The sequence below is a fragment of the Kineococcus sp. AC630 genome, assembly GCF_979255925.1.
This window is the reverse complement of sequence record NZ_CEEDMJ010000013.1, coordinates 1-57317: the sequence shown is the minus strand read 5'-3', so window position 1 is coordinate 57317 and position 57317 is coordinate 1. Positions and strand designations below refer to the sequence as shown.

The following is a 57317-nucleotide window of genomic DNA, read 5'->3' as shown; positions in this document are numbered from 1 at the left end:
CAGACCGCCCTCGGGCACCCCGAGGTGTCGGACTACGAGACCGAGAACCTCGTCGTCGAGTTCGTCCCGGACGCGCTGCTGACCTGGGAGACCGCCCGCCCCGGGAAGCACCCGACCGGGTTGTGGTGGAGCTGGGCCCTGGAACCCCTCGGCCCCGGCCGGGTCCGGGTGACGCACACCTACGACTGGTCGCGGGTCACCGATCCGGCCCTCCTGGCCCGGATCAGCTTCCCGCGGATCCCCGAGGACGCGCTGCGCCGCACCCTCGACCGTCTCGCCGCCGCGGTGGAGACACCGGGGGTCAGCGGGCGGCCCTGAGCAGGTCGGCGCACTTCTCGCCGATGGCCATCGTCGTGATGTTCGGGTTGACGGCCGGCAGGAACGGCATGATCGACCCGTCGGCGATCCGCAGACCCCGCACCCCGCGCACCCGCAGTTCCGGGTCGCAGACCGCCATCGGGTCGGAGTCCGGGCCCATCTTCGCGCTCGCGCTGGGGTGGTAGACGGTGTTGTGGGTCTTCTTCACGTAGTCGGCGATCTCGTCGTCGGTCACCACGTCCCGGCCCGGGGCGAGTTCCGCCCCGGCCCACCCGGCCATCTCGGCCTGCGCGACGATCCTCCGGGCCAGCCGGATCCCGGCGGTCATGACGGCGAGGTCGTGCCCCTCGGGATCGGTGAAGTACCGGGGGTCGACCCGGGCCCGGTCCCGGAAGTCGCGCGAACGCAACCGCACCGTCCCCCGGGACCGGCCCTGGGTGACGTTCGGGGTGAGGCAGAACCCGTTGTCCGTGGTGGGGTATCCCCACCGCACGGTGTTCATGTCGAAGGGCACCGAGCCGTAGTGCATCATCAGGTCCGGGACCCCGGCCGCCGGGTCGGCCAGCCCGGTCGTCGCGAAGAGCCCGATCTCCCACCACTGCGACGAGCTCGTCACCATGGGCTGCAGCGCGTCCCAGAAGACCAGACCCTCGACGTGGTCGTCGAGGTTCTCCCCCACCCCCGGGGAGTCGACGAGGACGTCGAGACCGAACTCCTTCAGCTGCGCCGCGGGCCCGATGCCGGAGAGCATGAGCAGTTTCGGGGTGTCGATCGACCCCGCCGAGAGCACGACCTCGCGCCGCGCCCTGACCGTGCCGTGGTGGACGAGGTCGGGGGCGAGGAACTGCACCCCGCTCGCCCGCGGGGCCCCGTCCTCGCCGGGTTCGACGACGACCTTCTCCACCCAGTACCCGGTCTTCACGGTGAGGTTGGGCCGCGACGCCATGACCGGGTGCAGGTAGGCGTGCGAGGAGGACATGCGCGAGCCGTCCTCCCCGGAGTTGATCTGGAACCAGCCCGCTCCCTGGCGCACGGTCTCGCCCCGGTTGAACTGCACCGTCGGCAACCCCGCCGCGGCGGCGGCCTCGAGCAGGGCGACGCCGCACGGGTCGAGCGGCGGGACGTCCCGGAGCCGGACGGGACCGTCAGTGCCGTGGTGCGGCCCGGCGGCGGCGTTGTTCTCCAGCCGGCGGACCAGCGGCAGGACGTCGGCGGCCCCCCACCCGGTGCAGCCGAGGGCCTCCCAGGCGTCCAGACCCTCCGCCGGGGGGTGGAAGGCGATGCAGGAGTTGTGCGAGGAGCATCCCCCGAGGACCTTCGCCCGGGCGTGGCGCAGGAAGCTGTTGCCGTTCTCCTGCGGTTCGACGGGGTAGTCCCAGTCGTAGCCGGAGTCCAGCAGGTGCATCCAGTCCGCCAGCACGAGGATGTTGGGGTCGTCCACGTCGCTCGGGCCGGCCTCGAGGACGCAGACGGTGACGTCGGGGTCCTCCGAGAGCCGGGCGGCGACGACGCACCCGGCCGTCCCCCCACCGGCGACGACGTAGTCGAACTCGCCCAGGTCGCTGAACTCGCTCACTGCATCCCTTCCTTCGTCGCGGGCTCCACGGGAAGCGCGACCTCGCTCGCGTGGCTGGCGAGGACCCCGGAGTGGTGCCGCAACCGCAACCGGTAGTAGAGGACACCGCCGCCCAGGACGACGGCGATGAACAGCAGCGCGCCCCACTTGAGGTACCAGTGGAACGGTGCCGCGGGGTTGTAGACCTCCCCGCGCGGCCACAGCAGGTTGACCATCATGCCCAGGCCCCAGAGGACGGCGACGACGTTGACCGGCAGACCCCACCTCCCCAGCGAGAACGGGGCCTTCGACCCGTCCGGCATGGGCACGGGCCAGCGGCCCTGCAACCGCGCGACCAGCAGCGGGATCGTCACCAGCAGGTAGGCCAGGTAGATCATGCCGACCGCGAGGCTGGTGAGGACCAGGAAGATCTGCGGCTGACCGACGTTCACGACGAGGATCACGATGGCGATGACCCCGACGACGACGGCCGGCACGACGGGGGTCTTGTACCGCGGGCTGATCCGGGCGAGCTTCTCCCCCGCCGGCAGGTTGTTGTCGCGGGCCATCGCGAACATCATCCGGATGGTGGCGGTGTGCACGGCGAGGGAGCAGACCAGGACGGCGATGACGACGCAGACCAGGAACGGCTTGCCGAAACCGGACCCCACGGTCGCCAGCACCAGGTGCTGCAACCCGCCCGTCGCGGACGCGAGTTCCGGGTCGTCGACGTCGGGGACGGCCATGAGGCCCAGCAGCAGGATCAACCCGCCGAGCACGAACGAGGCGACGACCGCGCGCAGCACGGCCTTGGGGGCGGTGCGCCGCGGGTCCTTGGTCTCCTCGCCCAGCGAACTGGCGGTGTCGAACCCGTACATCACGTACCCCGACGCCAGTGCCGCCACCAGGAACGCGCCGAAGTAGCCGCCGCTGTGGTCGACGCCGACGCCGCGGGTCTCCAGTACGACGCCGGGACCGCGGGTCACGTGGACGGCCAGCAGGACGATGATGACGACGGCTGCGATGAGTTCGAGGAACACCCCGGTCGAGTTGATGCGCGACATCAGCTTGACGCCGAAGGCGTTGACCATCGTCGTGAACACGACGACGATCCCCCCGAGGACGACGGCGTTCAGCGCGTAGTCCGTCGGGTCCGAACCGTCCCCGAAGAACTGGAAGCCCGACCACAACTGCGGCAGCGTCAGCTGCACCGCGAGGACGACGGCGGCGAGGGTCACGATCGAGGCGACGAGCATCGTCCAGCCCGCGGCCCAGGCGACGGTCGGCGACGCGAGGCGCTTCGTCCAGTTGTAGAGCGAACCCGCGACGCTGTAGCGGCTGGAGAGTTCGGCGAAGCACAGCGCCACCATGAGCTGACCGACGAAGACGATGGGCCAGGACCACAGGTACCTCGGCCCGGCGGTGCCGAACCCGAAGTAGAAGAGCTGGAACGTGCCCGTGAGGATCGAGATGTAGCTGACGCCCGCGGCGAAGCTGGCGAAGGAACCGATGCTGCGTTCGAGCCCGGGTTTGTACCCGTACTCGTCGAGACCGTGCGAATCCGTCGTGCTGCTGGTTGCCCCACTCGTCGTCATCGTGTCTCCGTGTGCTCGAAGGTCAGGAAGCCGTGAACCAACCCGGGGCTGCGGGTCGCGTGTTGCGCCACACGTGCTTGCTCTCGCGGTACTCCGCCAGGCCGGACGGCCCGAGCTCCCGGCCGTTGCCGGACATGCGCTGGCCGCCCCACTCGGCCTGCGGGACGTAGGGACCGAAGTCGTTGATCCAGACGGTGCCGTGCTTGAGGGCGGCCGCCACCCGGTCACCGCGGTCGGCGTCGAGGGTCTGCACCGCGCCGGCGAGACCGTAGGTGGTGTCGTTGCCCAGCGCGACCGCCTCGGCCTCGGTGCGGAACCTCTCCACGGTGAGGATCGGACCGAACGTCTCCTCCTGCACGATCCGCATCGAGCGGTCGCACCCGTCGAACACCGTCGGTTCGTAGAAGAAACCCCGCTGCAGGTCCGGGTCGTCCGGGCGCCGGCCGCCGGTCAGGAGCGTCGCGCCCTCCTCCAGGCCCAGCGCGACGTAGGCCTCCACCTTCTCCCGGTGCTGGGCCGAGACCAGCGGTCCGCTCTCGACCCCGTCGACCAGGCCGCTGCCGAAGCGGATGCGCCGGGCCCGTTCGACGACCCCCGCGACGAGGTCGTCGGCGATCGACTCCTCGACGATCAGCCGGGTCCCCGAGGAGCAGACCTGCCCGGAGTGCAGGAACACCCCGGTCAGGACGGTGTCGACCGCGACCTCGAGGTCGACGTCGGCGAAGACGATGTTCGGGTTCTTGCCGCCGAGTTCGACGGTCACGCGCTTCACGGTGTCGGCGGCGGCCTTGAGGATCCCGCGACCGGTCGCGAGCCCGCCGGTGAAGGAGACGAGGTCGACGGCGGGGTGGCTGGTCAGCGTGGGCCCCACCGCCGCGCCGCCACCCAGGACCAGGTTCACGACCCCGTCGGGAACCCCCGCCTCGGCGAGCAGCTTCACCAGGTGGATCGTGCTCAGCGGGGTGACCTCGCTGGGTTTGAGGACCACCGTGTTGCCCGCCACGAGCGCCGGGGCGACCTTCCACGACATCTGCAGCAACGGGTAGTTCCAGGGCGCGATGAGGCTGCAGACGCCGACGGGGTGGTGCACGACCCGGCTGAGGACGTCGTCGCGGCCCGTGTCGACCGTGCGGTCGACCTCGACGAGGGCTTCCCGGGCGTAGTACCGGAACACCGCGGTCACGTCGTCGACGTCGATGCGGGCCTCGGCCAGCGTCTTGCCGGTGTCCAGGGTCTCGGTGCGCGCGATCTCCTCGCGGTCGCGCTGCAGCAGGTCCGCGGTGCGCTCCAGCAGGGCCGCGCGCTCGGCGACGGGCGTCGAGGGCCAGGTGCCCTCGTCGAAGGCGGCCCGGGCCGCGAGGACGGCGGCCTCCGCGTCGGCAGCGCCGGCTTCGTCCACGACGGTGAAGGTCCGGCCGTCGTAGGGGTTGACGACCTCGCGCGTCTCCCCGGCCAGGGCCGAGCGCCACTCACCGGCGACGAAGAGTTCAGGCACTGGGTCCTCCTCAGGTGTGGGGTGGGCGTCCGGGTGGGACCATCCCAGCTGGAAGTGATCGCGTGCAAGGAGGAACACCAGATGTCTGCTGGAACCCGGGTGGTGGCCTGCCCGTTGGCCGCCCTGCCCCCCGGTGAGGTGGTGCGGCTCGACCGCCCCGAACTCACCGCGCCCGTCTCGGTCTTCAACGTCGACGGCGAACTCTTCGCCATCGACGACACCTGCACCCACGCCGACGAGTCCCTGGCCGAGGGCTGGGTGGAGGACTGCGCGGTGGAGTGCCCCCGGCACGCCTCGGCCTTCGACCTGCGGACCGGTGTGCCGTGGAGCCCTCCCGCCCTCACCCCGGTGCGGACGCACCTCGTCGAGGTCGTCGACGGGGAGGTCGTGGTCGAGGTCGGGACGCCGCGTCCGAACTGACGGGTTCTGACTGACGGGTTCTAGCGGAAGACGACGGTGGAGTGGCCGTTGAGCAGGACGCGCTGCTGGCAGTGCCACTTCACCGCGCGGGACAGCGCCAGCGCCTCGGCGTCCCGGCCCACCGTGGCCAGGGCGACCGGGTCGTGGGTGTGGTCGATGCGGATGACCTCCTGCTCGATGATCGGGCCCTCGTCGAGGTCGGGGGTCACGTAGTGGGCCGTGGCCCCGACGAGCTTCACCCCGCGGTCGAAGGCCTGGTGGTAGGGCTTGGCACCCTTGAAACCCGGCAGGAACGAGTGGTGGATGTTGATGGCCCGCCCGTGCAGGGACCGGCACGCGTCGTCGGAGAGGACCTGCATGTAACGGGCCAGGACGACGAGGTCGGCCTCGTGCTCCCCGACGAGTTCCAGCAGCCGCGCCTCGGCCCGGGGTTTCGTCGCCGCGGTGACCGGGACGTGGTGAAAGGGCAGACCCGCGGCCTCGGCCATCGGCCGCAGGTCCTCGTGGTTGGACACGACGGCGACGATCTCGCCGCCGAGGCTGCCCGAACGCCAGCGGAAGACGAGGTCGTTGAGGCAGTGCCCCATCTTGGAGACCATCACCAGGATGCGGGTGGGTCGTTCCCCGGCGAGGGAGAACTCCATCCCGTACTCCGCCGCGACCGGTGCGAACTCGGCCTCCAGGTCACTGATGCACGTCTCGCCCGAGAACGCGGTCCGCGAGTAGAGCCTGCCGCTGGTCCGGTCGTCGAACTGCTGGTGCTCGACGATGTCGCAGCCGTGCGAGAACAGGAACGAGCTGACGGCGTGCACGATGCCCGGACGCTGGGGACAGCTCAACGTCAGGGTGCGGGGAACGTTCATCCGCGGATCTTCTCCATCCCGGGGTCGACGAGGGGTTCGGCCGCGACGCTCGCCGCGACCGGCCGTCCGAAGTACGAGATCTCCACGCCGTCCCCGACCTGCAGGGACGCGGGCAGCCAGGCGTAGGCGATCGGCCGTCCGACGGTGTGGCCAAACGCGGCGCTGGTGACGTAGCCGGCGACGGCGCCACCCACCGACACGGGTTCACCCCCTAGCACGACGGAGGAACCGTCGTCGACGGTGAGGCAGGTCAGCTTGCGCTGCACCGTGTCCGCGGACACCCCGGCGAGCGCGGGGCCTCCGGTGAAGCTGTCCAGCGGGGACCGGACGGCGAAACCCACCCCGGCCTCGTAGGGGTTGTGCTCGGTGGTCATGTCGGTCCCCCACGACCGGTAGCCCTTCTCGAGCCGGAGGCTGTTGAAGGCGGCCCGCCCGGCGGCGACGATCCCGGACTCCTGACCGGCGCTCCACAGCGCGTCCCACAACCGGGCGCCGTGCTCGGCGCTGGTGTAGATCTCCCAGCCCAGCTCCCCCACGTAGGACAGCCGCATCGCGGTGACCGGAACCCCGCCGACGGTCGCCTCCTTCGCCCGGAAGTACTTCAGCGCGTCGTTGGAGAAGTCGTCGGCGGAGACCCGCTCGATGACGTCGCGGGCCAGCGGCCCCCACAACCCGATGCAGCAGGTGCCCCCGGTGGTGTCCCGCACCGAGACGCCCCTGGGTGCCTCGCGTTCGAGGTGGGCGACGTCGGCCCCGGAGTTGATGCCGATCTGGAACTCCTCCGCACCGAGCCGGGCGACCGTCACGTCGCTGCGCACGCCGCCGGCGGGGTCGAGGAACAACGTGTAGGTGACGGACCCGATCGACTTGTCCATCTTCGACGTCGTCAGCCCTTCGAGGAACTCCACCGCGCCGGGGCCGGAGACGACGACCCGCTTGAGCGGGGTCATGTCGTACATCGCGACGGCGGTGCGGGTCTTCCACGCCTCCACGGCCGCGATGGGTGAGTGGAACTGCGCGGCCCAGGGTTCCCGGACGGGCGGAACCCACTCCGCGGGCAGTTCGTCGACCAGGCCGGCGTTCGCCTCGTACCAGTGCGGACGCTCCCACCCGCCCGCCTCGAGGAAGGACGCGCCCAGGGCCTGCTCTCTCGCGTGGAAGGGCGAGACCCGCAGGTCGCGCGGGGACTGCCGGGGCTGCAACGGGTGCAGGATGTCGTAGACCTCGACGAAGTTCTGCTGCGCGGTCTCGCTGACGTAGCCGGGGTCGAGCTGGACGTCCTCGAAGCGGTGGACGTCGAGGGCGTGCAGGTCGACCGAACTCCGGCCGTCGACGAGGAGTTCGGCCACGGCCCGTGCGACCCCGGCGGAGTGCGTGACCCAGACCGCTTCGGCGACGAAGAACCCCGCGACCTCGCGCGACTCCCCGACCAGCGACCCGCCGTCGGGGGTGAAGGAGAAGATGCCGTTGAACCCCTCCTCGACCTTGGTCCGGGCCAGCGCGGGGAGCAGCGTCAGCGTGTCCTCCCAGGAGGGTGCGAAGTCCTCCTCGGTGAACGGCTGCATCGACGGCATGGACGTGGCGGTGACCTCGCCGTCCTCCTCGAGGTCCGTGAGCGAGACGGGCATCGGCCGGTGCGCGTAGGAGCCGATGCCGACGCGGTCGCCGTGCTCGCGGTAGTAGAGGTCCCTGTCCTGGTGGCGCAGGATGGGCAACCCGGCCTCCTGCAGCTCGGAGTTGCGCCCGACGAGTTCCTCGACCTGGCCGGTCCTGGCGTACTGGTGGGCCAGCGGCAGCAGCGGGACGCGCATCCCGACCATCGCGCCGATCGCCGGTCCCCAGAACCCGGCGGCGGACACGACGACGTCGGCGGGGACGAGGCCGTCGGTGGTGGTGACGCCGGTGACCCGGCCACCGGACTGCTCGACGCCGAGGACGCGGACTCCCCCGCGGAACTCCACCCCGGCCGCCGACGCCCGCCGGATCAGCGCCGTCACCGCCCGCGGAGCCTTGGCCAGACCGTCGGTCGGGACGTACAACCCGCCGAGGACCTGTTCCCGGTCGAGCAGCGGGTGCTTCGCGACGCACTCGGCGGGCGAGAGGACCTCCGCCCCCACCCCGCTGCCCTGCAACCACCCGAGCCGGCGCTCGATCTCGGCGAGGCGTTCCGGCGTCGTGGCGACCTCGAGACCGCCGACGGGGTTGAAGCACCAGGCGCCGTCGACGTCGAGGCCGGAGAACTTGTCCCGGGTGTAGCGGGCGAGTTCGGTCATGGTGCGCGAGGCGTTCGCCTGGAACACCAGGCCCGGCGCGTGCGAGGTGGAACCCCCGGTCAGCGGGAGCGGTCCCTGGTCGAGGACCGTGACGTCGGTCCAGCCGCGCAGGGCGAGTTCGTCGGCGAGGTTGGCGCCGACGATGCCGGCGCCGATGATCACCACTCGGGGGTCGGTCACGGTCAGCTCCTGAACTCGAGGGTGGCGTCGACCAGCCAGTCGGCGAGGTACCCCGCGAACGACGACCGGACGAGGAGGGTGAACGCGTCGCCGGTGCTGCCCAGCGAGAGCAGGACCACGCCGGCCTGACCCAGCGTCGTCTGGGCGCAGGCGTTCGGGGCGAAGCTGCGGGGGTGGACGTCGATCGAGCAGCCCTTGGCCAGCACCGCCCGGGCGTGCGGACCGGCGAGCCGCAGACCGACCCGCTGGGCGGAGACGTCGACGGCCGTCCCCCCGAACGGGGTCACCGCGGTGCGCAGGGTCGTCTCCAGGTCGAGGCCGCTGCGGGCGGACACCGCGGGTTCCGTGACGAGCCACTCGTCGGGGCCGAGCCACACGGCGCGCCCCCTCTCGGTGACGGCCCAGGTGTTGTTCCGCACCGGGAGGTCCGCGCCGAGGATCCCGGCGGCGACGGCGGCCCCGGGCCCCGGCGGGACCCGCAGCGACACCCCCGCCTGGAACTCCTCGACGGTGACGAGACCGCCGGTGAGTTCCGTCAGGTCGGCGCGGGCGGACAGGGCGTGGCTGCGCGGGAGGGTCTCAACCGTCACGACGGGCTCCTTCGGGGTCGACGAGGACGGCGGAGGTGACCTCGACGGTCACCAGCGAACCGTTCACCGGCACGCTGAGGCGGTCACCGGTCCGCGCGTGCCCGCCCTTGACCAGGGCCAGCGCGAACGGCCGGCCGAGGAACGCGCTGCGGTAGCTGGACGTCACGTGCCCGAGCATCGGGACCGGCGGTGCGGGCAGTTCCCCGAGCACACCACCGGGGACGAGCTCGACGATCTGGGAACCCTCCGGCAGCACCGTCTCGGCGTCCACGGGCAGCAGACCCACCAATTGCTTGCGCAGTGGGTCCAGGTTCTCCGCCCGGCTGAAGGACCGCTTGCCGAGGAAGTCGGCCTTCTTCTTCGACACGGCCCACCCGAGGCCGAGGTCGTGCGGGGTCACCGTGCCGTCGGTGTCCTGACCGATGATGGGGTAACCCTTCTCGGCCCGCAGGACGTGCATCGTCTCGGTGCCGTAGGGGGTGATGCCGAACTCCCGGCCGGCCGCGACGAGACGTTCCCAGACCGGGGCCGCGTACCAGCCGGGGACGTTGACCTCCCAGGCCAGTTCCCCCGAGAAGCTGATGCGCGACAGCCGGACCGGGACACCCTCGAACTCGACGTCGATCCAGGTCATGAACCCGAAGGCCTCGGCGGAGGCGTCGACCCCGAACACGGCGGCGATCACGTCGCGCGAGCGTGGTCCGACGACGGGGAAGGTCGAGAACTGTTCCGTCACCGAGGTGAGGTGCACCCGCAGGTGCGGCCACTCGGTCTGCAGCCACTCCTCCATCCAGTCCAGGACCTTCGCGGCCCCGCCCGTGGTCGTGTAGACGAGGAACCGGTCGTCGGCCAGTCGCAGGACCGTGCCGTCGTCGAGGACCATGCCGTCGGGGCCGCACATGACGCCGTAGCGGGCGCGGCCGACCTTCAGCGAGCTCACGAGGTTGGTGTAGAGCAGGTCGAGGAACTCGCCCGCGTCGGCACCCGAGACGTCGATCTTGCCGAGCGTGGAACCGTCGAGGATGCCCACCGAGGTCCGGACGGCGGCGCACTCGCGCAGGACGGCCGTCTCCACGTCCTCCCCCGGGCGGGGGTAGTAGCGCGGTCGTCGCCACTGCCCGACGTCCTCGAACACCGCACCGGCGGCGACGTGCCACGCGTGGACGGCGCCGGTGCGTTCGGGGTCGAACAACCGGCCGCGTTCCCGCCCGGCCAGGGTCGCGAAGCCGACCGGCGTGTAGGGCGGCCGGAACGTCGTGGTGCCGACGGCGTCCGGACCGGCCCCCAGCAGTTCGGAGAGGATGCCGGAGGTGAGGATCCCCGAGGTCTTCCCCTGGTCGTGCGCGGTACCGATCGTGGTGTAGCGCTTCACGTGCTCGGGCGAGCGCATCCCGGCCCCGACGGCCCGCTGGACGTCGGCGACGGTGGCGTCGCGCTGCACGTCGACGAACTGCCGCTCGGGCGGGCCCTCGACCCGCCAGAGCAGCGCCGGGTCGGCCGGGAGGGGTTCGGGGGCGACCTCGGGCAAGGCCGGGGGGGACGCCAGGTCGAGACCGAGGTTCGTCAGCACGGTCACCGCGGCGTCCCGACCCCGGGCGAGGGTTCCGGCGAGGTCGAGGGTGCCGTTGGCGGCCCCGGCGACGGTCATGCCGCGGACCTCGTCGGCGGGCAGGAAGGCGCCCAGCACGGGATCGAAGTGCAACCGCCCGCGGGCCTGGCTGAAGAGGTGGACCGCGGGGTTCCAGCCGCCGCTGACCAGCAGCAGGTCGCAGGCGAGTTCCCGCTCGCCGGCCGCACCCGAGACCGACGCCCCGGTGACGCGCTGCACCCCGGTGGTCCCGTGCACGACGGAGTCCGCGAGGACCTCGATCCCGAGCGCCGCGGCGGTGCGGAGCAGGTGCTCGGACACCGTCGCCCGCACGTCGACGACGGTCGCGGGAACCCCCGCGGCGGCGAGGTCGAACGCGGCGGCGTAGGCGCTGTCGTTGGTGGTGAACACGACGGCCCGGCTCCCGGCGAGGACTCCGTAGCGGTGCAGGTAGGTCCGGGCGGACCCGGCGAGCATCGTGCCCGGTCGGTCGTTGTCGGCGAACACGACGGGACGTTCGTGCGCGCCGGTGGCGACGACGACGTGCTCGGCCCGGATGCGCCAGACCCGTTGCCGCGACAGGTTCCGGGGGGCGGACGCGCCGAGGTGGTCGGTGCGGCGCTCGACGGCGAGGACGAAACCGTCGTCGTAGACGCCGAAGGCCGTCGTCCGCTGCAGGTGGGTGACGTCGGCGGACCCCGCGAGTTCGGCGACGACCGCCGCGACCCACTCCGTCGCCGGGGCACCGTCGAGGACGTCGGTGCCGCCGAGCAACGCGCCACCCGCCTCGGACTGCTCGTCGACGATCGCGACGCGGGCGCCGGTGCGGGCCGCGGTGAGCGCGGCGACGAGCCCGGCCGGCCCCGCCCCGACGACGAGGACGTCGACGTGCAGGTGCGAGCGGTCGTAGTGGGCGGAGTCGGGAACCTCGGCGAGCTTGCCCTGACCGGGGATGCCCCGGGCCACGAGGCCGTCGAAGAGTTCCAGGGTGCTGGCCAGCAGCATCGGCTCGGGGAAGGGTTCCTCGACCTGGACGAGGCTGCCCGGGTCCTCGGCCCAGGCCGCCCCGATCCCCCGGGGGCGGCCGAGGCGGATGCTCGTGCCGGTCTGGTGGATGCCGTGCGCGAGCAGCGCCGAGGCCAGGGTGTCGCCGGGGTGCCCCGTGAGGGTCTGGCCGGCGAAGGTGAACTCGAGCGTCCGGTCGCGGTCGACGCGGCCCCCGGTCGGGGTGCGGAAGGGTTGGGTGGTGGTGTTCACGAGGCCCTCTCCCCGACGCGGTAGACCGTCGTGAACTGGTAGGTGGTGGTGTCCCGGACGGCGTTGAACCAGCGCCGGCACCCCGCGCTGTGCGACCACCGTTCCGCGAACGACCCCTTCGTGTTGTCGCGGAAGAACAGGTACTCCGCCCACGCCTCGTCGCTCGTCTCGGCGGGGACCTCGGGGTAGGCGACGTGCGCCTGGCCCCCGTAGTGGAACTCCACCTCTTCGCGCGGCCCGCACCACGGGCACTCGATGAGTTGCACGACGACCTCCCTCAGTGCGCCACGGCGGCAGCGCCGTGCTCGTCGACCAGGCGACCCGACACGAAGCGGTCCAGCGAGAACGCCGCGTTCAACGGGTGCGGCTCGTCGTGCGCGACCGTGTGCGCGAACACCGACCCCACCCCCGGCGTCGCCTTGAAACCACCCGTCCCCCAGCCGCAGTTCAGGTAGACGTTCTCGAACGGGGTCTTGCCCACGATGGGCGACGCGTCGGGGGTCACGTCCACGATCCCGCCCCACGTCCGCAACAGGTGGGCGCGGGCGAAGACCGGGAACAGCTCCACGGCCGCCGCCATCTGGCGCTCGATGATGTGGAACGCGCCCCGCTGCCCGTAGCCGTTGTAGGAGTCCACCCCGGCCCCCATCACCAGTTCGCCCTTGTGGGCCTGGGAGACGTACACGTGCACGGCGTTGGACATGACGATCGTCGGGTGGACCGGCTCCAGCAGTTCCGACACCAGTGCCTGCAACGGGTGCGACTGGATCGGCACCCGGAAACCCAGCAGGTCCGTCAGCACCGACGTGTTCCCCGCCGCGGTCAGCGCGACCTTGCCGCACGCGATGTCGCCGCGCGTGGTGCGCACGCCCGTGACCCGGTCGCCGTCGGTGCGGAAACCCGTCACCTCGCAGTTCTGGATGATGTCGATCCCGGCCTCGTCCGCCCGCCGCGCCAGGCCCCACGCCACGTAGTCGTGCTTCGCGATCCCCGCCCGCGGCTGGTAGGTCGCCCCGAGCACCGGGTAGCGGATGTCCTGGGAGGTGTTCACGATCGGGCAGACCTTGCGGACCTCGTCCGCGTCCAGCCACTCCGCGTCCACGCCCTGGAGCTTGTTCGCCTCGACCCGGCGCACCGAGTCCCGGACGTCCTGCAGCGTGTGCGCCAGGTTCAGCACCCCGCGCTGGCTGAAGAGGATGGGGTAGTCGAGGTCCTCCTCGAGGCCCTCCCACAGCTTGAGGGAGTGCTCGTAGATCCCCGCCGACTCGTCCCACAGGTAGTTCGAGCGGATCAACGTGGTGTTGCGGGCCATGTTCCCGCCCGCCAGCCAGCCCTTCTCGAGCACCGCGACGTTCGTGATGCCGTGGTTCTTGGCCAGGTAGTGCGCCGTCGCCAGCCCGTGCCCACCACCGCCGACGATCACCACGTCGTAGGACGCCTTCGGCTCGGGGTTGCGCCACAGGAAGTCCGGGTGCTCCGGCAGGTCCGCCCCCGGGGTGCGCGGGGGGTGGGGAACGGCGTCACCCGGGTCGCGCGAGAAGGCGTCCACTGTGGTCATCGGCTCGTCTCCGTCGGGGTCTCGACGACTGGTATATCAGTCGTCGACGAGCCTAGGGGCGGGCCGCGATCGACGTCAAGGGACGAGTGCGGCCCTCACGGACGCCCGCCCAGGGCCTGCGACGCCCTGGCGGCGGCCTCCACGACGGCGGGGACGACCTCGAGCAGCCGTTCCGTCGTGAGGCGGTAGGCCGGACCGGAGACGCTGATGGCCGCGACGACCGTCCCGTCGGGGCCGTGCACCGGCGCGGCCACGGCGTGGAGCCCGACCTCGAGCTCCTCCAGCGTCGTCGCGTACCCGTCGACGGCGATCTTGTCGAGGACCTCCTCGAGGTCACGACGACGGACGAGGGTGGCGTCGGTGAAGCGGCGCAACCGGCCGGACACCCCGGCCGCGCGGACCGGCGGGCAGAACGCCATCAGCACCTTCCCGCTCGACGTCGCGTGCAACGGCGTGCGTTCCCCCACCCAGTTGTGGGTCACCACGGAGGACGCGCCCCGGACCTGGTCGACGTTGATGGCCGCGTCACCGTCGGCGACGGCGACGTTCACGGTCTCCCCGGTGGCGGCGGCCAGCTCCTCGCACGCCGGACGGGCCCGGCGCGTGACGTCCAGCTGGTCGGCGACGGCGCCGGCGAGGCGGACGACGGCCATCCCCAGCCGGTACTTGCCGCGGTCCCCGACCTGTTCGACCAGCCCGCGGCCCTCCAGCGCGGTCACCAGCCGGAACGCCGTCGACTTGTGGACGTCGAGGCGCTGGGAGATCTCGGTGACCCCGGACTCCCCGAGCTCGGCGAGGACCTCGAGGATCGTGACGGCCCGGTCGACGGACTGCACCGGCGAGGTGCGCGGTGCGTCGCCGCCGGGGGTGTCCTTCACGTGGTCCTCACGCCGACATGGTCTCAAACGGGTCGCCGGGCCACCGCCCGAGCGGACCGCGCTGCCGGCGGACTGACGTACCAGTCCGCGGACAGCCGCCTAGGATGCTGCCGTGAGTGCGGAGACCTCGCTGGAGCCGGCCCCGACGCTGGCCGACCAGGCCTACGAGCGGCTGCGCGACCGCCTGCTCGTGCTCGACATCAGACCCGGTGAGCCGCTCCACGACGACGCCCTCGCCAAGGAGTTCGGCGTCGGGCGGACGCCGGTGCGCGAGGCGTTCAAACGCCTCGAGGCCGACCGCCTCGTCGTCGCCTACCCCCGCCGGGGCACGTTCGCGACCACCGTGGACATGACGGACCTGGGCCAGATCTCCGAGATCCGCCGCGCCCTGGAACCCCTCGCCGCCGCCGGCGCGGCCCGGCGGGCGGGTGCGGCCGCGCGCTCGGAGATGCGCGAACTCGCCCGCACCGTCGCCGGCCTGCACGCCGAGGTCGACGGTGGGACGCTGACCCAGCGCGAACTCATGCGTCACGACGTCGAGGTCCACCGCAGCATCTACCGGCACTGCGGGAACGCCTACCTCGCGGACGTCCTCGTCCGCCACGACAACCTCGCGACGCGGATCTGGTGCCTCGTCCTGGACCGGCTCCCGACCTTCGCCGGACACGTCGGTGAGCACGTGGCCCTGCTGGAGGCGATCGTCGCGGGCGATGCCGACGAGGCGGCGCGACTGGCCCACGAGCACGTCACGGGCTTCGAGGAGACCGTGCGCGGCGTCCTCTGAACGCCGCGCACCACCCGCTCCGACCACAAAACGCACCGGAGACACGATCGAGTGGGCACATTGCTCGCCGAGCACGGCCTCGGATGCGCCAGGATGTCACCCGTGCGCCGTCTCGACACCATCGATGCCCGGATCCTCCTCGCCCTGGACGAGGATCCCCGCGCGACCGTGCTGGGCCTCTCGCGCCAGCTGGGTCTGGCCCGGGGGACGGTCCAGGCGCACCTCGAACGCCTCGAGGCCGACGGCGTCCTGCACCGGTTCTCCCGGCGGCTCGCCCCCGCCGCGCTGGGGTTCTCGGTCTCCGCGTTCGTCATGATCGAGATCCACCAGGGGCAGCAGGACGACACCCTGCGCCGGCTCAAGGACACCCCCGAGGTGCTCGAGGTGCACGGCATCACCGGTGACGGGGACCTCATGTGCCGGGTCGTGGCCCGCGACGCCGACGACCTCTACCGGGTGGGACAGGGGCTGCTGTCCATCCCCGGGGTCGTCCGGACCCGGACCTCGCTGGCCATGCGCGAACTCGTGCCCTACCGGATCGACCCGCTGCTGAGCGACCTCGCCGACTGATCGGCGGCACCACCCGGCCGTTCCCGGGCCCCCCGACCCCCTCGCGGCGAGGTCGGGGCCCCCCGGTGCGGCAGAATCAGGCGCGTGCTGCGCTGGCTGACCTCAGGTGAATCCCACGGACCCGCGCTCGCGGGGATCCTCGAAGGCCTCCCCGCGGGGGTGGAGGTCGACAGCGCCCAGATCCGCGCGGCGCTCGCCCGTCGCCGCCTCGGCCACGGCCGCGGCGCCCGGATGGGCTTCGAGCAGGACGAGCTCGAGGTCATCGGCGGCATCCGCCACGGGGTCACGCAGGGCGGTCCGATCGCGCTGCGCATCGGCAACACCGAGTGGCCGCGCTGGTCGGAGGTCATGGCCGCGGACCCGGTCGACGCCGAGGGCCGCCGCTACGACGAGCCGGGCCGACTGCCGGCCCGGGGCCGTTCCGCCCCCCTGACCCGGCCGCGCCCGGGCCACGCCGACCTCACCGGCATGCAGAAGTACGGCTTCGACGACGCCCGGCCGGTGCTGGAACGCGCCTCGGCCCGCGAGACCGCGACCCGCGTCGCCCTCGGCGAGGTCGCCCGCGCCTTCCTGGCCCAGACCGTCGGGGCCGAGGTCGTCTCGCACGTGGTGTCGCTGGGCACGGTGGCCGCCCCCGCCGGCGTCGTCCCCGCCCGCGGGCAGCGGGACGTCATCGACGCGGACCCGGTCCGCTGCGTGGACCCCGCGACCAGCGCGGCGATGGTCGCCGAGATCGACCTGGCCCACACCGAGGGCGACACCCTCGGCGGGGTCGTCGAGGTCGTCGTGCACGACCTGCCGCCGGGCCTCGGGTCCTACGTGCATTGGGACCGCAAGCTCGACGCGCGTCTCGCCGCGGTGCTCATGGGCATCCAGGCCATCAAGGGCGTCGAGGTCGGCGACGGTTTCGAGACCGCCCGCCGCCGCGGTTCCGCCGCGCACGACGAGATCGAGCGCACCGACGGCGGGGACGGGGCGGAGGGCATGACCGTCCGCCGCCGCACCGACCGGGCCGGCGGCATCGAGGGCGGCATGACCAACGGCGAGGTCCTGCGGGTCCGCGCCGCGATGAAACCCATCTCGACCGTCCCGCGCGCCCTGGACACCGTCGACACCTCCTCCGGCGGTGCAGCGCAGGCGATCGCGCAGCGTTCCGACGTCTGCGCCGTCCCCGCGGCGGGTGTCGTCGCTGAGGCCATGGTGGCGCTCGTGCTCGCCGACGCGGTGCTGGAGAAGTTCGGCGGCGACAACGTCGAGCAGGTGCGCGCGAACGTCGCGTCCTACCTCGACGGCCTGAAGATCCACGTCGCCAACCCCTGATCGACCGACTCCTGGGAAGGTTTCCACCCCACCTCACGTCGTGAAGGGTGGAAACCCTCCCAGGAGTGGCCGCGGACGGGTGGGCCGGGGTCTCACTGCAACGCGGCGGTGAGGCGCATGACGTTGTCGAGGTAGCGCTGGCGGAGGGGTCGCTGCGACCACTCCGCCGGCGTGAGTTCCCGGGACCGTTCGCGGTACTCCGAGACCTTCGCGGTGAGCTCCCCGACGAACGCGGGTTCCAGGCCGAGCAGCGACACCTCGTAGTCGAGGCTGAAGGAGCGCATGTCCATGTTGCTGGACCCGATGACGGCCCGTTCGCCGTCCACGACCAGCACCTTGCTGTGCAGGACGGCGGGGAACGGCAGCATGTGGATCCGGACCCCGGCGTCGAGCAGCGTCGTGTAGTACGACCGCTGCGCGTGGTGGACCATGAACTGGTCCGCCTTCTCGGACACGAAGAGCTCGACGTCGACGCCCCGGTAGGCCGCGGTCGTGATGGCCTGTTCCAGACCGTCGTCGGGGATGAAGTAGGGACTGACGACGGAGACCGAACGGGTCGCGGCGTGGATCAGCGCGGAGAACATCCGCAGGTTCGGTTCCGTCGGGAACCCCGGACCCGAGGGGACGACCTGGAACGCGCCCGTGGAGCCGCCGGACGGTTCCGGCCCCACAGCGTCCGCCTGCGTCAGCGTCTCCCCCGTCTCGGCGAGCCAGTCGGTCGCGAACACCGACTCCAGCGACTGGACGACGAACCCCGTGAGTTCCACGTTCAGGTCGACCCAGCGTCGCCCGGCGCGGACGTTCTTGCGGACGAGGTAGCCCGGGTCGATGAGGTTCTGGGAACCGACGAAACCCGTCCGGCCGTCGACCACGACGAGCTTGCGGTGGTTGCGCAGGTCCGGGCGACGCCACCGGCCGCGCAACGGGTCGATCGGCATCATGCGGTGCCACTCGACGCCGTCGGCGGTGAGCCGCTCGTTCATGCGGGTGTGACCGGGGTACTTGCGCGACCCGAGGTGGTCGTAGAGGAAGCGCACCGTCACCCCGCGCGCGACGGCGTCGCGCAGCGCGTCGAAGAAGGGTTCCGTCGTGGCGTCGAGGGCCGCGATGTAGAACTCGACGTGCACGCTGCGCTCGGCGGTCGCGACGGCCGCCGCGAGCGCACCGACGAACTCCCCGTCCGGCAGCAGCCGCCGGTGGTCGCCGGAGACGCAGGGCAGCGAGGTGAGCCGGCGGTTCAGCCCGAGCAGCGAGGCGAGGTGCGCGTCGGCCACCAGACCCGGCGGCAGCGAGGGGAGGTCCTCGACGCGTTCGGCGATGACCTGGTTCACCTGCTGCTGCAGACGGTGGCGACGGCCGGTGACGTAGGGGCTGCCCAGCAGCAGGAAGAGCGGCAACCCGACGATCGGCAGGAAGAGGATGAGCAGCAGCCAGGCCGAGGAGGAACCGGGTTTCCGGTTCTCGGGAACGGTTCCGACCGCGACCACCTTCACGACGTAGTCGAGGACCACGAGGGCCTCGCTGAGGATCGCGATCAGGCTCACCGGCAGCTCACCATCCGAGGTGCCCTGCGCGGCAGCAGGAACCGTCGACCGATGTCCATGAGCATCCTGCGCAGGGCGTCGTCCGGGATGTCCCGGCACGTCTCGTCGCCCAGCGGGCCGACCATCCCGGTCAGGAAGAACACCGTCGCCACCCGCTGCGCGTCGTCGGCGTCCGGCCCCGCGAGCAGTTCGCGCAGTTCCTCACCGATCTCGCGCATGCGCGGGTGGTGCTCCTGCAGGTGGGCGAACACCGGGTCGACCGCCGCGACGACGTAGATCCGGCGGACCTCGACGATGAGGTCCACGAGACCCGTGAGGGTGGTCTCGACCTGCGCCCGACGACCCCGCCGGGCCCGCGCCCGCTCGACGATCTCGAGGACGCGGTCGAGGAAGGGCGCGACCACCCCGACGACGAGTTCGTCCTTGGTCTTGTAGTGGTGGTACACCGCGGCCTTGGTGACGCCCATCTCGTCGGCGATCATCTGCAACGACGTGCCGCTGATGCCGTGCTCCGCGAACAACCGCAGCGCCGCCTCGTGCAGGCGGGTGCGACCGGGCCCCGGCGGACGTCCGTCGCCGACCGTCGCCGTCATCGATCTCCCGCCCGTCACCGTGGACGTCCGGTGCCGTCCGGACGTCACTGTACCTGCGGCTACGACTTTCGACGGATGATCGACCCGTCGACAACTAGCCGATCGACTAGGTGACGTCCCTTGGCCCGCCTCGCGCGGGCGGGGTACCGTCGAGCATCTCCACGCAGTAGAGCTACGTCGCCACCGGCGCCGACGGACCTCGTGTCGTCCCTCACGAAGGAGCCTCTCCCCGATGGCAACCCTGCTGTACCGACTGGGCCGCTTCAGCGCCCGCCGCCACTGGCAGGTGCTCGCCGTCTGGGCCGTCCTGCTGGCCGTCCTGGCCGGGCTCGCCTACGGCGTCGACAAGACGGCCGCGACCGACACCAGCTTCTCCATCCCGGGGACGCAGGCCAGCGAAGGTCTGGACCTCATCGGGCAGAAGTTCTCCTCCGGCGCCAACAACGCCACCGCGACGGTCGTCTTCCAGGCTCCCGCGGGGCAGACCCTCACCGGTGCCGACGCGACCTCCGTCGAGGACCTGCTGACGCGGTTGCGCGGCCTCGACGGAGTCGTCTCGGTGAGCGACCCGCTCGCGGCCGAGACCCCGATGCTCTCCGCCGACCGGACGATCGCGTCCTCGACGGTGACCTTCGACGGGGTGGTCGGGGACATCACCAAGGAGCAGGCCGACGCGCTCGTCGCGGCGACGGACCACGACGCCGGTGACGTCCGCGTCGAGATGACGTCGCAGGTCGTGACGACCGAGGCCGGGCACGCCAGCGAGGCCATCGGCGTCGCCGTCGCGTTCCTCGTCCTCATCCTCACCTACGGCGCCCTGGCCGCCGCGGGGGCCAACCTCCTCACGGCGGGCCTCGGCGTCGGCGCCGGCATCCTCGGCATCACGGCGCTGGGCAACGTCGTCTCGCTCTCGGCCACCACCCCGGCCCTGGCCGGCATGCTCGGGCTCGCGGTCGGCATCGACTACGCCCTGTTCGTCTTCGCCCGCACCCGCACCGAACTGCGTCGCGGCGAGACCCTCGACCGGGCCATCGCGAAAGCGACCGGGACGGCCGGGACGGCCGTCGTGTTCGCCGGGACCACGGTCATCATCGCCCTGGCCGGTCTGGCCGTCGTCGACATCCCGTTCCTCACCCAGATGGGTCTGGCCGCCGCGGCCACGGTCTTCGTCGCCGTCATCGTGGCCCTGACCGCCGTCCCGGCGTTCCTCAAGGTCCTCGGCCTGAAGGTGCTGCCCAAGAAGGAACGCCACCGCGACCCGGCCGGCCTGCGGGCCGCCGCCGAGAGCGACGACCACGCCGAGGCCGACCTCGCCGGTCCGGGGCTGCTGGGCCGCTGGGCCCGCGGCGTCACCAACCACCCCGTCGTCTCGCTGCTCGTGGCCGTCGTCCTCGTCGGCGCCATCGCCATCCCCGTCGCCTCGATGCGGACGGCGCTGCCCTCGGCCGAGAACGACGACCCGGCGAGCTCCTCCCGCCAGGCCTACGACCTGCTCGTCCAGGGCTTCGGGCCGGGCTCGCAGTCCAGCCTCCTCGTCCTGGTCAACGGCACGGACCCGACCGCCGTCGCCGGCGCGGCCACCGAGGTCACGAACGAGGTCAAGGGCCTCGCCGACGTGGCGGCCGTCGTGCCGGGCATCCCCTCCGCCGACGGCACCGCGCAGCTCATCACCGTCGTGCCCGGCAGCGGGCCGACGGACACCCGCACCAGCGACCTGGTCCGCAACATCCGTTCCGCCACCGGCGGCACCAGCGGGGCCGAGGTCCTCGTCACCGGTCAGACCGCGCTGGACATCGACGTCACCGACTCGCTCAACGACGCGCTGCCGAAGTACATCGCGCTGATCGTGGTCCTGGCGCTCCTCCTGCTGATCATGCTGTTCCGCTCGCTGGCGGTGCCGCTGCTGGCCACCGTCGGGTTCCTGCTCTCGCTCGGCGCCTCGCTGGGGGCGGTCGTCGCGATCTACCAGTGGGGCTGGCTCTCCGACGTCTTCCAGGTCGCCCAGCCGGCACCGCTGCTGAGCTTCATGCCGGTGCTGGTCGTCGGGATCCTGTTCGGGCTCGCGATGGACTACCAGATGTTCATGGTGTCGGCGATCCACGAGCAGCACGCCCACGGCCGCAGGCCCAAGGACGCCGTCCTCGCCGGGTTCCGCCGGTCGGCGCCCGTCGTCGTCGCGGCCGCGTTCATCATGTCCGGCGTCTTCGTCGGGTTCGCCACCAGCGGTGACCAGATCATCGGGTCGATCGGCATGGCCCTCACCGTGGGCGTCCTCGCCGACGCGCTCGTCGTCCGCATGGTCATCATGCCCGCGGCGCTGACCCTGCTCGGCAACGCCGCCTGGTGGATGCCGCGGTGGATGCAGAGGCTCGTCCCGAACGTGGACGCCGAAGGTCGCAGCCTCGACGCGCTGCTCAGCACCGAGGCCGCCGCCTCGAGCGGACCGGCCCCCGCGCAGGCGGTTCCGGTCCCCAGCCAGCGCGAGGAACGTCGCCGCCCGGTCGACCCGGAACTCGCGAGGACCCCGCACGGGATGCCGGCCGAGCAGCGGGTCGCGCGGATCCTGCAGGACCTCCCGCTCGGGATCGTCGGGCTGGTCACCGGGTCGGCGGGGGCCCCGTTGGCCGGCGCCGTGCTCACCGTCACCGACCCCGCGGGTCAGCAGGTCGTGCGGAGCACGTCCGACGAGGTCGGGTTCTACGAGCTGCCGCTGGACGCGGGCGGCACGTTCGTCCTCATCGTCGCCGCGGCGGACGCGAAGCCCGCCGCGCACCTCGTCCCGGTCTCCGACCGCACGGTGCGCCACGACGTCCGGCTCGTCGGCAACGCCGCCGTGCACGGCCTCGTGACGGGAGCCGACGGGAGGGACCCGGTGTGCGACGGCGTCCTCACCCTGCTCGACGTCCAGGGCCGGGTGGTGGCCTCCACCCGCACCGACGAGGCGGGTCGCTACCGGTTGAGCGACCTGGTGGCCGGCACGTTCGTCCTGAGCGTGCTGAGCGAGTCGTTCCGTCCGGTGGCCCGCACGATCGACCTCGGGCACGGCCAGGAGCTCGAGGAGGACGTGCGCCTCAGCCACGGTGGCCGCTTGATCGGCCAGGTCTCCGCCGCCAGCGACGGACGCGGGGTGCCCGAGGCCGCGGTGACGCTGGTGGACGGTGGCGGCTCCGTCGTCGAGCGCACCACCACCGACCCCGAGGGCTCGTTCGACTTCGACGACCTCTCCGCCGGCCACTACACGCTGACCGCGGCGGGCTACGCCCCCGTCGCGACCACCGTCGAGGTCGACGAGGGCACCCACCGCGACGTCGAGGTCAAGCTCGGCGAAGGAGCCACCCCCTCCGATTCGTGATCTTGCGGGGATTCCCAGCAAGATCACGGACGGAGGGGTGAAACCCAGGGTTGACACAGTCGTCAACCCTGGGTTTCATGGTGTCGGTGACGGACACCGAGGAGTGGCGCGAGGCCCTGCCGCACCGCGCCGGCGACTTCTCCCTGAGCGCCGTCTCGGCCCGCCTCGCCACCCGCACGACCCCGGCCGTCGTGCGCGACGTGGTGGACGACCTCGGACGCGGCCTCCTCGCCCAGCTGCGGGGAGAGCCCGCCGGCCGCGACTGGCTCGGCGAGTGCGGGGGCCCGTTGGGGGCCGCACTGGTGCTGGCCGAGGTCGACGCCGCCGCGTCGGCGCTGCGCTCGCACGTGGCCGGTGCGCGCGCCTCGCTCCTCGCCGACCTGGTCGAGGACCACAGCTTGGTGGAACTCGCCGAGCTCATCGGCGTCTCCCGGCAGGCCCTGCACAAGACCCTCAGGAACCGTGGACTGTGAGGACGACGATGTCCCAGGAACTCATCGACACGCTCCCGACGCACCCGTTGCGGCGCCGCGGGGCGGCGCGGCGGCTCTACGCGGGTGGCCTCGGGGTGCAACTCCTCGGCTGGGTGGCCCTCTTGGTGCTCGCCCTGGGGGTGGGCAAGGGGTCCTCGGCCGTCGGCTTCGTCGCCCCGTTCAGCTTCGTCGGACCCGACGCGCTCGGCGCCCTGCTCCGGCGACGCGCCTGGTGGCACGTTCCGCTGCGCAACGCCGGCAGCATCCCGGACCGGATCGAGCTGGCCTACTGGACGCTCCTGGCCCTGGGGGTGGCTGTCGTCTCGACCGTCCTGGCTCTCCGCCAGGACCCGGACGCCAGCATGCTGTGGGTCCTCTTCGCCTTCACGATCGTCTTCGGAGCCCTGGCCCGCGACCGGCAGCCCGACCCGGAACCCGCCGGCGTGTGGTGGTTCCGGGCCGCTCCGATGTACACGGCCGCGGCCGCGATCCTGATCGTCGGCACGGTCTCCGGCGTGATCGCGCTGAACGCGGCGATCGTCGCGGGCGTCGTTGCGGCCTGCCTGCTCGTCGTCACCCGCCTCGTCGCCGCCCGCCGCCACCCCTCCGACGCGTGACCCCGCGGGGATTCCCCACGAGATCACGGGTCGGGGGTGGGGGTCAGGCCTGCTGGCGCAGGGTCCGTGCGAGCTCGCGGCGACCGGCCTGCTCGGCGGGGTCGGGCACCGGCAACGAGGCGATCAGGCGCTTCGTGTAGTCGTGGCGCGGGTCGCGCAGCACCTGTTCGCTGGTGCCGTGCTCGACGAGGCGGCCGTGGAACAGCACCCCGATCCGGTCGGCGAGCATGTCCACCACGGCGAGGTCGTGGGAGATGAACAGGGCCGCGAAACCGAACCGCTGCTGCAACTGCGTGAACAGCTCCAGCACGGTGGCCTGCACCGAGACGTCGAGGGCCGAGGTGGGTTCGTCGGCGATGAGGAGCTCGGGGTCGAGGGCGATCCCCCGGGCCAGCGAGCACCGCTGGCGCTGACCGCCCGACAACTCGTGCGGGTAGCGGTCCGCGTACGACGTGGGCAGCTCGACGGCCTCGAGCAGCTCGCGGACGCGCGCGGCCCGTGCGGTCGCGCCGACCTCGGGCCGGTGCACCACCAGGGGTTCCGCGACGCACTCCCCGATCGTCAGCCGCGGGTTGAACGACGCGGCGGGGTCCTGGAACACGAACCCGATCTGCTTGCGCAGCGGCCGGAACGTGCGCTCCTTGAACCCGACCATCTCGTGACCGAAGACGGTGAGCGACCCACCGGCGGCCGGGGTCAGACCGGCGAGGGTCCGCCCGATCGTCGTCTTCCCGGAACCGGACTCCCCGACCAGACCCAGTACCTCACCCCGCGCGATCGAGAAGTCGACCCCGCGCACGGCGTGGAAGTCCGGCTTGCCGATCCCCCCGGGGAACACGACCTGCAGTCCCCGGGACACGACGACCGGGTCCGCGACGGACACCTCGCGCAGCGGTTCCCCGGAGGAGGCCCCGGTGGAGATCCCGTCGACCTCCGTGACCGAGAGCCGCGGCACCGCGGCGAGCAGGCGCCGCGTGTAGTCGGCCTGCGGCGCGGCGAACAGGGTCGCCACGTCGGCGACCTCGACGACCTCGCCGCGGTACATCACGGCGACCCGGTCGGCCAGGTCGGCGACGACGCCCATGTTGTGCGTGATGAGGACGATCGCCGTGCCCGTCCGGTCCCGCAGGTCCCGCAGCAGGTCGAGGATCTCGGCCTGCACGGTCACGTCGAGGGCCGTCGTGGGTTCGTCCGCGACGATGAGTTCCGCGCCCAGGGCCAGGGCCATCGCGATGACGATGCGCTGCTTCTGCCCGCCGGAGAACTGGTGGGGGTAGTAGTCGTAGCGCGAGGCCGCGTCGGGGATGCCGACCTGCTCCATCGCCGCGACGGCCCGCGCCTTCAACTCCTTGCGGGAGGTCCGCGGGTTGTGCGCCCGCAACCCCTCCACGATCTGGAAGCCCACGGTGTAGACGGGGTTCAACGCCGTCGACGGCTCCTGGAAGACCATCGACACGTCGGCGCCGCGCATCGCCCGCAGCCGCGCCGACGACGCGGTGAGGACGTCGGTCCCGGCGAGGACCACCGCCCCCGAACGGGTCGCGGTCTCGGGCAGCAACCCGAGGATGCTACGGGCGGTCACGCTCTTCCCGGACCCGGACTCACCGACGATCGCCAGGACCTCGCCGGCCACGACCCGCAGCGACAGGTCGCGGACCGCCGGGACGTCACCGGAGTCCGTCGCGAAGGTGACGTCGAGGTGGGAGATGTCGAGGATCGCGCCCTCGGAACGGGCGGGGACGGCGGCGCGCGCGGGGACGTGCCCGGCGGCGGACGCCGCCTTCAGCGCACGCTTGCGGCGGCGGAGCCGGGGGTCGGACAGGTCGTTCATGGACTCACCGACGAGGGTGATGCCGAGCACCGTCAGCACGATCGCGAGACCCGGGAACAGCGCCGTCCACCAGATGCCGCTCGTCACGTCGGAGACGGCCTTGTTCAGGTCGAAACCCCACTCCGACGCCGAGGTCGGCTCGATGCCGAAACCCAGGAACCCCAGGGCCGCGAGCGTCAGGATCGCCTCGGAGGCGTTGAGGGTGGAGATGAGCGGGATGTTGCGGGTGGCGTTGCGGAACACGTGCCGCACGATGATGCGCAGGGTCGACTCCCCCAGCACCTGGGCGGCCTCCACGAACGGTTCGGCCTTGATCCGGGCCGCCTCCGAACGCACCACGCGGAAGTACTGCGGCACGAACACCACGGTGATGGAGATGGCGGCGGCGAGGACCCCGCCCACGACCTTCGACTGACCGCCCGAGATGACGATGGTCATGACGATGGCCAGCAGCAGCGACGGGAAGGCGTAGACGGCGTCGGCGACGACGACGAGCACCCGGTCGAACCAGCCGCCCAGGTACCCGGAGACCAGACCGAGGGCCACCCCGACGAAGAGGCTCATCGCCACGGCGACCACGATCACGAACAGCGCGGTCCGCGTACCCCACAGGACCCGGGAGAAGACGTCGAAGCCACCGACGGTCGTGCCCCAGAGGTGCGCCGAACTCGGCGGTTGCTGGGCGCCGAACCCGCCGTCGGCGTCGCTCAGCTGCGAGTACCCGTAGGGCGCGATGAGCGGGACGAACACGGCGACCAGGACGACCACGCCGACGATGACCAGCCCGGTGAGGAGCATGCCGCGCTGCAGCCCGACCGAGGACCGGAGTTCCCGCAGGACGGGCAGGCGCCACAGCGGTGACGACCGCCGGCCCGACGTCGGGAGGTCGGAGGTGGGATCGGGGGCCACGGTGTCCTGCTGCGGATCCGTCATGTCAGTACCTCACTCGAGGGTCGATCAGGGCGGCGATGACGTCCACCACGAAGTTCGTCACGGCGACGATCACGGCGAGCAGGACGACGATGCCCTGCACGGCGACGAAGTCGCGGGCGGTGAGGTACTGCGCGAGCTGGTTCCCCAGCCCACCCCACTCGAACGTCGTCTCGGTGAGGACGGCTCCGCCGAGGAGCATGGCGATCTGCAACCCCATGGCGGTGATGATCGGGATCAGGGCCGGTCGCAGCGCGTGCCGGGTCACGAGGCGGAACTCGCTGACCCCGCGGGAGCGCCCGGACTCCACGTACTGGGCGTCGAGGGTGCCGATGAGGTTCGTCCGGGTCAGGCGCAGGAACGTGCTGCCGGTGATGACGCCGAGGCAGACGGCCGGCAGGACCGCGTGGGAGAGGACGTCGCCCAGCGCGCCGAGGTCACCGATGCGCAGGGCGTCCAGGGTGTAGATCCCGGTGGGGTTCACGACCCCGCCCATGACGAGCTGCACGTTCGAACTCGCCCGGCCGGCGACCGGCAGGACCGGCCAGAACGACCCGAACACCAGTTTCAGGAGGAGACCGGCGAAGAACACCGGGGTCGCGTAGCCCAGGACCGCGAGGATTCGCAGGGTCGCGTCGGGCCAGCGGTCCCGCACCCGGGCCGCCACCATCCCGAGCGGGATGCCCAGCACGACGGCGACGATCACGGCGTAGAACGCGAGTTCGAGCGTCGCGGCGCCGTACTCGAGCAGCACGTCGGTGACCGCACGGCCGTCGGAGATGGAGGTCCCGAAGTCACCGTGCAGCAGGTTCCCCATGTACTCGACGTACTGGACGAGGATCGGCCGGTCGTAGCCGGCCTGGTGGACGCGTTCGGCCAGCTGCGCCGACGTGAGGCGCCCACCGAGGGCCGCGGTGATGGGGTCGCCGGTGATCCGCATCAGGAAGAACACGAGCGTGGTGAGGATCCACACGGTCGGGATGATCAGCAGGAACCGGACCACCAGGTAACGCAGGAGGCCGGAACCACCGCCTCGTCGCGGCGCCGCGACCGGGTCGGGTGCGCCGTCGGTGGTACCAGGGACAGCGGTCGTCGATGACATGGGTTGCTCCGGGGGTGGGCAGCGCCTGCAGGGTCGTGGCGCCGGGGCGACGGGGACCGCACGCACGACGAGGCGCCCACCGCGCGGGCGAGCGCCTCGTCGTGCGGCCGGAGGCCTACTTGCTCAGCGACGACAACCGGAACCGGAAGGAGGCGTCGAGCGTGTCGTCGACCCCCTTCACGTCGGTGCCGGAGATCGCGACCTGCGAACCCTGCAGCAGCGGCAGCGTCGGCAGCTGCGCGGCGACGTCGTCCTGGATCTTCCCGATCAGCGCCTTGCGCTGGTCGGCGTCGGTCATCCCGACCTGCTCCGCGATCTCGGCGTTGATCGCCTGGTCGCGGAAGTGGTTGGCGAGGAAGCTCGCCGACTCGTCGGTGTCGTAGAAGAACGGCGTGAGGTAGTTGTCCCCGTCGGAGTAGTCGGGGAACCAGCCCAGCTGGTACATCGGGTACACGTCGGAGGAACGGTCCTTGGAGTACTGGACCCACTCCGTCGACTGCAGGTCGACCGTGAACAGCCCGGTGTCCTCGAGCTGCTGCTTCACCTGCGCGTACTCGTCACCCGAGGACGCACCGTAGTGGTCGGGGTTGTACTGCAGCTTGATGTCGATCGGAGTGGTCACCCCGGCCGCGGCGAGGACCTGCTTGGCCTTGTCCACGTCCGGCCCACCGGAACCGTCGCCGTAGGCGCTCTTGAGGGACTCGTTGGCCCCGGCGAGACCCTCGGGGAGGTAGGAGTAGAGCGGGGTGTAGGTGCCCTTGTAGACCTGGTTCGCGATCGCCTCGCGGTCGACGGAGTCGGCCATCGCCTGGCGGACGGCGAGCGCCTTGGCCGGGTCGGGGCTGTCGGACTTGGCCCCGAACGGCATGGTGTCGAAGTTGAAGACGACGTAGCGGATCTCCCCGCCGGGGCCCTTGTGGACCTTGACCTTGTCGTTCTTCTCCAGGTCGGCGATGTCGGTGGCGGACAGCGAGCGCCACGCCACGTCGATCTTGCCGTTGGAGATGTCGAGCTTCATGTTGTTCGCGTCGGTGTAGTACGTCATGTTCACGGTGCTCGACGCGGGTTTGCCCAGCAGCCCCTGGTAGCCGTCGAACGCCTTGTACGAGACCAGCTTGTTGAACTGGTAGCTCGCGATCGTGTACGGGCCGGCGAACGCCTTCGCGGCCACGATGTCGGCGTCCGCGGTGAGCGAGTTCGGGGAGAACACCTGCTCGTCCACGATGGGCCCGGCGGCGCTCGCGAGGATCTGCGGGAACGTCTGGTCGGCCCGGTTCAGGGTGAAGACGACGGTGGTGGCGTCGGGCGTCGCGACGGAGTCGAGGGATCCCAGCAGGGAGGCCGGTCCGTTGGGGTCGGCGATCGCCTTCTGGCGGTCGAAGCTGAACTTCACGTCCGAGGAGGTGAGTTCGTGACCGTTGGCGAACTTCAGACCCGACTTGAGCTTCACGGTGTAGGTCGTGGGGTCGGTGAACTCGGCGGACTCGGCGATGCTGGGTTCCACCTCGGAGCTGCCCGGCTTCTGCTCCACGAGGTAGGGGTAGACCTGGTTCTCGACGAACGTCGAGCCCGTGTCGTACGACCCGGCCGGGTCGATCTTGGTGACCTTGTCGGTCGTGCCGACCGTGAGGGCGTCACTCCCGCCGGCGGCGTTGTCGTCGTTCTGGGCCGTGGAGGTCGAGCAGGCGCTCAACGCCAGCAGACCCAGTGCGGCGATGGAGGCGGACAAACGTCGTTTCATGGTCCCGCTTCGTTCGTGGTGGGAGACGGACTGGACTCACCCCGTTGTAGTCCTCACGTGCATCCTGTCCGAGGCTGGACGATTTGACCACATCTCCGACGATGCACCAAACAATCCGCCCAGCCCGTAGCGCAATGGAAACACGAGCTTGACCTGCGCGAAACGTGGCGCGCCGACCGCGCCCGCACCCCGCCACGTCGCGGGGTGCGTCCGGTCGCTGCGGAGGTCAGGCGGATCGCAGCATGGGGACGTGCGGGATGGCGTCCTCGACGAACTCGGGGCCGCTGGCGGCGAAACCGAACCGGGCGTACCAGTGCTCGAGGTGGGCCTGGGCGTCCAGGACGACGTCCACCCCGGGGAGGAGTTCCAGCGCCCGGCGCATCAACGCCCCCGCGACCCCGGCCCCGCGGGCGCCGGCGGCCGTGGCGACGCGCCCGATCCGGCCGCGCCCGTCGGTGTCGCGCAGGACCCGCAGCGTGGCGAGCACGGAGCCGTCCGGCGCCTGCGCCCACACGTGCCGGCACGAGGGTTCGAGGTCGCGACCGTCGAGTTCGGCGTAGGCGCAGCGCTGCTCGACGACGAAGACCTCGACCCGCAGCCGGAGCAGGGCGTAGAGGACCGCGGGCGGGAGGTCGGCGAGCGCCGCCTCCCGCACCACGAACCGGACGGGACCCGTGTCCTCGCTCACGACCCGAGCAGGTCGTGCCGCACGACGGTCTGCTCGCGGTCCGGACCGACGCCGACGGCGGAGATCCGGGAACCGGAGAACTCCTCGAGGGCCTCGACGTAGGCCTGGGCGTTCTTCGGCAGGTCGGCCATCGTGCGGGCGCCAGTGATGTCCTCGGTCCAGCCGTCGAAGAACTCGTAGACCGGCGTCGCGTGGTGGAAGTCGGTCTGCGACATCGGGATCTCGTCGTGCCGGACGCCGTCGACGTCGTAGGCGACGCAGACCGGGATGCGTTCCCAGCCGGTGAGGGTGTCGAGCTTCGTCAGCACGAAGTCGGTCACCCCGTTGATCCGGGCCGCGTAGCGCGAGATGACCGCGTCGTACCAGCCGGTGCGGCGCGGGCGACCGGTCGTGGTGCCGAACTCGCCGCCGTCCTGGCGCAGCTTCTCGCCGTCCGCGTCGAGCAGTTCCGTGGGGAACGGCCCCTCGCCGACACGCGTCGTGTACGCCTTGACGACGGCGACGATGCGGTCGATCCGGTTCGGCGGGATCCCCGCCCCGGTGCAGGCACCGGCCGCGGTGGCGCTGGAGGACGTGACGAACGGGTAGGTGCCGTGGTCGATGTCGAGCATCGTGGCCTGGCCGCCCTCGAAGAGGACGATCTCGTCGCGGTCGAGGGCGCGGGAGAGTTCGAGGCTGACGTCGGTCACCATCGGCGCGATGCGCTCGCGGTAGGACAGCAGCTCGTCCACGGTCTGGTCGACCGACACCGCCCGACGGTTGTAGACCTTCAGCAGCAGGTGGTTCTTCTGGTCGAGGGCGCCCTCGACCTTCTGCCGCAGGATCGACTCGTCGAAGAGGTCCTGGACCCGGATGCCGATGCGGTTGATCTTGTCCGCGTAGGACGGTCCGACCCCGCGACCGGTGGTCCCGATCTTGCGGCTGCCCAGGAACCGCTCGGTCACCTGGTCGAGCACGCGGTGGTACGGCGCGATCACGTGGGCCGAGGCGGAGAGCAGGAGCTTCGAGCAGTCGACCCCGCGCGCCGTCAGCGCGTCGATCTCCTCGAAGAGCACCGAGAGGTCCACGACGACACCGTTGCCGATGACGGGGGTGACCCCGGGGGTGAGGATCCCGCTGGGCAGGAGGTGCAGGGCGTACTTCTCGTCGCCGACCACGACCGTGTGGCCGGCGTTGTTGCCGCCGTTGAACTTCACGACGTAGTCGACCCGTGCGCCGAGGGCGTCGGTGGCCTTGCCCTTGCCCTCGTCCCCCCACTGGGCGCCGACGAGCACGATCGCGGGCATGAGATCCCCTGTCTTCCTGTGACACGACTTGTCCGGGTGCATCTGGCCCCACGGACCACCCGGCACCCGAGAGCGGTGGGGCGGTCGCCGCAGACCACGCCGAGCTTACCGGGTGGTGAACGCCCGGGCGGTCAGCCGGCGAAGCGCTCGGCGAGATCGCGACCGATCGCGGTGCCCGACTCCCAGGCCGTCTGCACCTTGGGCCGTCCACCCCACGCGTCGCTGCAGACGCCCATCCGGCTGCCCTCGTCCCAGCCGAAGGCCGCGTCGGCGTGCGGGCGCAGCGGTTCCGCCAGGGACCAGCGGTGGGCGCGGGCCCAGGTCGGCGCGGGTGTCGCCGCCGACGTCAGCAGGGGTCCGAGCTCCGCGAGGACCTCGGGGACGATCGAGGCGGGGGCGTCGAGGTGGTCGCTGGAGACGTCCGGGGCCGCGTGCGCGACGAGGACGGGAGCCCCGTCGCCCCGGCGGGACCCGTCGTCGACGAGGAAGACGAGCAGGTCGGAGTCGTTGACGAAGGCTCCGTGGAAGTCCGGCCACCAGCGCTGGTCCCAGGCCGCGTAGACGGAGATGCAGGGACGCCAGTTCCAGCGCGCGGACACGTCCAGACGCGTCGCGACCATGCGCGGCAACAGGTCCGCGGCCTGCGGGTCCGGCATGGCGAGCACGACCGCGGCGGCGGCACGCCCGTCGACGACCGGGCCGTCGAGGGTGCCGTCCACGGCCTCCACGTCGATGCCGCTCACCACGTCCAGCGGCTCCCGTCCCGGTGGGGCGACGAGGTCGTCGAGCAGGCTGCGCAGCCCGCCGGGGGTCCCCCAGCGCACGGGGCCGGTCGAGGACCCCGCGAGCCCGCCGCCCGCGGCGGCGCGGCCGGAGATCTTGGCGAACGTGTCGGTCCAGGGCCGGGCCAGTTCCCGGCGTTCCCAGTCGGCCACGACCTCGGAGAACCCCCCGGACCCCTCGGCGGTGAAGTAGGCGGCGCCGAGGTCGACCACGCGGGTCCCCACGCTCGTCTCGACCCGGCGCCCGCTCATGCGACCCCCGACGCGACGCCCGCGGTCCAGGACCCGCACGGGCACCCCGGCGTCGGCCAGCACGCGGGCGCAGGCCAGACCGGAGATGCCGGCCCCGACGACGAGGACGGGACGCTCGGGCGTCGCGGGGTCGGTCACGAGGGGATCAGCTCCCGGGCGGCGATCGGGTCGCAGTCCTCGAGCAACGTGGTGCAGCGCACGGCTTCCTCTGTCTCCTCGATGCGGGCCGCGGCCTGCTGCAGGACGGCGAGCGCCCGCAGGAAACCCCGGTTCGGTTCGTGCGCCCACGGCACGGGACCGTGTCCGCGCCAGCCGGCGCGACGCAACGCGTCCAGCCCGCGGTGGTACCCGGTGCGCGCGAACGCGTACGCGGTCATGGTCTCCCCCGCCGCGAGTGCGCGCTCGGCGAGCAGGGCCCAGGGCAACGACGCCGAAGGGTGCCCGGCGGCGACGGCGTCGGGGTCCTTCCCGGCGGCGAGCTCCGCGTCGACCTCGGGGACGGCGGGCAGGTGGGTGGGCGGGGGTCCGCCGAGCAGGTTGGTTCCGGTGGTCACGGGAGGTCCTCTCCTAGTTCTTCGGGGCGGTCGGGATCTCGACCCAGACGATCTTGCCCCGCCGGGTGCGGGTGGTCCCCCACCGGCCCAGCGAGGCGACGAGGCGCATGCCGTGCCCACCCGCGCCGTCGGGACGGGCCTCGACGACCTGGGGTTCCTCGGGACTGTCGTCCTCCACCTCCAGGCGCAGGGCGTCCGGCAGGTCGAAGAGGCGCAGTCCGATGGTCCCCCAGCCGTGCAGGACGGCGTTGGCGACGAGCTCGGAGACGACGATCTCGGCCTGCGGGCCGCACTGCAGGCCCCAGACGGCGCAGGCGCGCAGGGTGGCGTGCCGCGCCTTGCCGATGGAGGACGGCTCCGAGGGCAGCTGCCAGCGGCGACGGCGGGGGGTGTCGGCCGTGGGCAGCGCTCCGCCGTCGGCCTCGGACTCCTCCGGCACGCGGACGACGACGATGGCGGTGTCGTCCTCGGGGGTGTCGCCGAGTCCGCTGAGCAGCTCCTCCCCGATGCCTGCGGCGTCGCGCGCCCTGGAGGCGGCGAGGACCTCGACGAGGACCTCGAGCCCGTCGTGCAGGGGCCGGGCGCGGGTCTCGATGAGGCCGTCGGTGTAGAAGACCAGGACGTCGCCGGGCGCGAGGGCGCGCTCGCGGGTGGGTCGGGGTCGTTCGCCGAGCCCGACGAGGGTGCCGGTCGCCTCGCTCAGGACCTCCACCGCCCGGGGGTCGGCGTTCCCGCGGCGCAGCAGCGGCGGCAGGTGTCCGGCGCTGGACCAGGCCATCTCCCAGCCGCCGTCGTCGAGGCGCTGCAGGGTCGCGTAGACGAGGCTCGCCATCCGCGGGATGCGCATGCCGCCGGTGAGCTGGTCGACGCGCATCAGGACGCTGGCGGGGTCGTCGAGCTCGTGGGCGGCGGAGCGGACGACGGAACGGATCTGACCCATCGCGGCCGCGGCCTCGACGTCGTGGCCGACGACGTCGCCGACGACGATCCCGGCGACGTGCTGGCCACCGCCGTCGACCGCCGGCGGCAGGACGTCGTACCAGTCACCGCCGACCTGGGCGTGCTCGGCGTTGGAGGCGTAGAACGTCCAGACGTCGAGGCCCTCGATCCCGTCGAGGCCCGTCGCGTCCGGAAGCATGCTGCGCTGCAGCGTCTCGGCCAGGGCGTGCTCGCGGGCGTGCAGGCGTTCGTTCTCCACCAGCAACCCCGCGCGGCGCGCCGCCCCGGCGAGCACGGTGCGGTCCTCGGGCCCGGTCCCCCCGGGGTGCGGGACGACCACGAGGACGCCGACGACGTTCTCCCGACCCCGCAGGGGCAGGGCCAGGGCGGGGGTTCCGGCCGTGAGCTCGGCGAGCCACGCGGTCGCGGTCCCGGGAGGCGCGTCGAGCGCCGCGATCTCCAGGGGTTCCCCCGTGTCGGGCGCGGCGGGGTCGAGCAGCGGGTCCGGGCCGGCCTGGCGCGAACGGCGCAGCCGGTGGCCGACGAGCTCGTGCAGGTGCGGGCCGTGGGCGGCGACGACCTCGACCTCGGTGGCGGCGCCCCCGGGTCCCTCGCGCAGCAGCGCCACCATCGCGGCGGAGACGAGGTGGTCGCCCAGCACCCGCACGACCGAGCGGATCCCGTGGGTCACGTCCTCGTCGAGCACGACGGCGTCGAGGCGGCCGAGGACCTCGAGGCGGGTGGCGGCCCGCCGTTCGGCGCTGCGATCGGTAGTGTGATCGGTGGCGCTCGCCTCGGCGGTGCGACGGGTCACGTCGGAGTGCCAGGAGACGACGTGGCAGACGGCGCCGGTGCGGTCCAGCAGCGGGACGGTGCGGACCTCGTGCAGGAAGGCGGTGCCGTCGCCGCGGTGGTCCAGGACCGTGACGGTCGTGGGCCGGGCCAGGGAGACGCTGCGGGTCAGCTCCGCCAGGGCGGCGTCGTCACGGGTGCTCAGCAGCTCCTCCCAGGAGCGGCCCAGCACGTCGTGCGCGGTGGCCCCGGTGGTGCGGGTGAAGGCGCCGTCGATCCAGTCCACGACGAGGTGGCCCTCGCGCAGGGCGGACAACGCCGTCCCGGGGCCGGCGGCGACGACGCCGCGGGTGTCGTCGCGGGTGTCGTCGCGGGTGTCGTCGTGGCCCGCGTGCTCGACGGCGTGGGTGCGCACCACGACGACGAGGAGCTGGTCGTGGTCGGGGACCCGGCCGGCGCTGACCCAGAGGTCACCGGGCAGGCGGGCGCCCGCGACCACCTCACCGCGTTCGAGGCGGTCCCAGACGGGATCGGCCACCAGTCCGGCCCGACGCAGGAAGTCCCGCAGGTCGCGCGGCGGGGGCTCGCCCTCGGCCACCCCGGCGGCAGCGCGGGCGCTCGCGTCGAGGGCCAGCAGCTCACCGGTCGCACGGGCCGGAACGGACACCAGCAGCAGCACGGCGGCCGGCTCGCGCAGCGCGAGCGCCTGCGGGCTGCTGCGGGACATCGGGGTGGAGCTCCTCGTGGTCTGGGACGCGATGGGTCGTCACAGGTGCGCGACAACGGTGCGTGCCTCGGTCGATAGCATGCAGGGGGCTCGAACGGAGCGCGCGTCGAGGGTGGCGGGCACGACGTCGGGTCCACCGCCCGGTTCGAGACCGGACGGAAGGACATCCGCTGCCTGTAGAAGCCGGGCACGGCACACAGCGGTCGGACCACGGAGGACCCATGACGAACGACGCGACACCGCCGGGCGAGGCCCCCCGGGTGCCCCAGGTGCGCTCGGTGGACCCCGGCTCGGTGCACGTCCTCTACGAACCGCGGGCCACCCGGGTGGTGCTCACGGGCGAGATCGACGCCGAGCTCGGCCCGGACCTGCTCGAGGCGGCCGAGGACGCGCTGACCTCGGGCCGGCCGTTGCAGGTCGACGCCCACCACGTGACCTTCATGGACTCGACGGGGCTCGCGTTCCTCGCGCGCCTGGCCTCGCGGTCCAAGGGGCGCCGGGTGACGCTGATCCGCCCGCCCGCGGTCGTGAAGTTCCTCATCGAGACGACGAACATCGTCCAGCTCCTGGACGTCGTCGACGAGGAACCGGGTCTGACCGCGCCGGACGACGACGGGCCGCAGCCCGCCTGAGACCCGAGCAGCACGAAGGCCCGGCCCGCGAGGGGACCGGGCCTTCTCGCGTTCAGCGCCTCACTTCACGCTCTTGCCCGCGCTGCGCAGCGCCTGGGCGGCCTCGACGACGCGGGCGGCCATGCCCGTCTCGCCGGCCTTGCCCCAGACCCGCGGGTCGTAGGTCTTCTTGTTGCCGACCTCGCCGTCGACCTTCAGCACACCGTCGTAGTTGCGGAGCATGTGGTCCGCGATCGGGCGGGTGAAGGCGTACTGGGTGTCGGTGTCGACGTTCATCTTGATGACGCCGTAGTCGACGGCGTCGCTGATCTCCTGGTCGGAGGACCCGGAGCCGCCGTGGAAGACCAGGTCGAACGGCTTGTCCTTGCCGACCTGCGCGCCGACCTTCTCCTGGATCTCCTTGAGGATCTCAGGGCGCAGCTTGACCCCGCCGGGCTTGTAGACGCCGTGGACGTTGCCGAAGGTGAGCGCCGTCAGGTAGCGGCCCTTCTCCCCCGAGCCGAGCGCGTTCACGGTCGCCAGCGCGTCGTCGACGGTCGTGTAGAGCTTGTCGTTGATCTCGTGGGCGACACCGTCCTCCTCGCCCCCCACGACGCCGATCTCCACCTCGAGGATGATCTTGGCGGCGACGGCCCGGGCCAGGAGCTCCTCCGCGATCGAGAGGTTCTCGTCGAGCGGCACGGCCGAGCCGTCCCACATGTGCGACTGGAACAGCGGGTCGCGGCCCGACCTCACGCGCTCGGCCGAGATGTCGAGCAGCGGACGCACGAAGCCGTCCAGCTTGTCCTTCGGGCAGTGGTCGGTGTGCAGGGCGATGTTCACGCCGTAGCCCTTGGCCACGTGGTGGGCGTACTCGGCGAGCGCCTGCGACCCCAGGACCATGTCCTTGACGGTCGTGCCCGACAGGAACTCCGCACCGCCGGTGGAGACCTGGACGATGCCGTCGCTCTCGGCCTCGGCGAAACCACGGATGGCGGCGTTCAGCGTGATGCTCGAGGAGATGTTGATGGCCGGGTAGGCGAAGGAACCGGCCTTCGCGCGGTCGAGCATCTCGGCGTAGACGTCCGGGGTGGCGATGGGCATGGAGACTCCTCCGTCTGGCGACTCTGGCAGGGCGATCCTTCCACGCCCCGCTCAGGCAGCGCAGTGTGGCCTTCACGGTGGCCTCACGGTGGCCTTCCCGGATGCCGACCGCCCGTCGTGGTGTCAGCGTGGGGCCATGACGGACACCAGCTTGCAGGGCAAGAAGGTCGCGTTCCTCGTGGCCACCGAAGGCATCGAGCAGGTCGAGCTGACCGAACCGTGGAAGGCCGTGCAGGAGGCCGGCGGGGAGCCCGTGCTGATCTCGACGAAGGCCGGTCAGGTGCAGGCCTTCGACCACCTCGACAAGGGCGACACCTTCGACGTCGACGTCGTCGTGGACGACGCCAGCCCGAGCGAGTACGCCGCGCTCGTCCTGCCGGGCGGGGTCGCCAACCCCGACGCGCTGCGGACGAGCCTGTCGGCCGTGAAGTTCGTCGGGCAGTTCGCCGCGTCGACGCGGCCCATCGCGGCCATCTGCCACGCCCCGTGGACCCTCGTCGAGGCCGACGTGCTCAAGGGCCGACGGATGACGTCGTGGCCCTCGCTGCAGACGGACCTGCGCAACGCCGGGGCCGAGTGGGTCGACGAGGAGGTCGTCGTGGACCTCTCCGGTCCCGGGCCCCTCATCACCAGCCGCAACCCCGACGACCTGCCGGCGTTCAGCAAGGCCCTCGTGGAGGCGATCGCGTGAACACGGGCATCGGCTACACCTGCATGAGCGAGCAGTCCGACCCGCGCTGGTTGGTGCGGGACGCGATGGCGGCCGAGGAGGCCGGTTTCGACACGATCGTCTTCTCCGACCACGCCTCGCCGTGGCTGACCTCGCAGGGTCACGCGCCCTACGCCTGGTCGGTCCTCGGGGCGGTCGCGGCGACGACGTCCCGGGTGGAACTCATGACCTACGTGACCTGCCCCACGATCCGCTACCACCCCGCGATCGTGGCCCAGAAGGCCGCGACGGTGCAGATCCTCTCCGAGGGGCGCTTCGTCCTCGGCCTGGGTTCCGGGGAGAACCTCAACGAGCACGTCGTCGGGCAGGGCTGGCCGGCGGTCGAGGAACGTCAGGACATGCTCGTCGAGGCCTGCGAGATCATCTCGAACCTCTTCGACGGGGAACTCCTCACCTACGTCGGCGACCACTTCCGGGTCGACTCCCACCGCCTGTGGGACGTTCCCGAGCACCGGGTCCCGATCGCCGTCGCGGTCAGCGGTGAGAAGTCGGCGACGAGGTTCTCGCCGTTGGCCGACCACCTCGTCGCGGTGGAACCGGAGGCCGCCCTGGCCGCCTGGGACGCCGCCCGCGAACCCGGACAGCGACCCAGCCGCAAGATCGGGCAGATGCCGGTCAGCTGGGACGCCGACCAGGACGCCGCGACCGCCCGGGCGCACGAGCAGTTCCGCTGGTTCGCCGGTGGCTGGAAGGTGAACGCCGACCTGCCGACGACCGCCGGTTTCGCGGGCGCCACGCAGTTCGTGCGTCCCGAGGACGTCGCCGGGACGATCCCCTGCGGGAACTCCGTCGACGCGATCGTCGAAGCCGCGTCCGCCTACTTCGAGGCGGGTTTCACCGACCTCTCGCTCGTGCAGATCGGCGGGGAGCACCAGTCGGAGTTCCTGAAGGTGGCGCAGAGCGAGATCATCCCCGCCCTGCGCGAGGCGGCTCAGGGGTCTGACCCCTCCCCCAGCTGAACCGGGTCGTCGTGCGTGCGGGCCGGACGGGGGCGACCTCATGACCCTTTCCTGGGAGTGAACACAGGACTACCCTCCGGAGTGACAACGACGTCTCGACCGGAGGAGGTCGTCGTGCGGCGCATCGGAGCGCTCCTCGCCACCACCACCCTGCTCGGCGCGGCCCTCGCCGTCGCTCCGGGCGCGGCGGCCGCCCCACCCCGGGCGAGCGTCGTCCCCTGCGGCGCGGTGCTCACGGCCAGCGTCCGCCTCGCCGCCGACATGCTGTGCCCCACGGCGAACGGGATCGTCCTCGCCGCCGACGGGGTCGAACTGAACCTCAACGGCCACCGCCTCGTCGGCGGCGGGGCCGGAACCGGCGTGTTCGTGACCGCGCGCGGTACGACCGTCCGCAACGGGGTCGTCTCCGGCTGGAACACCGGCGTGGGCGCCGCGGAGAACGACGCCGACACCGACGCTCCCCCGGAGTTCAGCGCCACCGTCCGCGACGCCCGGGTCGAGAACTCCCGGATCGGGGTGGCGGTGCGCCCCGGGGCCCTCATCACGGTCCGCGACAGCGTGCTGCGCAGGAACGGCCGCGGGGCGACCAGCGAGTTCGGGGGACGGGTGCGGATCGAGTCCTCGACCCTCGAGCGCAACACCACCGGTGCGTGGTCCTTCGGCACCGTCGCGGACGGGATGGTCGTCCGGGACTCGCTGATCCGCGACAACAGCTTCGCCGGCGTCTCCTGCGGTCAGGACGGCGCCTACGACGTCGCCGGGAGCACGTTGCTGCGCAACGGCTACGGGCTCGAGGTGTTCGAGTGCCTGGGCCGGGTGGTCGATTCCGCCTTCGTCTGGAACCGCGAGCACGTCGGGGGCTACCTCGCGCGGGGGGACCGCATCGATCTGATCTGCAACAGCTACACCCGGGACGGCGGTCCGGTGCCGTTCCCGGTGCAACCCTGTCCGGCGGGGAGGACCGCCCCGGCGATCACCGGGGCGGAGTGACGCTCCACCACGGCGGCGCCGCCTGAACCTTTCCTGAGTGTCACCAGAGCGCTACGCTGCGTGGAGACATCGGGGTCTCGGGCGAAGAAGGTCTTCATGCGTCAGCGCACGGCAGTTCTCGCGATCACTCCTCTCACCGCAGCGCTCCTGACCCTCGCTCCCGGGGCGTCGGCGGCGGCTGCGCCGCGGGCCGTGGTCGTCCCCTGCGGGACGACCCTCACGACCAGCGTGCGACTGGCCGCCGACGTCGTCTGCCCCCAGGGCGGCGGGCTGCAGCTCGCGCGCGACGGCATCGAACTCAACCTGAACGGGCACTCGGTCACCGGCCCGGGCGCCGGGACGGACAGCAGCGGCGTCTTCTTCGCCGCCCGGGACGTGACCGTCCGCAACGGCACGGTCTCGGGGTGGGGTACGGGGGTCACCGCCAACTACTCCAACGACGACGGGCCGGTGACCGTCAGCGGCACCGTGCGCGAGGCCCGGCTGCAGGGCAACGGGGTCGGGGTCGACAGCGAGCAGGGTGGCGACGTCGTCGTGCGGAACTCCCTCCTCAGCGGGAACTCCCGGGGCGGCGTCGCGGTCTTCGACGGGCGGCTACGGGTGGAGCGGTCCACGGCCGAGGCCAACCAGACGGGATTCTTCACCTTCTCCATCGATCCCGGTGCCTTCGTCGTGCGGGACTCCCTCATCCGGGGGAACCGGGGCGCCGGGATCTCCTGCAGCCAGGACGGGCGCTACGACGTCGACCGCACCACGTTGCAGCGCAACGGTACCGGGCTCGACGTGTTCGAGTGCGGCGGGATCGTCCAGAACTCGAAGTTCGTCTGGAACCGGCAGCACGTGGGTGGGTTCCTCGTCGAGGGTGACCGGATCGACCTGGTCTGCAACAGCTACACCCGCGACGGTGGACCGGTCGAGTTCCCCGTCCAACCGTGTCCCGCCGGGGTCAGCGCCCCCGCCATCGCCGAGGAGTCCTGAGCCTCAGACCAGCAGGTCCGCCAGCACGTCGGCGAGGGCGGTCGAACCGAGTTCGGCGTCCTCGTCGGTGCACGTCTCCTCGGGTGAGTGCGAGACGCCGGTCGGGTTGCGGGTGAAGAGCATCGCCGTCGGGACCACCGCGGCGAGGATCCCCGCGTCGTGCCCGGCCCCGGTCGCGAGGTTCGGGGCGCCGTCGAGCACGCCCGTGATGCGGCGGGCCAGGGCGGGGTCGAAGTCCACGGTGGCGCCGAAGGACTCCTCGCGGACCTCGACGGAACACCCCTCCCCCGCGGCGATCTCCTGCGCGCGCCGCGTGATCTCGGCGACCACGGCCACCGTCACCCCGTCCTCCGGGTGACGCACGTCCAGCCACAGGTCGACGCGGGAGGCGATGACGTTCGTCCCGCCGGGGACCGGGTGCAACCGCCCGACGGTGGCCCGGGTCCCGGGGTTCGCGGCGGCGACCTCGCGCACCGCGACGACCAGTCGGGACGCCGCGAGCAACGGGTCGCGGCGGTCCTCGAGCAGGGTCGTCCCCGCGTGGTTGCCCTGGCCGTGGACGCTGAACCGCCAGCGTCCGTGACCGATGACGGAACTCGCCACGGCGACGGGGGCGTCGAGGTCGATCAACCCGCGGCCCTGCTCGACGTGGAGTTCGACGAAGGTCCCGATGCGGGCGAGCGTCTCCTCGTCCCGGCCGAAACCCCGGGGGTCGAACCCGGAGCGGGCGGCGACGTCGGCGAAGGTGTCGCCCTCCGGATCGGTGAGGGCCAGCGCCTTCTCAGCGGTGATGGCGCCGGTCAGCAACCGGGAACCGAGGCAGGCCACCCCGAACCGGGACCCCTCCTCCTCGGGGAACACCGCGAGACCCAGCGGTCTCGAGGGGACGACACCGCGTTGGCGCAGCAGGTCGAGCGACCGCAACGCCGAGGCGACCCCCAGCGGTCCGTCGAACGCGCCACCCCCGGGGACGGAGTCGAGGTGGCTACCGGTGACGACGGCCCCCTCCAGCGGGAGACCGGCGGGGTTCCACCACGCCCAGACGATCCCGTTGCGGTCGGTCTCGGCCTCCAGCCCGCGCGCCGCGAGTTCCGCCGTGTACCAGGACACGAGATCGCGTTCGGCGGTGGAGAAGACCGGGCGCGAGTACCCGCCCCGGGTGGCGTCCCGGCCGGTGTCGGCGATGGCGGCCAGCAGGTCAGAGGTCTCGGACACCCGCCGAACCTACCCGGAACCGCTCGGGAACGGTCCCGGTGCCGAGCGCGACGTCCGCGGCGACCTCACCGAGCAGCGGTGCGAACTTCGCGCCGTGCCCGGAGCAGGGCGACAGGACGGTCACCCCGTCCACCCCGTCGACGACGAAGTCCTCGGTGGGGGTGTTGGTGAACAGGCAGGTCGTCTCCGCGTAGGGCTCCGAGTCGAGGCCGGGGAGGAACCGGCTCACGTGCTCCACGACCCGCGCGCGGTTCGCGGGGTCGATCGCGCCGGTGCGGGCCGCGGCGGAGGACAGGACCCGGCCACCGTTGAACTCGGCCACCTTCTGCCCGCGGAACTGCGCGTCGCGACCCCCGGGCAGGGAGTAGACGGAGGTGCCGTCCTGCTCGTGGATGGTGGTCGGCCAGGACGCACCAGGGTCGCGGTAGCGGAAGTGGAAGGCGTTCTCCTCGCGCACCTGCAGCGGCGGGAACGCGGCCAGGAACTCCGCCGGCAACGAGAGGTTCCCGAGCAGGTCCGGCAGCCACCCGCCGGCACTGACGACGACGCGTTCCGCCGCGAGCGTGCGCCCGTCGACGGCGTGGGCGGTGAACCCCGTCGTGGTGCGTTCGAGGTGCTGCAGCGGCCAGCCGGTGAGCACCTCCGCACCACCGGCCCGGGCGGCCGCGACCATCGCCGCCACGGTCCGCTCCGCGTCCAGGACACCGCCCGCCGGGTGCAGCAGGACGTCGCTGTCGGCGGCGACGTGCGGCCACCGTTCCCGGGCGGCGCGCCGGGGGACGAGCTCGTGCTCGACGCCCGCCGCGGCGAGGACCCGCGCCAACCCGGCCACGTCGTGGTCGGGACCGAAGTCGAGGGCCCCGCACCGGGTGATGAGCGGGGCTCCGTGCCGCCGCTCCAGCTCGGACCACAGCGGTACCGACGCCGCGAGGAGGTCGACGTAGTCCCGCTCCCGGTAGGCGAACCGGAAGATCCGCGCCGACCCGTGCGAGCTGCCCTGCGCCGAGGCCGGCACGTCGCGTTCGACCAGGGTGACCGGGAAACCCCGCTCAGTCAGTCGCCAGGCGGTGGACGCTCCCGCGAGACCGGCTCCGACCACGAGGAACTGCGACATCCGACGCCTCCAGGATCACGACGGCCCGTTCGAGGGCGGGGAGGTCCCCGCGGGCCACCTCGAAGTGTGCCTGCAGGGTGTCCAGGTCGACGACCGCCACCGCGCTCCCGCCCGCGTAGCGGCCGCCCGCGACGGTGATCCCCGGGGGCGACGTCGCCATCACGTTCACCGCCAGCACCTCCCCCTCGGGGTGGGCCACGACGGGGAGCTCACCGTCGAACACCAGCACCGCGTTCCCGCCGACGTCCCCGCCGACGTCATGGGGTGCGCCGTCCAGGTCCAGCACCAGGGTGCCGCGGGCCACGGCGAACCAGCGGGTCACCCCGGGGAACGTCGAGAACGGGCCGTCGGCGGTGATGGTCGCGACGCTGAGGCGCCACCGCTCGTCGCGGTGGAGTTCCCGCGTCGTCCCGCCCCCGTTGCGCCAGGGCTGGTCGGGGACGTCGTCGTGACGGACGGTGCGCACGCCCCCAGCATGCCCGCCTCCGACCGGGTGCCGGTGGGTGGCGCCCGACCCGCGCGAGGAGGTACCGTCCGCGGACGGTGAACCCGTGCCCGGGGGCTTCGCACCCCGGACCTGTCGAGTGCACGGGTCGTTCATTGCATCGCCACACGCCGCTGACCCCGGTCAGCCTGCGCCTCTTCCAGCTCGTCCCCGTCGTCCTGCACGTGCGGGAACTCACCGGCGGCCGGCCACGTCCCACCGTCGGCGACGACATCACCTGGTTCCTCACGCAACGCCCCGACGACCGGGTCCCCTGGCCCTCCGGGTCCGTCCGCCTGCACGCCTCGTACGAACCGCGGGGTTCCACCCCCGCCACGACGGGGTTCCCGGTCCGGGTCCAGGTGGTGAACTGGGCGGTCCGGGGGCCGGCCGACGACCGGCGCCCCGTCGGCGGCACGGAGGAACTGCGCGACGTCCACCGGCCCGGGAAGCTCCTCGCCGGTCGTGAGCGCCGTGACGTGCACGTGCTCGTGGACCTCGCCGTGCGGCGCGCCTCAGCGGCCGACGCGGTAGCGGACGTGGGTCGCGAGCGGTGAGTGGACGACCTCGACGGGGACCAGACCGGGATCGGTCACCCCGTCGAGGAGTCGTTCTCCCGCCCCGATCAGGATCGGGACGACGTCGAGGGCGAGTTCCTCGACCACGCCCGCGGCCAGCGCCTGCCGGACGGTGGCGGCACCGCCGGCGATGCGCACGTCGCCGGCCCCGGCCGCCTCCCGGGCGCGGGCGAAGGCGGCGTCGAAACCGTCGGTGACGAAGTGGAAGGTCGTCCCGGTCAGTTCCAGGGGGGCCCGCTCGTGGTGGGTGAGGACGAAGACCGGCGCGTGGTAGGGCGGTTCCTCGCCCCACCACCCGCGCCAGGTCTCGTCCGGCCACTGACCCCGGACCGGACCGAACATGTTGCGGCCCATGACCACTGCCCCGAGCGGGGCCAGCAGACCCGCTCGCCAGGCCGCGTCGGCCTCGTGGCCGGGCTCCCCGGAGCGGAACTGCCACTGGTGCAGCAGTTCGGTCCCGACCCCCATGGGGTGCTCGAGGCTCTGGTCCGGACCGGCGGTGAAGCCGTCGAGGGACACGGTCTGGTGGCAGACGACACGACTCATGCGGGTGGGACCTCCGTCGGGGTCAGGACTCAGCGGTCGGCGGGACGGCCGTCCGCCACCTGGCGGACGGCGCCCGCCGCCTCGCACGCTCGGCGGGCCTGCCCCGGGTGCAGTCTGGGGGGCGACCGGTCGGGTCGTCGACCGGAACACACCGTCGAGAGGTCAACGATGACCACCACCGCCACCACGGGCTCCGTCACCCCCTTCGACCCCGAAGCGGCGGCCGCGCTGGCCGCCCTCGGGGGTTTCCCGCCCATCACCCCCGACCTCATCCCGGTCGTGCGCCAGGGCCTGCCCGGTCAGCTGCCCCCCAGCGACGAGGAACTCGCCCGCGACGGCGCCTTCACCGTCGAGGAACGCAGCGTCCCCGGACCCGACGGCGCCCCCGACGTCAGTCTGCTGATCTGCCGTCCCACGACGACCGTGACGGGAGCGGTCTACTGGATCCACGGTGGCGGGATGGTCCTCGGCGACAACCGCGGCGGCATCGCCGAGGCCCTGGACTGGGCCCAGGAGTTCGGCCTGGTCGTCGTGTCGGTGGAGTACCGCCTCGCACCCGAGACCCCGCACCCCGGACCGGTCGAGGACTGCTACGCCGGGCTGGTCTGGACCGCGGACCACGCGGGCGAACTGGGTTTCGACCCGGCGCGCATCGTCGTCGCAGGGGCCAGCGCCGGCGGCGGGCTGGCCGCCGCGGTCGCCCTGCTGGCCCGTGACCGCCGCGGTCCCGGACTGCTGGGCCAACTGCTGATCTACCCGATGCTGGACGACCGCAACGACTCCCCGTCCGCGGTGCAGATGGCCGACACCGGGACCTGGGGCCGCACGGCCAACGACACCGGCTGGACCGCGTTGCTGGGCACGGCCCGCGGTGGTCCGGACGTCTCGCCCTACGCCGCGCCGGCTCGGGCGCAGGACCTGACGGGGTTGCCGCCGACGTTCGTCGACGTGGCCTCGGCGGAGAACTTCCGCGACGAGGACGTCGCCTACGCGAGCCGCATCTGGCAGGCCGGCGGGCGGGCGGAACTGCACGTCTGGCCCGGCGGGTTCCACGGTTTCGACGTGTTCGCCCCGCAGGCGGCGATCTCCCAGGCGGCACGGGCCGCGCGACGAGCGTGGCTGTCCCGCCTCGTGCAGGCCTGAACCGCTTCCCGTCGGGCCCCCGCGAGCGCAGGATGGGCTCGTGAGGGACCTGACGGTGCGACTCTCGGCGCTCGACCCCGACGCGGGGGCCGCGCTGCGCGTCGTGTCGTACTTCGACGAACTCGCCGCGGGGCACGCCGGTCTGCACGCGATCGTCCGCGGGGCGACGTCGCTCACCGGCAGTCCCGCCGGGTTCCTCGACGCGCGCCGGCACCTGCGGTTGCGGGTGAACTCCGCGGGCGAGAACGAGCCCGGCGAGGACGACGTTCCGGACGGGTCGTCGGGACCGGACCCGGCGTGGTTGAGCGCAGCCGTCGACGACGGGGCGGTCCTGTGGCTGGAACGGCCGGGTCCGCCCCGCGTCGTGGACGCGGTCGTGCTGGAACGCGCCTGCGCCCTGGCCCGCAGCGTCCTCGAACGCACCCGCCCGCTGGCGGCGTCGGCACCGGGACGTCAGGACGCGGACCTCCTGGAGGTCGTGCTCGACCCGCGGACGCCGCGCGACGACCGTCGTCGGGCGGCGCGCAGCCTCGGCCTCGCCCCGGGGACCCCCTGCCGCGCCGTCGCGGTGGTCGACGGCAGCGCCCTGGTCCTCACCGGCCCGGTGGAACCCCTGCTCGGGTCGCGGCGGGCCGGGGTGGGACCGGTCGTGACGGTGGACGAGCTCCCGGGTTCCTGGGTCGCCGCCCGTCGCGCGCTGCGCCTCACCGCTGAGGGCACCGCGACCGACCCGGGGCCACGGATCGTCCACGCCGAGGCGGTGCAGGGGTTGCTGCTGCTGGCCGCGACCGTGCCGGCCGGTGCACCCCCGGTTCCCGACGTCGGGGCCGTGGAACGCGCCGCCGTCCTCGCGCCCTGGATGCTGCGCACCCTGGACGTCCTGGCCACGACGTCCAGCCGGCGCGCGGCCGCGACGGAACTCGCGGTCCACCACTCGACGGTGCAGGCCCGGGTGCTCACCGCCCAGCGCGCGCTGGGCTGGGAACTGCAGGACGTGGCCGGGTTGCAGCGCCTGCAGCTGGCGCTCGTCCTGCGCCGGCTGCACCGCAACCCCTGACCGGGCTCAGTCCTCCGGCAGCGCGTCGGCCAGCAGTTCCGCGAGGTGCTTGGGCTTGATCCCCGTGAGGTTGTCCGACTGGGTCCGGCAGGAGTACCCGTCGGCCACGACGACCGCGTCCCCGCGTTCGCGCAGGGCGGGCAGGAACGCGTGCTCGGCGACCTTCACCGACACGTCGTAGTGGCCCTTCTCGGCCCCGAAGTTCCCGGCCAGTCCGCAGCAGCCGTTCAGGACCTCCGCCTCGACCCCGGCCTTGGCCAGCAGGCGTTCGTCGGGCGAGAAACCCATGACCGCGTGCTGGTGGCAGTGCGGCTGGACGACGGCCTTCTGGTCCACCCGCGGCGGGATCCAGTCCGGACGCCGTTCCGCGATGAGTTCCGCCAGGGTCTTCACCCGACGTTCCAGCGCGTGGGCGCGGGGGTCGTCGGGCAGCAGTTCCGCGGCGTCCTCGCGCAGCAACGCGGTGCACGACGGTTCCAGCCCGACCACGGGGACCTCGGAGTTCCCCAGCGCGTCCAGCGAGGAACGCAACTGGCGCTTCGCCCCGTCGAGCTGTCCCGTCGACACCCAGGTGAGCCCGCAGCAGACCTGCTGCTCGGTGAGCCGCACCTGGAAACCGAGGTGTTCCAGGAGCTTCACGGCGGCCTTGCCGACCTCGGGCGAGAAGTTCTCCGTGAAGGAGTCCACCCACAGCAGGACGGGTTCACCCGCACGTTCGGGGCGCTGGCGGAACCACGCCCGGAACGTCTCCTCCGCGAACGCCGGCAGCGGCCGGTGCTGGTCCACCCCGCCCAGCGCCCGCGCCGTCCACGCCAGCGCCGGCACCGAGGTCAGCGCGTTCACGACCTTCGGCGCGTAGGAGGCGAGCTTCGACCAGCGCGGCAACCAGCCCAGGAGGTAGTGGTTCATCGGCCGCAACCGGCCCGCGTAGAACTTGTCGAGGAACTCCGCCTTGTAGGTCGGCATGTCGACCCCGGCGGGGCAGTCCGCGCTGCACCCCTTGCAGGACAGGCAGAGGTCGAGGACGTCCTTGACCTCCTGCGAGCGCCAGCCGTCGGTGACGAGGGTGCCGTTGGCCATCTCCTGCAACAGCCGGGCCCGCCCGCGGGTGGAGTCCTTCTCGTCACCGGTCGCGAGGTAGCTCGGGCACATGACGCCTCCGGAGTCGGCGCGGCACTTGCCGACCCCGACGCAGCGGTGGACGGCGCGGGTGAGGTCGCCCTGGTCCTGGGAGTAGGCGAACTTCAACCCCGAACGACCAGGCATGCCCAGCGCGTGCGCCGGACGGGCCGACGGGACGCGGAGGTCGGCGGCGACGTCGGCGGGGCGGACGATGATCCCCGGGTTCAGCAGGTCGTCGGGGTCGAAGGCGCGCTTGACCTCCTCGAACGCGGAGATCGCCTCGGCGTCGTACATCAACGGCAGCAACCCACCGCGGGCCCGGCCGTCGCCGTGCTCTCCCGAGAGGGAACCGCCGTGCTTCGCGACGAGCCGGGCGGCGTCCTCGAGGAACGCCTTCGCCACGGCGCCACCGCCGTTCTCGTAGAGCGGGAAGTCGATGCGGACGTGGATGCAGCCGTCCCCGAAGTGCCCGTAGGCCAGCCCGTCGACGCCGTGGGTCGCCATCAGCGCGTCGAACTCGCGCAGGTACTCGCCCAGCCGTGCGGGCGGGACGGCGGCGTCCTCCCAGCCCGGCCACGCCGGCAACCCCTCGGGGGAACGGCCGGCCAACCCGGCGCCGTCCTCGCGGATGCGCCACAACTTCCGCGCGGCAGCGGCGGTCGGGATGACGACGGAGTCCAGCGCCTGGGAGTCACGCACCATCGCCTCCGCCGCGGCGAGCGACTCCTCCGGGGTCTCCCCGCCCATCTCGACGAACAGCCAGCCGTCGCCTCCGGGCAGGCCGTCGACGGAACCCCCGCGGCGCACGACGATGTCGGCGAGGCGACGGTCGATGCCCTCGACGGCGAGCGGGGCGTGTTCCAGCAGGGCGGGGGTCGCGTCGGCGGCCTCGTGCATCGAGGGGTAGCCGAGGACCACGAACGTCGTCGACGGGGACTGGCGCACGAGGCGGACCCGGGCGCGCAGGATCGTCACCAGCGTCCCCTCCGACCCGGTGAGCAGCCGGGCGAGGGCGGTCCCGGTGGGCCCGCCGGTCTCGGGCAGCAGGTGTTCCAGGGCGTAGCCGGACACCTGACGGCCGAACGTGGCGAACGAGGTCCGGATGGTCCCGAGGTGGCGGGAGGCCACGGCCTGCAGCTCGGCGAGGAGGTCCGCGGGCGGGGCGTCGGTCCAGTAGCGGCGGCCGTGACCGTCGAGGACCTCGAGGGCGACGACGTTGTGCGAGGTCCGGCCGTAGGCCAGCGCGTGCGATCCGCAGGCGTCGTTGCCGATCATCCCGCCGACGGTGCAGCGGGCGTGGGTCGAGGGGTCCGGCCCGAACCGCAGACCCAGTGGCGCGGCCTGGCGCTGCAGGTCGTCGAGGATGACGCCGGGCTCGATGAGCGCGGTCATGGTCTCGGGGTCGATCTCGAGGACGCGGTGGAGGTGACGGGAGAAGTCGAGCACGACTCCCTCCCCGATCGCGTTCCCCGCGACCGAGGTGCCGGCGCCGCGGGAGGTGAACGGCACCCCGAGACGGCGGCAGACCGCCCAGACGGCTTCGACGTCCTCGACCGTGCGCGGGAAGACGACGACCTGCGGGACGACGCGGTAGTTCGACGCGTCGGTCGTGTACTCCGCGCGGCGCCGGCTCGAGGCGTCCACGACGCCGGACCCGGCGGTGGTGCCGAGGGCGGCGTTCAGGCTGGTCAGCAGGTCCGCACCGGCAGCGGCCTCGGCGCGGGTCTCGTCGATCAGGGTCACGTGTCCAGTGTGCCGCCGCGCGGGCCGTGCTCCGCACCCAGCCACCCCCACTCGATCCGTGATCTCGCCGGGTCCCCCAGCGGGATCACGGGTGGGGGGTGAGGAGGGCGAGGTGGCGGGGGCTGACGTCGATCGTCAGCCGCTGGCCGCGGGTCAGGAGCAGCCGGTCGGCCTCCAGGCCGTCGCCGAAGACGACGAGCTCGTCGGAGAGCACGTCGAGGGTCAGGGGCTCGGCCCCGACCGACCCGGCGACGAGGTCGGCACCGGTGGTCCGCGAGGGCCACGCCTCGCGCACGAACCAGGCCAGGGTCGGGTCGGTGGGCCCGGGCAGGGCGGCTCCCCCGCGGGCGCGGGCCAGGGAGGCGAGCCAGCCGGTGGCGCCCGTCCCGGTCCCGCAGACGACCCCGCTGGAGGCCTGCTCCTCGCGCCGGTCCCCGCGGCCCAGCACGTAGCGGGCGGTCTGGTGGCTGTGGTGACCGACGAAGACCTCGTTGAGGGCGTGCAGCTCCTGGTCGTCGTCGGTGCGCGCGCGCACCATCGTCCGCTGCTCGCACACGGGCCGGGACACGCTGCGCTGCAGCAGGTCACGGGCGTGCGCGGCGGGGTGGCGGACCAGGACACCGGCGTTGGCCCCGGGGTCGGGGTCGATGCCCACGACGACCTGGCCGTCGAGGTACTTGGCGACGTTGGCGACCAGCCCGTCCTGCCCGACGACCACGACGACGTCCTCGGGGGCGAAGAGGAACCGGGAGAGGTCGGCCCGCTCGACCGTTCCCGTCCGCCAGTCCAGGGGGACCGCGGCGGCCACCGCGACCAGGGCGGCGCGCTGGCGTTCGTCGCCCGCCTCGAGGTCGTCGAGCGTGCGCCCGCGGGTCCGGAGGAAGAACTGCGCGGCTCCGCGGGTCCCGTGCCGGGCGATCGCGTCGGCGAAGGGGGTGCGGCGGTGGACCAGGACCGCGCGCGGCGCGAGGCTCACCGGGTACCGGCCAGCCGGGCGAGGGCCCCGGTGATGACGTCCGGGGTGAGGACGAGGGTCCCGATCTCGGGCAGCTGACCGGCGAACTCCCGCAGCGCGAGAGCGAGCAGGACCTCCGGTGGCGTACCGGCGACGGCGGCCATGCGGGCGGCCTCGGCGCCGGCGTCGGCCTCGCCCTGCAACCGGGTCGCCGTGGCGTGCGCCTGCGCCAGCCGCTCCTCGCGTTCGGCCTCGGCGGTGGCCTGGACGGTGTCCGCGGCGGCGGCCTCCTCGACGGTCCGGCGCTGGTTGGCCCCGCGCTGGGCGACGAGCTGTTCCTCGCGCCGGGCGAGCTCGATCTCGTTCTGCAGCTCGTTCTCGCTGATGGCCCGTTCCCGTTCGACGGCGAGCGCCCGGCGCTGGGAGGTGGCGTGGTCGGCCTCGGTCTGCAACGCCTCCCGGGTCGGGGTGCCCAGCGCCTTCTCGACGTCGGGATCGGGGCGGACGGCGACGACGCGGGCGTCGACGAGGGCGAGGCCCGTCCGGGCGAGCCGGCTGTCGGCGGTGAGGCCCGCGGTGATGCGCTCCCGGGTCAGCGTCACCCCTCTGACCAGCACCTCGCGCAGCGGCAGCCGGGCGAGGACGTCGAGGACGTGCTGCTGGGCGGTCTCGGTCAGCAGCCCGGCCAGTTGCTGCAGCGGGGCGTTCCGCCACCGGCCGGTCACGGGGTCGAGGGAGAAGTCGACGCGGGTCGCGGCGAGCTCGGGGTCCTCGACGCGGAAGGTGACGGTGGCCTGGACGGTGACGTCGACGAAGTCGGCGGTGCGGGCGTGCAGGACGAGCGGGAGTTCGCGGTCGTCGACGGGCACCTCCGACAGCGCCGCGGAGAGGGGGCGGAACCAGAACGCCTGGCCGGTGCCGGAGTGCACGAGCTTCCCACCGCGGTGGTGCACGACGTGGGTGGTCGGGGTGCTGCGCAGGTGCCGGGCGAAGGGGTAGCGGGTGATGTCGGCCATGTCGTCCTCCTCGGACAGTTGTTGTCGTCGGAATGACGATAAGCCAGCGCCTCCCCTAATCGTCAAGTCGACGACAAGCCGGTACGCTGACCGGGTGACCTACCCCACCGTCGCCGTCACCGTGGACCTCGTCGTGCTCACCGTCCGGCCCGAGGGGCTGTCCGTCCTGCTCGTCGAACGCGGCGAGGAGCCGTTCCTCGGCGACTGGGCGCTGCCCGGGGGTTTCGTCCACCCGGACGAGGACCTGCTCGGCGCCGCCGAACGGGAACTCGCCGAGGAGACCGGACTCCCCCGCGGTTCGGTGCACCTGGAACAGCTCGCCAGCTACGGCGCCCCCGACCGCGATCCCCGCCAGCGCGTCGTGACGGTCTGCTACCTCGCCCTCGCCCCCGACCTGCCCACCCCGCACGCGGGCACCGACGCCGCCGACGCGCGCTGGGTACCCGTGCGCGAGGCCCGGGACCTCGCCTTCGACCACGACCGCCTGCTCGCCGACGCCGTGGAGCGCGCCCGGGCGAAACTGGAGTACTCACCGCTCGCGACGGCCTTCTGCGCCGAGGAGTTCACCGTCGCCGAACTCCGCCGGGTCTACGAACAGGTCTGGGGACACCCCCTGGACGCCCGGAACTTCCACCGCAAGGTCACCGGCGCCGACGGGTTCCTCGAACCGGTCGGCTCGAGCACGACCCGCGACGGCGGCCGCCCCGCGCAGCTCTTCCGGCGCGGGAGCGCCACCAGCGTGCACCCGCCCCTGCTGCGCACCTGACAGCGACGGGGAACCCGACTAGGGTCGAACGTCGTGTCCGCCTACCCCGCCCTCGTCGCGGCGGGGTTCCGGCGGTTCTCCACCTACCGGGCCGCCACCGCGGCCGGCGCTCTGACCAACTCGGTGTTCGGCGCCATCAAGGCCGCCGTCCTCGTCGGCACGGTCTCCGGGGCCGGGAGTGCGGTCGCCGGCTACGACGTCGAGCAGGCCGCCACCTTCGCCTGGGTGACGCAGGCCCTCCTCGCCCCGGTCAGCGTGTTCGCCGACGACGAGGTCGCGCAGCGCGTGCGGACCGGGGACATCGCCGTCGACCTGGCCCGTCCGGTCGACCCGCAACTCGCGGCCTGGGCCACCGACCTCGGCCGCGCGGCGTACATGTTCCTGCCCCGCGGCGTCCCACCCCTCGTGCTGGGGATCGCGCTCACCGGACTCGCGCTGCCGAGCGATCCGCGCAGCTACCTCCTGGGTGTCGTCAGCCTCGTCCTCGGCGTCTCGGTCTCCTTCTCGGCCCGCTGGCTGGTCAACCTCACGGCGTTCTGGCTCACCGAGATCCGCGGGATCCTCATGCTCTACACCGTCCTCGCGACGATCCTCACCGGGCTCGCCATCCCGGTCCGCTGGTTCCCGGCGTGGCTCGCGACCCTCGCCCACGCCACCCCGTTCCCGTCGATGCTGCAGTCGCCGATCGACGTCTTCACCGGCACCGCAACGGGAACCGGCGCGCTCCGGCTCGTCGCGGTCCAGGTCGGCTGGCTGGCCGGGCTCCTGCTCGCCGGTCGGGTCCTGCTGGCGCTGGGGTCCCGACGACTGGTGGTGCAGGGTGGCTGAGGGCTCGGCGGTCGCCGCCTACCGGGCCGTCCTGGGCAGCCGGGTGCGGGCCCAGCTGAGCTACCGGACGTCCTTCGTCGCCGACCTGCTCTCCAACCTGGGCATCGGGATCAGCGAGTTCGCCACGATCTACGTCGTCTTCTCGCGGACCTCCACCCTGGGCGGGCTGGACGTGTGGCAGGCGTCGCTGGTGTTCGCGCTGGCGAACGTGGCCTTCGCGGCCGCGGACCTCCTCGCCGGTCACCTCGACAACCTGCCCACCCACATCCGCAGCGGAACCCTCGACGCGTTCCTGCTGCGTCCCCTCCCGGTCCTCGCCCAACTGGCGACCTCCGACGTCTCGTTGCGCCGGATCGGGCGGGTGCTGGTCGGCGTCGTGGTGCTGTGCGTCGCGTGGCCGCACACCGGCATCGCGCTCGACCTGCGCGCCGTGGCCCTGCTCGCCACCGCGCTCGTCGGCGGGACGGCGATCTTCTCGGCGTTGTTCGTCATCGCGGGCGCCTGCCAGTTCTGGCTGCTGGACGGGAAGGAAGCGGTGAACTCCCTCACCTACGGCGGTTCCAACGCGGCGCAGTACCCCGCCTCGATCTACGGGACACCGCTGCGCTGGTTGTTCTGCTACGTCGTCCCGGCCGCGTTCGTCGCCTACCTCCCCGTCCTGGCCCTGCTGAGGAGCGACGGGCCCGCCGGCCTGCCCGCCGGGCTCGGGTGGTTCTCGCCGGTCGCGGCCGCCGCGCTCTGGAGCGTCGCCCTGCTGCTGTGGCGCCAGGGGATCCGGCACTACACGGGGAGCGGATCGTGAATCCGGCGCTGGAGGTCACCGACCTCGTCCGCGAGTACGTCGTCCGCGAGAAGGTCGAGGGGAGGTTCCGTCGGCGACGTCGCGTCGTCCGCGCCGTCGACGGGTTGTCCCTGCGGGTCGAACCGGGGGAATCGGTGGGGTTCATCGGCGCCAACGGTGCCGGGAAGTCGACGACCATCAAACTCCTCACCGGCATCCTCGTCCCCTCCGCCGGCAGCGTGCGGACGTGCGGGCTGGACCCGGTGGCCCGGCGTCGCGACCTGGCCCGCCGCATCGGCGTGGTGTTCGGGCAGCGCAGCCAGCTCTGGTGGGACCTGCCGCTGAGCGAGTCCTTCCGCCTCCTCGCCGCGATCCACCACCTCCCCGCAGGGGTCTGGCGGCCACGGCTGCGCGACCTCGACGACCGGCTGGGGCTGGGCGAGTTCCTCACCACCCCCGTGCGGCAACTGTCCCTGGGCCAGCGGATGCGCGGGGAGGTCGCAGCCGCGCTGTTGCACTCCCCCGAACTGCTGCTGCTCGACGAACCGACGATCGGCCTCGACGTCCTGTCCAGCGAACGGCTGCGCCGGTTCCTGCGGGCCGAACGCGCCGAACGCGGGACGACCTTGCTGCTGACGACGCACGACATGGGTGACGTGCAGCGTCTCTGCGACCGGGTGCTCGTCGTCGACCGCGGTCGCGCCGCCTACGACGGCGACCTGCCCGGGTTGGTGCGCCGCGTCGGCGCCCGGCGCGTCCTCGTCGTGGACCTCACCGCACCCACCGGGCCGATCCACGTCGAGGGAGCCCAGCTCCTCGGCGTCGAGGCGGGGGGTCTGCGCCATCGGTTCGCCTTCTCGGCCCAGGAGACGACCGCCGCCGCGGTGCTGGCGGGAGTCTCCGCCCACGCCGAGGTGCGGGACCTGTCGGTGGAGGAACCCGACATCGCCGACGTGCTGCGCCAGCTCTACGCCAGTTCGGGGACCCCTCAGGCCGGGGTGCCGCCGGAGAGCGCCAGGAGCTGACGGAGGACCCGGTCGTCGATCCCGAGCTCGGGTGCGGCCTCCCCGACGTCCGGGGCGAGGGAACGCACCTCGGTGTGCAGCTCCTCCATCCGGCGGTCCATCTGCTCGGCGACCGCCGCGGCCTCGGTGAGGCTCGCGGCCAGGTGACCGGGGACCTCGCCGTCGTACTTGTAGTAGATCTTGTGCTCCAGGCTGGCCCAGAAGTCCATGGCGATCGTCCGGATCTGGACCTCCACCGTCACCGGGACAGGGCCGTCGGAGAGGAACACCGGGATCTCGACGATGGCGTGCAGGCTCTTGTAGCCGTTGGGTTTCGGGTGCGCGATGTAGTCCTTGACGGCCAGGACGCGGATGTCCGCCTGCCCCGTGAGGATCTCGAGCATCCGGTACGTGTCGGCGATGAAGCTGCAGGTGATGCGGACACCCGCGATGTCGGTGATGTGTTCGCGGATGGTGTCGAACGACGGGTCCAACCCGCGGCGCACGACCTTCTCGAGGATGCTCGTCGGGGACTTCACCCGGGACGTCACGTGCTCGATGGGGTTGTAGCGGTGCAGGTGGGTGAACTCCTCGCGCAGGATCGAGACCTTCGTCAGCACCTCGTCGACGGCGAAGCGGTAGGCCATCATGAACCGGACGAAGTCCTCACGGACACGACGGAACGCCTCGAGATCGGCTGCACCGTAGGAGTTCTCTCCCGTCTCCACGGACGCCACGCCCATCGCGCACCTCACCTCTCCACCGTCGGGGCCTCGTGCTGCGAACGCGTGGCACCGCGCCGGGGTTCCGTGCCGTCACGTCGGGCGGTGACGGCCGGCCGGGTCAGAGCCGGTCCTTGGCCCGTCCGAGCACGGGGGTCCAGCCGGCCACGGTCCGGCCCGCCACGATCCGGCCGTCCACGAAGAACGGATCGGCGTCCAGGGTCGCCTCCACGTCCGCGGCGGTCTCGGCCTCGAACACGAGGAACGCGCCCTCGGCGTCGGTCGGGCCGGACAGGACGAGGGCGTCGCCCAGCGAGGCGAGCCACTCGCGGTGGGTCGGGCGGACGGCGTCCCGGGCGGAGACGTCCGGGGAGTAGGCGTAGGTCACGACGAAGAAGGACATGGCCCGGACGCTACCGGGACGATCCTCGCCGGCGTCGCAGCGACGGTTCTCAACCGCGGCACGAAGAACCCGACGAGCGGTCCGACCCCCAGCGCGAACGCGACCGTGCCGACCCCGACGTTGCCGCCCAGGACCCAGCCGACCGCCAGGACCGACACCTCGACGACCGCGCGGGCGAGCCAGAGGGGCAGACCGGTCCGCCGGTGCAGGCCGGTCATCAGCCCGTCCCGCGGCCCCGGCCCGAAACCCGCCCCGAGGTAGAGCCCGCTCGCCACCGCCAGCAGCGCCAGACCGACCGCGAACAACGGGATCCGGACGAGCAGCGCGTGCGGCGCGGGGAGCAGGTCGACCGTCGCCTCGATCGCCGTCCCCACCAGCAGGACGTTCAGCACGGTCCCCACTCCTGGTCTCTGCCGCAACGGGATCCACAGCAGCAGCACGGCGAGGCCGATGAGGTTCGCGAGCCAGCCCAGGCCCACCCCGGTGTGTCGAGAGACCCCCTGCGCGAAGACCGTCCACGGCCCGACCCCGATCCCGGCGAGGACCATCAGCCCCTCGGCCACGCCGTAGAGGCCGAGGCCGACGAGGAGACGGGCGATGCGGGCACTGAGCACTGGACTTCTCACAGCACGGATTGGACCGCAGTCCGCTCTCGCCTCGACAGTGCCAATCCGGCTACGGTGGACTGGTGCCCACCCTGTCCGCGTCCACCCTCGGCCACCTCCTCGGCGACTGGCGCGACACCGGCCCGGCCCTGCGGGCGCTCGCCGAGCGGATCCGGTTGCTGCTGCTGGACGGGCGAATCACCTCGGGCACCCGGTTGCCCGCCGAGCGTGAGCTCGCCGCCACCCTCGCGCTCAGCCGGACGACCGTCGCGGCGGCCTACGCGCACCTGCGCGAGACCGGGTACGTCACCAGCGTGCGGGGTTCCGGCAGCGTGATCGCCCTCCCCGCCGTCACACCCCCCGGGGACGTCCGGCCCGCCCACGTCGAGATCGACCTGACCCGGGCGGCCCTGCCC

52 protein-coding genes and 1 pseudogene (1 of these 53 running past the window's edge) are annotated in these 57317 nt (G+C 72.5%); 21 read left to right on the top strand and 32 right to left on the bottom strand.

Features of this window, described 5'->3' with window-relative positions; genetic code table 11:
• Positions 1–318 carry the 3' portion of an SRPBCC family protein gene (locus AC0I8G_RS14885; RefSeq protein WP_471730602.1) on the top strand. 186 nt of this gene lie to the left of the window's left edge, so only the last 318 of its 504 coding nucleotides appear in the window; the start codon falls outside the window, past its left edge; the stop codon is at positions 316–318.
• Here AC0I8G_RS14885 and AC0I8G_RS14880 read toward each other — a convergent pair.
• Genes AC0I8G_RS14880 through AC0I8G_RS14870 form a run of 3 tightly spaced genes read right to left on the bottom strand, consistent with a single transcriptional unit; the run spans position 302 to position 4963 of the window.
• On the bottom strand, positions 302–1894 hold the full coding sequence (locus AC0I8G_RS14880) for a GMC family oxidoreductase (protein ID WP_471730601.1): 1593 nt from the start codon (positions 1892–1894) through the stop codon (positions 302–304). The two genes, AC0I8G_RS14885 and AC0I8G_RS14880, sit on opposite strands and share 17 nt — an antisense overlap.
• Positions 1891–3468 carry an APC family permease gene (locus tag AC0I8G_RS14875; RefSeq protein WP_471730600.1) on the bottom strand — a complete coding sequence of 526 codons (1578 nt, stop codon included), beginning with the start codon at positions 3466–3468 and terminating at the stop codon, positions 1891–1893. The genes AC0I8G_RS14880 and AC0I8G_RS14875 overlap by 4 nt, the downstream gene beginning before the upstream one ends.
• Before the next feature lie 22 nt (positions 3469–3490).
• Positions 3491–4963: an aldehyde dehydrogenase family protein gene (locus AC0I8G_RS14870; RefSeq protein WP_471730599.1), complete on the bottom strand. Its 1473-nt coding sequence runs from the start codon at positions 4961–4963 to the stop codon at positions 3491–3493.
• A gap of 81 nt (positions 4964–5044) precedes the next feature.
• Between AC0I8G_RS14870 and AC0I8G_RS14865 the strand changes: the two genes are divergently transcribed.
• Entirely contained in the window at positions 5045–5383 is a 339-nt protein-coding gene (locus tag AC0I8G_RS14865; protein ID WP_328293162.1) for a bifunctional 3-phenylpropionate/cinnamic acid dioxygenase ferredoxin subunit, read from the top strand.
• Between the two features lie 20 nt (positions 5384–5403).
• On the opposite strand, the gene purU is transcribed toward AC0I8G_RS14865, so the two are convergent.
• The 7 genes from purU to AC0I8G_RS14830 all read right to left on the bottom strand — a co-directional run bounded on the left by purU (position 5404) and on the right by AC0I8G_RS14830 (position 14528).
• Complete coding sequence (gene purU, locus AC0I8G_RS14860; RefSeq protein WP_471730598.1) at positions 5404–6246, bottom strand: formyltetrahydrofolate deformylase; 843 nt, start codon at positions 6244–6246, stop codon at positions 5404–5406.
• On the bottom strand, positions 6243–8699 hold the full coding sequence (locus AC0I8G_RS14855; protein ID WP_471730597.1) for a GcvT family protein: 2457 nt from the start codon (positions 8697–8699) through the stop codon (positions 6243–6245). Before AC0I8G_RS14855 ends, purU begins: the two co-directional genes overlap by 4 nt.
• Before the next feature lie 2 nt (positions 8700–8701).
• Positions 8702–9289: a sarcosine oxidase subunit gamma gene (locus tag AC0I8G_RS14850; RefSeq protein WP_471730596.1), complete on the bottom strand. Its 588-nt coding sequence runs from the start codon at positions 9287–9289 to the stop codon at positions 8702–8704.
• Positions 9279–12134: a glycine cleavage T C-terminal barrel domain-containing protein gene (locus AC0I8G_RS14845; protein WP_471730595.1), complete on the bottom strand. Its 2856-nt coding sequence runs from the start codon at positions 12132–12134 to the stop codon at positions 9279–9281. The genes AC0I8G_RS14850 and AC0I8G_RS14845 overlap by 11 nt, the downstream gene beginning before the upstream one ends.
• Positions 12131–12400 carry a sarcosine oxidase subunit delta gene (locus AC0I8G_RS14840; protein WP_328293167.1) on the bottom strand — a complete coding sequence of 90 codons (270 nt, stop codon included), beginning with the start codon at positions 12398–12400 and terminating at the stop codon, positions 12131–12133. Before AC0I8G_RS14840 ends, AC0I8G_RS14845 begins: the two co-directional genes overlap by 4 nt.
• Positions 12401–12411: 11 nt before the next feature.
• Entirely contained in the window at positions 12412–13692 is a 1281-nt protein-coding gene (locus AC0I8G_RS14835) for a sarcosine oxidase subunit beta family protein (RefSeq protein WP_471730594.1), read from the bottom strand.
• Between the two features lie 95 nt (positions 13693–13787).
• A complete protein-coding gene (locus tag AC0I8G_RS14830; protein WP_471730695.1) occupies positions 13788–14528 on the bottom strand; it encodes an IclR family transcriptional regulator in 741 nt (246 codons plus the stop codon).
• A 154-nt stretch (positions 14529–14682) separates the two neighbouring features.
• Between AC0I8G_RS14830 and AC0I8G_RS14825 the strand changes: the two genes are divergently transcribed.
• From AC0I8G_RS14825 to aroC, 3 genes are all read left to right on the top strand, one after another.
• Positions 14683–15354, top strand: coding sequence for a GntR family transcriptional regulator (locus tag AC0I8G_RS14825; RefSeq protein WP_471730593.1), 672 nt, complete (start codon positions 14683–14685; stop codon positions 15352–15354).
• Positions 15355–15447: 93 nt separating this feature from the next.
• The gene (locus AC0I8G_RS14820) at positions 15448–15924 is read left to right on the top strand and encodes an Lrp/AsnC family transcriptional regulator (RefSeq protein ID WP_328293171.1); all 477 of its coding nucleotides are present in this window, start codon (positions 15448–15450) and stop codon (positions 15922–15924) included.
• Positions 15925–16008: 84 nt separating this feature from the next.
• Positions 16009–17244 (top strand): chorismate synthase, encoded by a 1236-nt coding sequence (gene aroC / locus AC0I8G_RS14815; protein WP_471730592.1) that lies wholly within the window; start codon positions 16009–16011, stop codon positions 17242–17244.
• A 92-nt stretch (positions 17245–17336) separates the two neighbouring features.
• Here aroC and cls read toward each other — a convergent pair whose 3' ends face one another.
• Both cls and AC0I8G_RS14805 read right to left on the bottom strand, forming a co-directional pair.
• Complete coding sequence (cls, locus tag AC0I8G_RS14810; RefSeq protein ID WP_471730591.1) at positions 17337–18788, bottom strand: cardiolipin synthase; 1452 nt, start codon at positions 18786–18788, stop codon at positions 17337–17339.
• Positions 18785–19381, bottom strand: coding sequence for a TetR/AcrR family transcriptional regulator (locus AC0I8G_RS14805; protein ID WP_471730590.1), 597 nt, complete (start codon positions 19379–19381; stop codon positions 18785–18787). Before AC0I8G_RS14805 ends, cls begins: the two co-directional genes overlap by 4 nt.
• 232 nt (positions 19382–19613) lie before the next feature.
• On the opposite strand from AC0I8G_RS14805, the gene AC0I8G_RS14800 reads away from it, so the two are divergent.
• The 3 genes from AC0I8G_RS14800 (at position 19614) to AC0I8G_RS14790 (ending at position 23823) form a co-directional block, all read left to right on the top strand.
• On the top strand, positions 19614–22733 hold the full coding sequence (locus AC0I8G_RS14800; RefSeq protein WP_471730589.1) for an MMPL family transporter: 3120 nt from the start codon (positions 19614–19616) through the stop codon (positions 22731–22733).
• A gap of 86 nt (positions 22734–22819) precedes the next feature.
• Positions 22820–23206 (top strand): hypothetical protein, encoded by a 387-nt coding sequence (locus AC0I8G_RS14795; RefSeq protein WP_471730588.1) that lies wholly within the window; start codon positions 22820–22822, stop codon positions 23204–23206.
• An 8-nt stretch (positions 23207–23214) separates the two neighbouring features.
• On the top strand, positions 23215–23823 hold the full coding sequence (locus AC0I8G_RS14790; RefSeq protein ID WP_471730587.1) for a hypothetical protein: 609 nt from the start codon (positions 23215–23217) through the stop codon (positions 23821–23823).
• A 43-nt stretch (positions 23824–23866) separates the two neighbouring features.
• Here AC0I8G_RS14790 and AC0I8G_RS14785 read toward each other — a convergent pair whose 3' ends face one another.
• From AC0I8G_RS14785 to AC0I8G_RS14745, 9 genes and pseudogenes are all read right to left on the bottom strand, one after another.
• A complete protein-coding gene (locus AC0I8G_RS14785; protein WP_471730694.1) occupies positions 23867–25540 on the bottom strand; it encodes a dipeptide ABC transporter ATP-binding protein in 1674 nt (557 codons plus the stop codon).
• A 93-nt stretch (positions 25541–25633) separates the two neighbouring features.
• Positions 25634–26452: pseudogene (locus AC0I8G_RS14780) on the bottom strand (ABC transporter permease); the annotation flags it as partial.
• A 136-nt stretch (positions 26453–26588) separates the two neighbouring features.
• On the bottom strand, positions 26589–27686 hold the full coding sequence (locus AC0I8G_RS14775; RefSeq protein WP_328293179.1) for an ABC transporter permease: 1098 nt from the start codon (positions 27684–27686) through the stop codon (positions 26589–26591).
• Positions 27687–27801: 115 nt separating this feature from the next.
• A complete protein-coding gene (locus tag AC0I8G_RS14770; protein WP_471730586.1) occupies positions 27802–29427 on the bottom strand; it encodes an ABC transporter substrate-binding protein in 1626 nt (541 codons plus the stop codon).
• Positions 29428–29653: 226 nt separating this feature from the next.
• Positions 29654–30115: a GNAT family N-acetyltransferase gene (locus AC0I8G_RS14765; protein WP_471730585.1), complete on the bottom strand. Its 462-nt coding sequence runs from the start codon at positions 30113–30115 to the stop codon at positions 29654–29656.
• Complete coding sequence (locus AC0I8G_RS14760; RefSeq protein ID WP_328293182.1) at positions 30112–31401, bottom strand: adenylosuccinate synthase; 1290 nt, start codon at positions 31399–31401, stop codon at positions 30112–30114. Before AC0I8G_RS14760 ends, AC0I8G_RS14765 begins: the two co-directional genes overlap by 4 nt.
• Before the next feature lie 131 nt (positions 31402–31532).
• Complete coding sequence (locus tag AC0I8G_RS14755) at positions 31533–32573, bottom strand: NAD(P)/FAD-dependent oxidoreductase (protein WP_380260463.1); 1041 nt, start codon at positions 32571–32573, stop codon at positions 31533–31535.
• Positions 32570–32989: a DUF3151 domain-containing protein gene (locus AC0I8G_RS14750; protein WP_380260462.1), complete on the bottom strand. Its 420-nt coding sequence runs from the start codon at positions 32987–32989 to the stop codon at positions 32570–32572. Before AC0I8G_RS14750 ends, AC0I8G_RS14755 begins: the two co-directional genes overlap by 4 nt.
• A gap of 13 nt (positions 32990–33002) precedes the next feature.
• A complete protein-coding gene (locus AC0I8G_RS14745; RefSeq protein ID WP_471730584.1) occupies positions 33003–35447 on the bottom strand; it encodes an ATP-binding SpoIIE family protein phosphatase in 2445 nt (814 codons plus the stop codon).
• Positions 35448–35668: 221 nt separating this feature from the next.
• Between AC0I8G_RS14745 and AC0I8G_RS14740 the strand changes: the two genes are divergently transcribed.
• The gene (locus AC0I8G_RS14740; protein ID WP_328293186.1) at positions 35669–36079 is read left to right on the top strand and encodes an STAS domain-containing protein; all 411 of its coding nucleotides are present in this window, start codon (positions 35669–35671) and stop codon (positions 36077–36079) included.
• 60 nt (positions 36080–36139) lie between these two features.
• Here the strand turns inward: AC0I8G_RS14740 and fbaA are convergent, their stop codons facing one another.
• The gene (fbaA, locus tag AC0I8G_RS14735; protein ID WP_471730583.1) at positions 36140–37162 is read right to left on the bottom strand and encodes a class II fructose-bisphosphate aldolase; all 1023 of its coding nucleotides are present in this window, start codon (positions 37160–37162) and stop codon (positions 36140–36142) included.
• A 136-nt stretch (positions 37163–37298) separates the two neighbouring features.
• Here fbaA and AC0I8G_RS14730 point away from each other — a divergent pair, with 136 nt between their 5' ends.
• The 4 genes from AC0I8G_RS14730 to AC0I8G_RS14715 all read left to right on the top strand — a co-directional run bounded on the left by AC0I8G_RS14730 (position 37299) and on the right by AC0I8G_RS14715 (position 40819).
• Positions 37299–37853 carry a type 1 glutamine amidotransferase domain-containing protein gene (locus AC0I8G_RS14730; protein ID WP_471730582.1) on the top strand — a complete coding sequence of 185 codons (555 nt, stop codon included), beginning with the start codon at positions 37299–37301 and terminating at the stop codon, positions 37851–37853.
• The gene (locus AC0I8G_RS14725) at positions 37850–38851 is read left to right on the top strand and encodes a TIGR03557 family F420-dependent LLM class oxidoreductase (protein WP_328293189.1); all 1002 of its coding nucleotides are present in this window, start codon (positions 37850–37852) and stop codon (positions 38849–38851) included. Before AC0I8G_RS14730 ends, AC0I8G_RS14725 begins: the two co-directional genes overlap by 4 nt.
• A gap of 114 nt (positions 38852–38965) precedes the next feature.
• Positions 38966–39841, top strand: a complete 876-nt coding sequence (locus AC0I8G_RS14720; RefSeq protein ID WP_471730581.1) for a right-handed parallel beta-helix repeat-containing protein — start codon at positions 38966–38968, stop codon at positions 39839–39841.
• 96 nt (positions 39842–39937) lie between these two features.
• Positions 39938–40819 carry a right-handed parallel beta-helix repeat-containing protein gene (locus AC0I8G_RS14715; protein ID WP_471730580.1) on the top strand — a complete coding sequence of 294 codons (882 nt, stop codon included), beginning with the start codon at positions 39938–39940 and terminating at the stop codon, positions 40817–40819.
• Between the two features lie 3 nt (positions 40820–40822).
• Here AC0I8G_RS14715 and AC0I8G_RS14710 read toward each other — a convergent pair whose 3' ends face one another.
• The 3 genes from AC0I8G_RS14710 to AC0I8G_RS14700 are packed head-to-tail and all read right to left on the bottom strand — an operon-like array spanning position 40823 to position 43614.
• Positions 40823–42034: an allantoate amidohydrolase gene (locus tag AC0I8G_RS14710; RefSeq protein WP_471730579.1), complete on the bottom strand. Its 1212-nt coding sequence runs from the start codon at positions 42032–42034 to the stop codon at positions 40823–40825.
• Positions 42018–43148, bottom strand: a complete 1131-nt coding sequence (locus AC0I8G_RS14705; RefSeq protein WP_471730578.1) for an FAD-dependent oxidoreductase — start codon at positions 43146–43148, stop codon at positions 42018–42020. Before AC0I8G_RS14705 ends, AC0I8G_RS14710 begins: the two co-directional genes overlap by 17 nt.
• Positions 43084–43614, bottom strand: a complete 531-nt coding sequence (locus AC0I8G_RS14700) for a HutD family protein (protein WP_471730577.1) — start codon at positions 43612–43614, stop codon at positions 43084–43086. Before AC0I8G_RS14700 ends, AC0I8G_RS14705 begins: the two co-directional genes overlap by 65 nt.
• A 134-nt stretch (positions 43615–43748) precedes the next feature.
• Between AC0I8G_RS14700 and AC0I8G_RS14695 the strand changes: the two genes are divergently transcribed.
• Positions 43749–44189: a hypothetical protein gene (locus tag AC0I8G_RS14695; protein ID WP_471730576.1), complete on the top strand. Its 441-nt coding sequence runs from the start codon at positions 43749–43751 to the stop codon at positions 44187–44189.
• Here the strand turns inward: AC0I8G_RS14695 and AC0I8G_RS14690 are convergent.
• Positions 44148–44756 (bottom strand): dihydrofolate reductase family protein, encoded by a 609-nt coding sequence (locus tag AC0I8G_RS14690; RefSeq protein ID WP_471730575.1) that lies wholly within the window; start codon positions 44754–44756, stop codon positions 44148–44150. The genes AC0I8G_RS14695 and AC0I8G_RS14690 overlap by 42 nt on opposite strands.
• 168 nt (positions 44757–44924) lie before the next feature.
• Between AC0I8G_RS14690 and AC0I8G_RS14685 the strand changes: the two genes are divergently transcribed.
• The gene (locus tag AC0I8G_RS14685; protein ID WP_471730574.1) at positions 44925–45899 is read left to right on the top strand and encodes an alpha/beta hydrolase; all 975 of its coding nucleotides are present in this window, start codon (positions 44925–44927) and stop codon (positions 45897–45899) included.
• 40 nt (positions 45900–45939) lie between these two features.
• Positions 45940–46956 carry a helix-turn-helix domain-containing protein gene (locus tag AC0I8G_RS14680; RefSeq protein ID WP_471730573.1) on the top strand — a complete coding sequence of 339 codons (1017 nt, stop codon included), beginning with the start codon at positions 45940–45942 and terminating at the stop codon, positions 46954–46956.
• 6 nt (positions 46957–46962) lie between these two features.
• On the opposite strand, the gene AC0I8G_RS14675 is transcribed toward AC0I8G_RS14680, so the two are convergent.
• From AC0I8G_RS14675 to AC0I8G_RS14665, 3 genes are all read right to left on the bottom strand, one after another.
• The gene (locus tag AC0I8G_RS14675) at positions 46963–49821 is read right to left on the bottom strand and encodes an FAD-binding and (Fe-S)-binding domain-containing protein (protein ID WP_471730572.1); all 2859 of its coding nucleotides are present in this window, start codon (positions 49819–49821) and stop codon (positions 46963–46965) included.
• Positions 49822–49906: 85 nt separating this feature from the next.
• Positions 49907–50797 carry a hypothetical protein gene (locus AC0I8G_RS14670; RefSeq protein ID WP_471730571.1) on the bottom strand — a complete coding sequence of 297 codons (891 nt, stop codon included), beginning with the start codon at positions 50795–50797 and terminating at the stop codon, positions 49907–49909.
• Positions 50794–51792, bottom strand: coding sequence for an SPFH domain-containing protein (locus AC0I8G_RS14665; RefSeq protein ID WP_471730570.1), 999 nt, complete (start codon positions 51790–51792; stop codon positions 50794–50796). The genes AC0I8G_RS14670 and AC0I8G_RS14665 overlap by 4 nt, the downstream gene beginning before the upstream one ends.
• 94 nt (positions 51793–51886) lie before the next feature.
• On the opposite strand from AC0I8G_RS14665, the gene AC0I8G_RS14660 reads away from it, so the two are divergent.
• The 4 genes from AC0I8G_RS14660 to AC0I8G_RS14645 are packed head-to-tail and all read left to right on the top strand — an operon-like array spanning position 51887 to position 55192.
• Positions 51887–52558 (top strand): NUDIX hydrolase, encoded by a 672-nt coding sequence (locus tag AC0I8G_RS14660; RefSeq protein WP_471730569.1) that lies wholly within the window; start codon positions 51887–51889, stop codon positions 52556–52558.
• Positions 52559–52591: 33 nt separating this feature from the next.
• A complete protein-coding gene (locus AC0I8G_RS14655; protein WP_471730568.1) occupies positions 52592–53386 on the top strand; it encodes an ABC transporter permease in 795 nt (264 codons plus the stop codon).
• The gene (locus AC0I8G_RS14650) at positions 53379–54188 is read left to right on the top strand and encodes an ABC transporter permease (protein WP_471730567.1); all 810 of its coding nucleotides are present in this window, start codon (positions 53379–53381) and stop codon (positions 54186–54188) included. Before AC0I8G_RS14655 ends, AC0I8G_RS14650 begins: the two co-directional genes overlap by 8 nt.
• The gene (locus tag AC0I8G_RS14645; RefSeq protein WP_471730566.1) at positions 54185–55192 is read left to right on the top strand and encodes an ABC transporter ATP-binding protein; all 1008 of its coding nucleotides are present in this window, start codon (positions 54185–54187) and stop codon (positions 55190–55192) included. Before AC0I8G_RS14650 ends, AC0I8G_RS14645 begins: the two co-directional genes overlap by 4 nt.
• Here AC0I8G_RS14645 and AC0I8G_RS14640 read toward each other — a convergent pair.
• The 3 genes from AC0I8G_RS14640 to yczE form a co-directional block, all read right to left on the bottom strand.
• Positions 55156–55914 (bottom strand): GTP pyrophosphokinase, encoded by a 759-nt coding sequence (locus AC0I8G_RS14640; protein WP_380262756.1) that lies wholly within the window; start codon positions 55912–55914, stop codon positions 55156–55158. The genes AC0I8G_RS14645 and AC0I8G_RS14640 overlap by 37 nt on opposite strands.
• 100 nt (positions 55915–56014) lie before the next feature.
• The gene (locus tag AC0I8G_RS14635; protein WP_380262758.1) at positions 56015–56296 is read right to left on the bottom strand and encodes a YciI family protein; all 282 of its coding nucleotides are present in this window, start codon (positions 56294–56296) and stop codon (positions 56015–56017) included.
• Positions 56278–56922, bottom strand: a complete 645-nt coding sequence (yczE, locus tag AC0I8G_RS14630) for a membrane protein YczE (protein WP_471730565.1) — start codon at positions 56920–56922, stop codon at positions 56278–56280. The genes AC0I8G_RS14635 and yczE overlap by 19 nt, the downstream gene beginning before the upstream one ends.
• A 62-nt stretch (positions 56923–56984) precedes the next feature.
• Between yczE and AC0I8G_RS14625 the strand changes: the two genes are divergently transcribed.
• Positions 56985–57317 (top strand): GntR family transcriptional regulator (locus AC0I8G_RS14625; protein WP_471730564.1); only part of this gene is annotated, 333 nt, incomplete at its 3' end.

Excerpts from the sequence above, each read along its gene's own strand:
- AC0I8G_RS14875 (WP_471730600.1), bottom strand. The coding sequence starts at position 3,468 with ATGACGACGAGTGGGGCAACCAGCAGCACGACGGATTCGCACGGTCTC.
- AC0I8G_RS14865 (WP_328293162.1), top strand. The coding sequence starts at position 5,045 with ATGTCTGCTGGAACCCGGGTGGTGGCCTGCCCGTTGGCCGCCCTGCCC.
- purU (WP_471730598.1), bottom strand. The coding sequence starts at position 6,246 with ATGAACGTTCCCCGCACCCTGACGTTGAGCTGTCCCCAGCGTCCGGGC.
- AC0I8G_RS14835 (WP_471730594.1), bottom strand. The coding sequence starts at position 13,692 with ATGACCACAGTGGACGCCTTCTCGCGCGACCCGGGTGACGCCGTTCCC.
- AC0I8G_RS14820 (WP_328293171.1), top strand. The coding sequence starts at position 15,448 with ATGTCACCCGTGCGCCGTCTCGACACCATCGATGCCCGGATCCTCCTC.
- AC0I8G_RS14805 (WP_471730590.1), bottom strand. The coding sequence starts at position 19,381 with ATGACGGCGACGGTCGGCGACGGACGTCCGCCGGGGCCCGGTCGCACC.
- AC0I8G_RS14800 (WP_471730589.1), top strand. The coding sequence starts at position 19,614 with ATGGCAACCCTGCTGTACCGACTGGGCCGCTTCAGCGCCCGCCGCCAC.
- AC0I8G_RS14790 (WP_471730587.1), top strand. The coding sequence starts at position 23,215 with ATGTCCCAGGAACTCATCGACACGCTCCCGACGCACCCGTTGCGGCGC.
- AC0I8G_RS14775 (WP_328293179.1), bottom strand. The coding sequence starts at position 27,686 with ATGTCATCGACGACCGCTGTCCCTGGTACCACCGACGGCGCACCCGAC.
- AC0I8G_RS14770 (WP_471730586.1), bottom strand. The coding sequence starts at position 29,427 with ATGAAACGACGTTTGTCCGCCTCCATCGCCGCACTGGGTCTGCTGGCG.
- AC0I8G_RS14760 (WP_328293182.1), bottom strand. The coding sequence starts at position 31,401 with ATGCCCGCGATCGTGCTCGTCGGCGCCCAGTGGGGGGACGAGGGCAAG.
- AC0I8G_RS14745 (WP_471730584.1), bottom strand. The coding sequence starts at position 35,447 with ATGTCCCGCAGCAGCCCGCAGGCGCTCGCGCTGCGCGAGCCGGCCGCC.
- AC0I8G_RS14740 (WP_328293186.1), top strand. The coding sequence starts at position 35,669 with ATGACGAACGACGCGACACCGCCGGGCGAGGCCCCCCGGGTGCCCCAG.
- fbaA (WP_471730583.1), bottom strand. The coding sequence starts at position 37,162 with ATGCCCATCGCCACCCCGGACGTCTACGCCGAGATGCTCGACCGCGCG.
- AC0I8G_RS14730 (WP_471730582.1), top strand. The coding sequence starts at position 37,299 with ATGACGGACACCAGCTTGCAGGGCAAGAAGGTCGCGTTCCTCGTGGCC.
- AC0I8G_RS14715 (WP_471730580.1), top strand. The coding sequence starts at position 39,938 with ATGCGTCAGCGCACGGCAGTTCTCGCGATCACTCCTCTCACCGCAGCG.
- AC0I8G_RS14705 (WP_471730578.1), bottom strand. The coding sequence starts at position 43,148 with ATGTCGCAGTTCCTCGTGGTCGGAGCCGGTCTCGCGGGAGCGTCCACC.
- AC0I8G_RS14690 (WP_471730575.1), bottom strand. The coding sequence starts at position 44,756 with ATGAGTCGTGTCGTCTGCCACCAGACCGTGTCCCTCGACGGCTTCACC.
- AC0I8G_RS14685 (WP_471730574.1), top strand. The coding sequence starts at position 44,925 with ATGACCACCACCGCCACCACGGGCTCCGTCACCCCCTTCGACCCCGAA.
- AC0I8G_RS14665 (WP_471730570.1), bottom strand. The coding sequence starts at position 51,792 with ATGGCCGACATCACCCGCTACCCCTTCGCCCGGCACCTGCGCAGCACC.
- AC0I8G_RS14640 (WP_380262756.1), bottom strand. The coding sequence starts at position 55,914 with ATGGGCGTGGCGTCCGTGGAGACGGGAGAGAACTCCTACGGTGCAGCC.
- AC0I8G_RS14635 (WP_380262758.1), bottom strand. The coding sequence starts at position 56,296 with ATGTCCTTCTTCGTCGTGACCTACGCCTACTCCCCGGACGTCTCCGCC.